At 67.9% G+C, this 56,184-nt stretch carries 50 protein-coding genes, 2 pseudogenes, 1 CRISPR repeat array and 4 riboswitches (1 of these 57 only partly in view); of the genes and pseudogenes, 33 read left to right on the top strand and 19 right to left on the bottom strand.

What is annotated here, in order from left to right:
* Positions 1-130: pseudogene (locus NHN26_RS07995) on the bottom strand (IS66 family transposase); the annotation flags it as partial.
* A gap of 35 nt (positions 131-165) precedes the next feature.
* Here NHN26_RS07995 and NHN26_RS08000 point away from each other — a divergent pair.
* Entirely contained in the window at positions 166-897 is a 732-nt protein-coding gene (locus NHN26_RS08000) for a hypothetical protein (protein WP_253089102.1), read from the top strand.
* Between the two features lie 55 nt (positions 898-952).
* Positions 953-1,537, top strand: coding sequence for a hypothetical protein (locus tag NHN26_RS08005; RefSeq protein WP_253088971.1), 585 nt, complete (start codon positions 953-955; stop codon positions 1,535-1,537).
* 60 nt (positions 1,538-1,597) lie between these two features.
* Here NHN26_RS08005 and NHN26_RS08010 read toward each other — a convergent pair whose 3' ends face one another.
* A complete protein-coding gene (locus NHN26_RS08010) occupies positions 1,598-2,230 on the bottom strand; it encodes a tyrosine-type recombinase/integrase (protein WP_253088972.1) in 633 nt (210 codons plus the stop codon).
* Between the two features lie 572 nt (positions 2,231-2,802).
* On the bottom strand, positions 2,803-3,489 hold the full coding sequence (gene bluB, locus NHN26_RS08015; protein ID WP_253088973.1) for a 5,6-dimethylbenzimidazole synthase: 687 nt from the start codon (positions 3,487-3,489) through the stop codon (positions 2,803-2,805).
* A gap of 43 nt (positions 3,490-3,532) precedes the next feature.
* A riboswitch (cobalamin riboswitch) is annotated at positions 3,533-3,715 on the bottom strand.
* A gap of 80 nt (positions 3,716-3,795) precedes the next feature.
* Positions 3,796-4,004: riboswitch (cobalamin riboswitch) on the top strand.
* A gap of 34 nt (positions 4,005-4,038) precedes the next feature.
* Between bluB and NHN26_RS08020 the strand changes: the two genes are divergently transcribed.
* From NHN26_RS08020 to cobJ, 8 genes are all read left to right on the top strand, one after another.
* A complete protein-coding gene (locus NHN26_RS08020; RefSeq protein WP_253088974.1) occupies positions 4,039-4,413 on the top strand; it encodes a hypothetical protein in 375 nt (124 codons plus the stop codon).
* 98 nt (positions 4,414-4,511) lie between these two features.
* Complete coding sequence (tcuA, locus tag NHN26_RS08025) at positions 4,512-7,028, top strand: FAD-dependent tricarballylate dehydrogenase TcuA (protein ID WP_253088975.1); 2,517 nt, start codon at positions 4,512-4,514, stop codon at positions 7,026-7,028.
* 30 nt (positions 7,029-7,058) lie between these two features.
* Positions 7,059-7,271, top strand: a riboswitch (cobalamin riboswitch).
* Between the two features lie 122 nt (positions 7,272-7,393).
* Positions 7,394-7,774, top strand: coding sequence for a DUF1636 family protein (locus NHN26_RS08030; protein ID WP_253088976.1), 381 nt, complete (start codon positions 7,394-7,396; stop codon positions 7,772-7,774).
* The gene (gene cobW / locus NHN26_RS08035) at positions 7,771-8,808 is read left to right on the top strand and encodes a cobalamin biosynthesis protein CobW (RefSeq protein WP_253088977.1); all 1,038 of its coding nucleotides are present in this window, start codon (positions 7,771-7,773) and stop codon (positions 8,806-8,808) included. Before NHN26_RS08030 ends, cobW begins: the two co-directional genes overlap by 4 nt.
* 6 nt (positions 8,809-8,814) lie before the next feature.
* Positions 8,815-12,126, top strand: coding sequence for a cobaltochelatase subunit CobN (gene cobN, locus NHN26_RS08040; protein WP_253088978.1), 3,312 nt, complete (start codon positions 8,815-8,817; stop codon positions 12,124-12,126).
* Positions 12,116-12,745, top strand: a complete 630-nt coding sequence (locus NHN26_RS08045) for a precorrin-8X methylmutase (protein ID WP_253088979.1) — start codon at positions 12,116-12,118, stop codon at positions 12,743-12,745. The genes cobN and NHN26_RS08045 overlap by 11 nt, the downstream gene beginning before the upstream one ends.
* Entirely contained in the window at positions 12,742-13,470 is a 729-nt protein-coding gene (cobI, locus tag NHN26_RS08050; RefSeq protein ID WP_253088980.1) for a precorrin-2 C(20)-methyltransferase, read from the top strand. The genes NHN26_RS08045 and cobI overlap by 4 nt, the downstream gene beginning before the upstream one ends.
* Positions 13,467-14,219, top strand: a complete 753-nt coding sequence (gene cobJ, locus NHN26_RS08055) for a precorrin-3B C(17)-methyltransferase (RefSeq protein ID WP_253088981.1) — start codon at positions 13,467-13,469, stop codon at positions 14,217-14,219. Before cobI ends, cobJ begins: the two co-directional genes overlap by 4 nt.
* Here cobJ and NHN26_RS08060 read toward each other — a convergent pair.
* Positions 14,192-14,947, bottom strand: coding sequence for a cobalt-precorrin-6A reductase (locus NHN26_RS08060; protein ID WP_253088982.1), 756 nt, complete (start codon positions 14,945-14,947; stop codon positions 14,192-14,194). The two genes, cobJ and NHN26_RS08060, sit on opposite strands and share 28 nt — an antisense overlap.
* Between NHN26_RS08060 and cbiE the strand changes: the two genes are divergently transcribed.
* The 6 genes from cbiE to cobF are packed head-to-tail and all read left to right on the top strand — an operon-like array spanning position 14,946 to position 20,053.
* Positions 14,946-16,145, top strand: coding sequence for a precorrin-6y C5,15-methyltransferase (decarboxylating) subunit CbiE (cbiE, locus tag NHN26_RS08065; protein ID WP_253088983.1), 1,200 nt, complete (start codon positions 14,946-14,948; stop codon positions 16,143-16,145). The genes NHN26_RS08060 and cbiE overlap by 2 nt on opposite strands.
* Positions 16,142-16,510 (top strand): cobalamin biosynthesis protein, encoded by a 369-nt coding sequence (locus NHN26_RS08070; protein WP_253088984.1) that lies wholly within the window; start codon positions 16,142-16,144, stop codon positions 16,508-16,510. The genes cbiE and NHN26_RS08070 overlap by 4 nt, the downstream gene beginning before the upstream one ends.
* The gene (gene cobM, locus NHN26_RS08075) at positions 16,507-17,286 is read left to right on the top strand and encodes a precorrin-4 C(11)-methyltransferase (RefSeq protein ID WP_253088985.1); all 780 of its coding nucleotides are present in this window, start codon (positions 16,507-16,509) and stop codon (positions 17,284-17,286) included. Before NHN26_RS08070 ends, cobM begins: the two co-directional genes overlap by 4 nt.
* On the top strand, positions 17,276-18,589 hold the full coding sequence (locus NHN26_RS08080; RefSeq protein ID WP_253088986.1) for a cobyrinic acid a,c-diamide synthase CobB: 1,314 nt from the start codon (positions 17,276-17,278) through the stop codon (positions 18,587-18,589). Before cobM ends, NHN26_RS08080 begins: the two co-directional genes overlap by 11 nt.
* Positions 18,586-19,317 carry a uroporphyrinogen-III C-methyltransferase gene (cobA, locus tag NHN26_RS08085; RefSeq protein WP_253088987.1) on the top strand — a complete coding sequence of 244 codons (732 nt, stop codon included), beginning with the start codon at positions 18,586-18,588 and terminating at the stop codon, positions 19,315-19,317. Before NHN26_RS08080 ends, cobA begins: the two co-directional genes overlap by 4 nt.
* The gene (gene cobF, locus NHN26_RS08090) at positions 19,310-20,053 is read left to right on the top strand and encodes a precorrin-6A synthase (deacetylating) (RefSeq protein ID WP_253088988.1); all 744 of its coding nucleotides are present in this window, start codon (positions 19,310-19,312) and stop codon (positions 20,051-20,053) included. The genes cobA and cobF overlap by 8 nt, the downstream gene beginning before the upstream one ends.
* Before the next feature lie 19 nt (positions 20,054-20,072).
* Here cobF and NHN26_RS08095 read toward each other — a convergent pair whose 3' ends face one another.
* The 5 genes from NHN26_RS08095 to NHN26_RS08115 are packed head-to-tail and all read right to left on the bottom strand — an operon-like array spanning position 20,073 to position 23,487.
* Positions 20,073-20,732: an energy-coupling factor ABC transporter ATP-binding protein gene (locus NHN26_RS08095; RefSeq protein WP_253088989.1), complete on the bottom strand. Its 660-nt coding sequence runs from the start codon at positions 20,730-20,732 to the stop codon at positions 20,073-20,075.
* Positions 20,719-21,510, bottom strand: coding sequence for a cobalt ECF transporter T component CbiQ (gene cbiQ / locus NHN26_RS08100; protein ID WP_253088990.1), 792 nt, complete (start codon positions 21,508-21,510; stop codon positions 20,719-20,721). Before cbiQ ends, NHN26_RS08095 begins: the two co-directional genes overlap by 14 nt.
* 4 nt (positions 21,511-21,514) lie before the next feature.
* Positions 21,515-22,087 carry a NikL family nickel/cobalt ECF transporter subunit gene (locus NHN26_RS08105; protein WP_253088991.1) on the bottom strand — a complete coding sequence of 191 codons (573 nt, stop codon included), beginning with the start codon at positions 22,085-22,087 and terminating at the stop codon, positions 21,515-21,517.
* Positions 22,084-22,701 (bottom strand): cobalt transporter CbiM, encoded by a 618-nt coding sequence (gene cbiM, locus NHN26_RS08110; RefSeq protein WP_253088992.1) that lies wholly within the window; start codon positions 22,699-22,701, stop codon positions 22,084-22,086. The genes NHN26_RS08105 and cbiM overlap by 4 nt, the downstream gene beginning before the upstream one ends.
* 12 nt (positions 22,702-22,713) lie before the next feature.
* Complete coding sequence (locus NHN26_RS08115; protein ID WP_253089095.1) at positions 22,714-23,487, bottom strand: DUF4198 domain-containing protein; 774 nt, start codon at positions 23,485-23,487, stop codon at positions 22,714-22,716.
* Positions 23,488-23,649: 162 nt separating this feature from the next.
* A riboswitch (cobalamin riboswitch) is annotated at positions 23,650-23,857 on the bottom strand.
* 103 nt (positions 23,858-23,960) lie between these two features.
* On the opposite strand from NHN26_RS08115, the gene cobO reads away from it, so the two are divergent.
* A complete protein-coding gene (cobO, locus tag NHN26_RS08120) occupies positions 23,961-24,587 on the top strand; it encodes a cob(I)yrinic acid a,c-diamide adenosyltransferase (RefSeq protein ID WP_253088993.1) in 627 nt (208 codons plus the stop codon).
* Positions 24,588-24,653: 66 nt separating this feature from the next.
* Positions 24,654-26,057, top strand: a complete 1,404-nt coding sequence (locus NHN26_RS08125) for a cobyric acid synthase (RefSeq protein ID WP_253088994.1) — start codon at positions 24,654-24,656, stop codon at positions 26,055-26,057.
* 84 nt (positions 26,058-26,141) lie between these two features.
* Here the strand turns inward: NHN26_RS08125 and NHN26_RS08130 are convergent, their stop codons facing one another.
* On the bottom strand, positions 26,142-26,486 hold the full coding sequence (locus NHN26_RS08130) for a hypothetical protein (RefSeq protein WP_253089103.1): 345 nt from the start codon (positions 26,484-26,486) through the stop codon (positions 26,142-26,144).
* Between the two features lie 44 nt (positions 26,487-26,530).
* Between NHN26_RS08130 and NHN26_RS08135 the strand changes: the two are divergent.
* The 10 genes and pseudogenes from NHN26_RS08135 to NHN26_RS08180 form a co-directional block, all read left to right on the top strand.
* Positions 26,531-27,455 (top strand): annotated as a pseudogene (locus NHN26_RS08135) (IS256 family transposase); the annotation flags it as partial.
* Between the two features lie 75 nt (positions 27,456-27,530).
* Positions 27,531-29,735, top strand: coding sequence for a CRISPR-associated endonuclease Cas3'' (locus NHN26_RS08140; protein WP_253088995.1), 2,205 nt, complete (start codon positions 27,531-27,533; stop codon positions 29,733-29,735).
* A 295-nt stretch (positions 29,736-30,030) separates the two neighbouring features.
* The gene (gene cas5c / locus NHN26_RS08145; RefSeq protein ID WP_290442881.1) at positions 30,031-30,699 is read left to right on the top strand and encodes a type I-C CRISPR-associated protein Cas5c; all 669 of its coding nucleotides are present in this window, start codon (positions 30,031-30,033) and stop codon (positions 30,697-30,699) included.
* Positions 30,696-32,498 (top strand): type I-C CRISPR-associated protein Cas8c/Csd1, encoded by a 1,803-nt coding sequence (cas8c, locus tag NHN26_RS08150; RefSeq protein ID WP_253088997.1) that lies wholly within the window; start codon positions 30,696-30,698, stop codon positions 32,496-32,498. Before cas5c ends, cas8c begins: the two co-directional genes overlap by 4 nt.
* The gene (cas7c, locus tag NHN26_RS08155) at positions 32,498-33,400 is read left to right on the top strand and encodes a type I-C CRISPR-associated protein Cas7/Csd2 (protein ID WP_253088998.1); all 903 of its coding nucleotides are present in this window, start codon (positions 32,498-32,500) and stop codon (positions 33,398-33,400) included. Before cas8c ends, cas7c begins: the two co-directional genes overlap by 1 nt.
* A complete protein-coding gene (gene cas4, locus NHN26_RS08160) occupies positions 33,387-34,019 on the top strand; it encodes a CRISPR-associated protein Cas4 (RefSeq protein ID WP_253088999.1) in 633 nt (210 codons plus the stop codon). The genes cas7c and cas4 overlap by 14 nt, the downstream gene beginning before the upstream one ends.
* Positions 34,016-35,044 carry a type I-C CRISPR-associated endonuclease Cas1c gene (gene cas1c / locus NHN26_RS08165; protein WP_253089000.1) on the top strand — a complete coding sequence of 343 codons (1,029 nt, stop codon included), beginning with the start codon at positions 34,016-34,018 and terminating at the stop codon, positions 35,042-35,044. Before cas4 ends, cas1c begins: the two co-directional genes overlap by 4 nt.
* A 7-nt stretch (positions 35,045-35,051) precedes the next feature.
* Positions 35,052-35,339 (top strand): CRISPR-associated endonuclease Cas2, encoded by a 288-nt coding sequence (gene cas2, locus NHN26_RS08170; protein WP_435594184.1) that lies wholly within the window; start codon positions 35,052-35,054, stop codon positions 35,337-35,339.
* A gap of 167 nt (positions 35,340-35,506) precedes the next feature.
* A CRISPR array of direct repeats spans positions 35,507-36,394; the repeat unit is 32 nt; unit sequence GTCGCCCCCCTCGCGGGGGCGTGGATCGAAAC.
* A 663-nt stretch (positions 36,395-37,057) separates the two neighbouring features.
* Positions 37,058-37,720 (top strand): hypothetical protein, encoded by a 663-nt coding sequence (locus NHN26_RS08175; protein WP_253089002.1) that lies wholly within the window; start codon positions 37,058-37,060, stop codon positions 37,718-37,720.
* The gene (locus NHN26_RS08180; protein WP_253089003.1) at positions 37,717-39,945 is read left to right on the top strand and encodes a TnsB C-terminal domain-containing protein; all 2,229 of its coding nucleotides are present in this window, start codon (positions 37,717-37,719) and stop codon (positions 39,943-39,945) included. Before NHN26_RS08175 ends, NHN26_RS08180 begins: the two co-directional genes overlap by 4 nt.
* A gap of 140 nt (positions 39,946-40,085) precedes the next feature.
* Here the strand turns inward: NHN26_RS08180 and NHN26_RS08185 are convergent, their stop codons facing one another.
* The 3 genes from NHN26_RS08185 to NHN26_RS08195 form a co-directional block, all read right to left on the bottom strand.
* Positions 40,086-40,475 (bottom strand): UPF0728 family protein, encoded by a 390-nt coding sequence (locus NHN26_RS08185; protein WP_253089004.1) that lies wholly within the window; start codon positions 40,473-40,475, stop codon positions 40,086-40,088.
* Positions 40,476-40,841: 366 nt separating this feature from the next.
* Positions 40,842-41,282: a hypothetical protein gene (locus NHN26_RS08190; RefSeq protein WP_253089005.1), complete on the bottom strand. Its 441-nt coding sequence runs from the start codon at positions 41,280-41,282 to the stop codon at positions 40,842-40,844.
* A gap of 310 nt (positions 41,283-41,592) precedes the next feature.
* On the bottom strand, positions 41,593-43,857 hold the full coding sequence (locus tag NHN26_RS08195; protein WP_253089006.1) for an adenosylcobalamin-dependent ribonucleoside-diphosphate reductase: 2,265 nt from the start codon (positions 43,855-43,857) through the stop codon (positions 41,593-41,595).
* A 107-nt stretch (positions 43,858-43,964) separates the two neighbouring features.
* On the opposite strand from NHN26_RS08195, the gene NHN26_RS08200 reads away from it, so the two are divergent.
* Positions 43,965-44,399 carry a DUF1489 family protein gene (locus NHN26_RS08200; protein ID WP_253089007.1) on the top strand — a complete coding sequence of 145 codons (435 nt, stop codon included), beginning with the start codon at positions 43,965-43,967 and terminating at the stop codon, positions 44,397-44,399.
* 11 nt (positions 44,400-44,410) lie between these two features.
* Here NHN26_RS08200 and hisG read toward each other — a convergent pair whose 3' ends face one another.
* The 3 genes from hisG to hisS are packed head-to-tail and all read right to left on the bottom strand — an operon-like array spanning position 44,411 to position 47,769.
* Entirely contained in the window at positions 44,411-45,109 is a 699-nt protein-coding gene (hisG, locus tag NHN26_RS08205; RefSeq protein WP_253089008.1) for an ATP phosphoribosyltransferase, read from the bottom strand.
* Positions 45,106-46,215, bottom strand: coding sequence for an ATP phosphoribosyltransferase regulatory subunit (locus NHN26_RS08210; RefSeq protein ID WP_253089009.1), 1,110 nt, complete (start codon positions 46,213-46,215; stop codon positions 45,106-45,108). Before NHN26_RS08210 ends, hisG begins: the two co-directional genes overlap by 4 nt.
* A gap of 3 nt (positions 46,216-46,218) precedes the next feature.
* Positions 46,219-47,769, bottom strand: a complete 1,551-nt coding sequence (hisS, locus tag NHN26_RS08215; RefSeq protein WP_253089010.1) for a histidine--tRNA ligase — start codon at positions 47,767-47,769, stop codon at positions 46,219-46,221.
* Between the two features lie 83 nt (positions 47,770-47,852).
* Here hisS and NHN26_RS08220 point away from each other — a divergent pair, with 83 nt between their 5' ends.
* Positions 47,853-48,056, top strand: a complete 204-nt coding sequence (locus tag NHN26_RS08220; RefSeq protein WP_132695537.1) for a SlyX family protein — start codon at positions 47,853-47,855, stop codon at positions 48,054-48,056.
* 5 nt (positions 48,057-48,061) lie between these two features.
* Here the strand turns inward: NHN26_RS08220 and NHN26_RS08225 are convergent, their stop codons facing one another.
* From NHN26_RS08225 to NHN26_RS08235, 3 genes are all read right to left on the bottom strand, one after another.
* Positions 48,062-48,907 carry a glycosyltransferase gene (locus NHN26_RS08225; RefSeq protein ID WP_253089011.1) on the bottom strand — a complete coding sequence of 282 codons (846 nt, stop codon included), beginning with the start codon at positions 48,905-48,907 and terminating at the stop codon, positions 48,062-48,064.
* A gap of 79 nt (positions 48,908-48,986) precedes the next feature.
* The gene (gene dnaE, locus NHN26_RS08230) at positions 48,987-52,523 is read right to left on the bottom strand and encodes a DNA polymerase III subunit alpha (protein WP_253089012.1); all 3,537 of its coding nucleotides are present in this window, start codon (positions 52,521-52,523) and stop codon (positions 48,987-48,989) included.
* 174 nt (positions 52,524-52,697) lie between these two features.
* Entirely contained in the window at positions 52,698-53,057 is a 360-nt protein-coding gene (locus NHN26_RS08235) for a VOC family protein (protein WP_253089013.1), read from the bottom strand.
* Positions 53,058-53,267: 210 nt separating this feature from the next.
* Here NHN26_RS08235 and NHN26_RS08240 point away from each other — a divergent pair, with 210 nt between their 5' ends.
* The 3 genes in view from NHN26_RS08240 to NHN26_RS08250 are tightly spaced (at most 9 nt apart) and all read left to right on the top strand, a layout consistent with a single transcriptional unit that may run on beyond the window.
* The gene (locus NHN26_RS08240; protein WP_253089014.1) at positions 53,268-54,788 is read left to right on the top strand and encodes an ABC transporter ATP-binding protein; all 1,521 of its coding nucleotides are present in this window, start codon (positions 53,268-53,270) and stop codon (positions 54,786-54,788) included.
* A gap of 9 nt (positions 54,789-54,797) precedes the next feature.
* A complete protein-coding gene (locus NHN26_RS08245) occupies positions 54,798-55,883 on the top strand; it encodes an ABC transporter permease (RefSeq protein ID WP_253089015.1) in 1,086 nt (361 codons plus the stop codon).
* Positions 55,883-56,184, top strand: the 5' end (the start) of a protein-coding gene (locus tag NHN26_RS08250) for an ABC transporter permease (protein ID WP_253089016.1). Its footprint extends 631 nt past the window's final position; only the first 302 of its 933 coding nucleotides appear in the window; it begins with the start codon at positions 55,883-55,885; its stop codon lies beyond the right edge, outside the window. Before NHN26_RS08245 ends, NHN26_RS08250 begins: the two co-directional genes overlap by 1 nt.

The raw sequence follows: 56,184 nt of genomic DNA on the forward strand, positions 1-56,184 counted from the left end.
TCTCGACGGCATAGAGTTCGGCGATCCGACGCAGGCCCTCGGCGGCGATCTCGGACCCGTCGCGGTCGAAGACCTCTTTCAGCTTGCGCCGCGCATGGGCCCAGCAATGCGCCACGGTGATCGGATCACCCCGAAAACACTGGTCTGCTGGAAAGGAGACTTCAAATGAGCCTGGATTTCGACCGCCGTTTCCCCCGCTTCCAGATCGGTCGCGAGGACCGCGTGACGATCGACGGTCAGGCGTTCCGTCTCGGTTACATGATGCAAGACGCCTATGCCCTGGTCCCTGCCGAGGGCGAGGGTGCGGCCCAGGTTTTCGAATTCGGGCATCTGAACCGGCTCAACGCCGCCGGCAAGGTCCGGCACGAGATCGAGCATTTCCTGCCGAAAGAGCTTCGCACCCGGCGCCAGCCCAGCGGTGGAACAGGGTCCTCGCTGGCCACGCTGACACCCGGGCAGCGCGCGCGGATCGACCAGCGGTACGCCTTGGTCGAAGCGTTCAACGAGGTCCGCGCCGAGGGCGTGATGCAGATGACCGACGCCTCCATCGAGGCGCATATGGACGAGATCTGCCGGCGTGCATCCGCGTATCTGCCTGGACACCGAGGACCTGTGCTATTCCCTGGTGCGCTGGATCGTCGACGTCTATCACAACACGCCGCACGAGGGGCTCGCCGTCCTCTGCGGCTGCGGACACAACATCCGCAAGATCCTTGCCCATCTGAGGAAGCTTCTTGCCGCCGTCATTACCCTCGTTCTGGCGGCGATCCGGCAGGAGAGATTTCAGCGGCACAGCCTCGCGGCCGTCTGATCGCGTTGTTCAGGCTGAACGAACTCATTCGCCGCGATTCCGGCATCAAGCAACCGTGCGGCGCATCGTCGCTTGATGCCGGCTGAAGCGTCGCTTCGTGCATGATCCGTTGCTTGTTATTCATCTCCCAGGAGGTGCAGCATGGCAGATGAAGAGGACAAGAAGCCCAAGGTAACAAAGCGGCGCCGGGGCAATACCTTGGAAAATTGGGAAATTGCTATCGTGAAAGCCATGATCAGACGTGGTGGTCTCTTCACGAACGACCAAGATATCCTCGCCTATTTCACGCGCCCTACGCGATCGGTGAACCATAGGTGTCCCATCCCGGACGGCCAACCCCTGATCGCGAAATGGGGCGAGAACCTTGCCGCAGCGCGGTTTCGCGATTTCGCGCTGATCGCGGGCGCGGCGCATGGTATTCGGATTGACGACGTCGCGCAGATTGCCGAGGTCGAAGCAGCCTTCGCGGCCTTGTCGCCAGACCCGGTCTCGCCATTCGAAACGCCGGAAGAACTCACGAAGTTCGAGGCCGATGGCTGCGCGACCTGCCACGTCACCCGCACCTACGAGGTCGACGGCGTGACCTACATGCCGCTCAGCGATTTCCTGCTGCACGATCTCGGCGACGGCGAAAAACGGACGGCACCGCTATGGGGCTGTCGGGATTGCATCTCCGGCAACCCGCACGCGGACGGCGCGTTGGTGGCCCCGGCCCGGAGCCGCTGATCGCTTCAACATTCACGAATGGCCGGTTTGAGGGCCGCCTGCGAAGGCGGCCCGTCGCCTTCATATCTCAACGCTCTCCGAGATCGCTAGAGCATCTTCCAGCTCGACGCCGAGGTATCGGACGGTGCTGTCCATCTTGGTGTGCCCGAGCAACAACTGCGCGGCTCTCAGGTTGCCCGTCTTCCGGTAGATCTGGGCGACCTTGGTGCGGCGCATCGAATGCGTGCCGTAGGAGGTCGGGTCCAGGCCGATGGATTGAACCCATTCCCGGACGAGGCGGGCGTATTGCCGGGTCGAGATGTGGAGGCGATCGTGGAACCGCCCCGGCCAGAGGTATTCCGAGCCGACCATCAGGGGCTCCTTCATCCAACGCTCCAGTGAGTTGCGCGTGCCCTCGGTGATCTCGAACCTGACCGGTCGCCGGGTCTTGTTCTGGATGATCGAGGCGCATTCCTTGACCCGGCCGGCCGAGTAGACATCCGCGACCTTGAGTTTCACGAGATCGCAGCCCCGGAGTTTGCTGTCTATGGCGAGGTTGAAGAGCGCGAGGTCGCGGTGGTTCCCGGCGATCTCGAGGCGGACGCGGATGGCCCAGACGTGTTTCGGCATCAGCGGACGTTTCTGACCGACGACGCGGCCCTTGTTCCAGGCGGGGCGGCAAGCGCGAATGGCAGGCAGGTTGGCAGTGGGCATGGCAATTCCTCCCATCCACCACGCCCTGCCACGGCACCAACCCGACGTTGGTGATTCATGATAGCGCGGGGGACCGGCGAAGCGGCGCGGCCAACCGCGGGGCCCATGTCGATGGACGCCGCGCCTCGTCCGAACGGGCGGAATGCGCAGGAAGCGACCGCTACAAATTCGTCAAACGTAAACCGGTGCAACCCCCGCTCTTCAGATTCGATGCGGCGATGCCGCGTGTGAACGGACATTCGTGAATGCGAAACTGGCCTGTGGTTTGTTGGAAAGAAGCGGCGCGGTGCTTCCAGCTTCGACCGATCGCGACCAACACGGCTACATATTGCGAGTTACCACCGCAGCAGAAGGCCCTTAACGCACACCAGCACTTAGCAACACGCCAGATTGCAGGCGACGACATACGCGAATGCTGCGATGTTTAAGTGGAAAAGAGTCCACGGGCTCGACCTATTACGAGAACGCCTCTCGCGCTCTGAGCCTGATGCAAATGGCAATGCCATGGGTGTCGCTTCGCTCGACCATGACGCGAGCGACGGCGGGGTGGAACGACCCGCCGCCGCGGCTTTTTACGCTCCGTTGTTCCAGGTCTCGTGCATGACCAGCGAGTCGAGTGGCAGGCGCTGGCGCCAGCCCTTGAGGGCAAGCTCGGGGGCGGCGTAGAACGCGTCGACGAAACCCACGCACAGGTAGGCCACGATCGCCACGTGGTCGGGCAACGCCAGGATCGCGCGCAGGTCGGGTTCGTTGTAGATGCTGACCCAGCCCACACCGACACCCTCGGCGCGCGCGGCAAGCCACAGGTTCTGCACCGCGCAGACCGAGGAATATAGGTCCATCTCGGGGTTGTGGGTGCGGCCCAGGACCACCGGCCCGCAGCGGTCGCGGTCGCAGGTCACCACGATATTCAGCGGCGCCTTCAGGATGCCTTCCAGCTTGAGCGCGCGATAGGTGCTGCGGGTGTCCTCGGGGAACATCGCCTCGGCCTCGGCATTGGCGATCTGGAAGGCGCGGTGCACCGCGCGGCGACGCTCGATATCGCGGACCAGGATGAAGTTCCAGGGCTGCATGAACCCAACCGAAGGCGCGTGATGGGCCGCGTCCAGAATGCGCCAGAGAACGTCGTCGGGGATCGGAGCGGAGCGGAACTCGTCGCGGACGTCTCGGCGGCTGCGGATCAAATCGTGGATCGTGTCCCGTTCCTCGGGGGTGAAACGGCGCGCGGGAACGGGCGCCGCAAGGGCGGTGTCGGGCATTCTGGCCCTCCTGGTTTGACAGCGCCGCCTCGGGTTCCACGCGGGGCGGCCATCTTGCCGGGCCGGTCTTCTGGCTTCGGGTCGTCTGCCGGCAGGCGCCTTCCCGGATCGCTCCAGTGGCGTCGTGCCTGCGGCATCCCCGTCACAGCGGCGGGCCCGCGCCGGTTTCTCACCGGCTTCCCGATTCTCCCCGGCATCGCGGGGCACCCGGCGGGCGCGGCATATACCGCGCCATGGGCGGCAGGCAAGCCCGCGCATGCCCCCCGCGGCGCGGTTTCATCCGCGTTGACCGCCGCCGGGCGCCCGGGCTATGCCGGTAGCGATGGTTCCCGTGATCGACGTGTCACGGGTGAAAAGGGAACGCGGTGCGCCGATCTTCGGCAAATCCGCGACTGCCCCCGCAACTGTAGGCGGCGAGCGTGTTCCGAAATGTCCACTGGGCCCCGTGGCCCGGGAAGGATCGGGGGGCGCAGCGACCCGCAAGTCAGGAGACCTGCCATCGTCACGACCTGTTCAACCCGGGCGGGGTGCCCCGGCAAGGAGACCGCGATGACAAACCGTTTTTCGAAACCCCGTGCGATTCCCGAGCCCTTGGCATCCTGTGGCGGCGCCGGGCGGGCGATGATGCTTGAGATGGTGCTGATCCAGATGCAGGCCCGCGGCGAAAGCGCCGAACGGGCGCGCGAGATCGGGCAGCTTGCCTTCATGCAATGGCTGGGCGCGCTGCCGGGCGGATGTGACTATGCCGCCGCGGCGCGGGCGGCGCTGACGCGTATCGCGACAAGCCCTGCCCCCGGACCCGCGCTGGCCACCTTCCGCGCCCTTCTGGCCGCGTCCCTGGATGCACCGGCCCGGCCGCTCGACCTTCGCCTGCCATCGCCCTGTCGGCGCGGCGGGACCCGCGCGCGCCGTTTGTCGCTTTGAGGATTGCACGCTTCGGTGGGAGGGGCGCGGGCGCGCCGCCGCGCCTCGACGGCGTCGCGCGCACCGGTCGTGTGTCCGGCCTGGCGCATGGTCCCCGCGTGAGGGCCGGTGTTCTGGTCGTCGGTAGCGGGTTCGCCGGGCTTTGCGCCGCGATCGAGGCGCGGCTGGCTTGGGCATCGGTCACCCTGATCGATGCCGCACCGTTCCACCTGCGCGGCGGCAATGCCCGCCATTCCCGAAATATCCGGCTTGCCCACGATGCCGAGACGCCCTGGCAGCGCGCGTGCTATCCGGTCGAGGACCTTCTGGGAGACCTGACGAGGATCGGCGCGCCCGATCCCGAGCTTGCGGCGGCCCTTGCAAACGGCTCGGCCGATCTCGGGGAATGGCTCGCCGCGCAGGGCGTCGCGTTCGAGCCCTGGGCGGACGGCAACCTGCCCTGGTCGCTACGCACCGCGTTTTTCCGGGGGGGCGGGCAGGCATTGGTGAACGCGCTTTGCCGCCGGGCCGAGAGGCTTGGGGTCGAGATGCGGTATGGCTGGCGGGTCGGGGCGCTTGATCCCGCGGCGCTTCGACCCGAGGCAGGCAAGCCCTTGCGCATCGACGTCGAGACGCCGGAGGGCGCCATGACGATCGAGGCCGCGGCGGTGGTCCTGGCCTGTGGCGGCTACGGGGCCGACCGCGAGCGGTTGGCCACGCATGTGGGGCCAGCCGCCCAGAGTTTCGCCAACCGGGGAACGCCCTTCCAGCGGGGCGAGACGCTGCTCTGGCTGATAGAGAACGGGGCCGCGCCCGCGGGCCGGCCGGGCGACGGGCACATGGTCGCGGTGGATGCCCGCGCGCCCCTTGACGATGCCGGGATCGTCAGTCGTGTGGACGGGATGCATCTGGGCATCGTCGTGGATGCCGCTGGGCGGCGGTTCACCGACGAGGGGGCCGAGGCGGGTTCCGCACGCTATTCCCATTGGGGCCATGTGCTCGCCTTGCGGGATGACCCCCGCGCCTGGCTGGTGCTGGGGGCGGACGGGGTGCGTGCCCTGCCGCCGATGCTCTATCCACCGATCACCGCAGAGGCCCCGGAGATGCTGGCCCGCCTCTGCGGCATCGACACGGCGGGGCTGCGCGAGTCCTTGACCGAACTCGAGTGTCATCTTGCGGGCGGTCCGCGGCCCGACGTGCCCCGCACGCGGTCGGACGCGGCCCCCCTTCTTCTGGCGCCGCCCTTTGCGGCGATCCCCCTGCATCCGGGCCTCGGTTTCACACGGCATGGCGTTTCGGTGGATGCCGCGGCACGAGTGCACCTTGCGGGAGGCGGCGTGTCTCCGCGCCTTTTTGCGGCCGGGGCAACGATGTTCGGCGCTGTCTTGGGCGAGGGTTATCTTTCCGGTCTCGCGCTGACCATCGGCGGCGTCTTCGGCCGCATCTCGGGACGCGAGGCGGCGCAAATCGCGGGCTCGGCCCATTCCGAGTTCCGCGTTACCGCGTGCTCTTGCCAGATCCCGCCATCTGCGCCCGCCTCAGTTCCCGCTACCGACCCGGTCGCCGAAGCGCGCCGGGCGCTCAACATCTGCAATACCTGCGGTTTCTGCACCGGGCTCTGCGACGTCTTTCCCGCGGCGCAACTGCGCGCGGCCCTGACGGCCGGGGACCTTCGCCACCTTGCGCATCTCTGCCACGACTGCCGGTCTTGCCATGACGATTGTCAGTATGCACCGCCGCATGATTTCGCGGTGAACCTGCCCGTGGCGCTGGCCGAGATGCGGGCCGAGGAATACCGGGCCGGGTTGCTGCCGCGCGGTTCTGTCACGGCCTGGCTTGCGGTGGTCTATGCACTCTGCCTCGTCGGCCTGCCGCTTGCGGCGCTCCTGCTGGTCCCGCCGCAGGCGCTTTTCTCGGCCCGTGGGGGGGAGGGCAGTTTCTATGCCGTGATCCCGCATGGTGTGATGGCGGCCGGTGCTGGGCTTGCCTTCGGCGCGGTAGGCCTGATCCTGACCCTCCGCATCTGGCTTTTCTGGCGGGCGGGGCGTGGACCGGACACGCACCATTCGCCGCGCACCGTGGCAAGGGCGCTGTCGGACGTCCTGACCCTGGGCAACCTCGGTGGCGGCAAGGGGCCGGGTTGCGAGACGCGCGAGGGCCCCGTGGGTCCGACCCGCCGTTGGGCGCATCACCTCGTGGCCTACGGACTCGGCCTCACCTTTCTGGCGACCATTGCCGGGGCGGCGAAACACCATTTCTTCGATCAGATCGCCCCCTATCCGGTGCTCAGCCTGCCGGTGGTGCTTGGGTCCGTTGGCGGCATGGCCATGCTGGCGGGTCTTGCCGGTCTCGAGGCGCGACGGCTGCGGGCCGACCGGCGCCCCGCGGCGCGGCGCGTGGAAACCGCCGACCGGTTCACGCGTGCCAGCCTTGCAATCGTCGCGGCCAACGGGCTGGCGCTGCTTGCGCTGCGGGACACGGCGGCGATGGGCCTTTTGCTGGCGCTGCATCTGGGCAGCGTGCTGGGCCTCGTCCTGACCCTGCCCTTCGGCAAGCTGTCGCACGGCGCCTATCGCGCGGCCGCCCTGCTGCGCCATGCCGGGGAACGCGCCGCACGGGCCGCCACGCGAGAGTGATCCTCTCGCTTGACAACCCGACTGTCTCGGGGGCATGACACCCGTGCTGGTGCCTGCCTTCGGGTGGGTGAAAAGGGAATGCGATAAGGGCCGCAAGGTTCGAAGCGCAGCCGCCCCCGCGACCGTGACCGGAGAGGCTGCCCCACCGCCACTGGCCGACAAGGCCGGGAAGGCAGGGCAACCGCCAGACCGAAAGGTCTGACATCCGCAAGCCGGGAGACCTGCCAGCGCAAGACGACGTAACCGGACGGGGTGTTCCGGTGTCGGGTCCGGCTTCGGCTCTACCCGCCATCTGCCCTTGTCCCCTGAGCTATGGGGTCAAACATGTTGCTTCTTTCCAATCACCTCCGCGGTCCGGCACCCGGATGAGCGGCGCGCCCGAGGGCGCGGTTGAAATTCTGGTTTGCGTGAAATGCCGTCAGGGTCAGCCTGTCGGCGATGGTGACGTGCTGCCCGGTGCGCGGCTGCACGACGCGCTGGCCGACCAGAACCTGCCCGCCGACATCCGCCTGACGCCGGTCGAGTGCCTGTCGAATTGCACGGCGGGCTGCACCGTCGCGCTGCGCGGTCCCGGCCGCTGGACCTATGTCTACGGCAATCTCGACGCCGGCCTTGCGCCCGTCCTGGCCGAGGGCGCCGTGAAATACCGCGATGCGCCGGACGGGCTGGTGCCCTGGCGCACGCGCGCCGAGCATTTCCGCAAGAACTGCATTGCCCGCATCCCCCCCTTGGAGTCTTCCGAATGACCGATTTCGCCAAGCTGCCCGTCACCGTGATCACCGGCTTTCTCGGCTCGGGCAAGACGACCCTGATCCGCCATCTGATGCAGAACGTGGGCGGCACGCGCCTTGCCGTCGTCGTCAACGAGTTCGGCGATGTCGGCGTCGATGGCGAGATCCTGAAATCCTGTGCCATCCCCGATTGCCCGGCCGAGAACGTCGTCGAACTGGCCAATGGCTGCATCTGCTGCACCGTGGCCGACGATTTCATCCCGACGATCGAGGCGCTTATGGCGCTGGACCCGCGCCCCGATCACATCCTGATCGAGACCTCGGGCCTGGCGCTGCCCAAGCCCCTGCTCAAGGCGTTCGACTGGCCCGACATCCGCTCGCGGATCACGGTGGACGGGGTGATCGCGGTCGCCGATGCCGAGGCCGTGGCCGCCGGCCGGTTCGCGCCGAACCTGGCCGCCATCGACGCCCAGCGGGCCGCCGATGACAGCATCGACCACGAAACGCCGCTGTCCGAGGTGTTCGAGGACCAGATTTCGTGCGCCGATATCGTGCTGCTGACCAAGCCCGATCTGGCGGGCCCCGAGGGCGTGGCCACCGCGCGTGCCGTGATCGAGGCCGAGGCGCCGCGCCGCCTGCCGATCGTCGAGGTGGCCGAAGGCGTCGTGGACCCGCGCGTGATCCTGGGGCTGGGGGCCGGGGCCGAGGACGACCTGGACGCGCGCCCCAGCCATCACGACAGCGCGGCCGACCATGACCACGACGATTTCGAAAGCATCGTGGTCGACCTGCCGGAACAGGCCGACCCGGCGATCCTGGCCGGCCGTATCGAGGCGCTTGCGCGGAAACAGAACATCCTGCGCGTGAAGGGCCACGCGGCCGTTCAGGGCAAGCCGATGCGCCTGCTGGTGCAGGCCGTGGGCGCGCGGGTGCGCCACCAGTACGACCGGCCCTGGGGCGTGGGCGAGGCGCGCAGTACGCGCCTGGTGGTGATCGCCGAGCATGACGATATCGACGAAGGCGCGATCCGCGCCGCGCTGGCGGGCTGAACCGCCATGCACGTCGTGTTCCGCGAAAGCCACGGTCTGGAAGAGACCGAGACACCGACGGATCTGGGGCAGGACCCGGCAGATCTGGTGGTGCTCTCGTTCTCGGACAGCGATCTGGGGGCCTTCGCGGCGGGCTGGCACCGGGGCGGCGGGGCCGAGGGACGGATGCCGACGCTGCGGCTGGCGAACCTCGCGGCGCTCAAGCATCCGCTGTCGGTGGATACCTATGTCGAACGCACGTTGGAGGGCGCCAAGGGCATCCTGATCCGGCTGATCGGCGGGCGCGCCTATTGGGACTACGGCTTGCAACAGGTGCAGGCGCTGGCGCAGGCCAGGGGTATCGCGCTGGCCGTGCTGCCTGCGGACGGACGGCCCGATCCGCGTCTCGACGAGGTCTCGACCCTGCCGGTGTCCACGCTGCGGCGGCTTTCGCAGCTGTGCGATGCAGGCGGCGCGGTGGCCGCGCAGGCGGCGCTGGCGCAGATGGCGCTGGCCGCGGGGCTGTATGCCGCGCCGGTGATGGGGGCCAAGGCGGTGCCGCAAGTCGGCGCCTGGACCCCCGAGCAGGGCGTGTGCTGCCCGCTGGTGGACCTTGGGCCGGACAGTGACCGCCCGCGCGTCGTGCTGACCTTCTACCGCGCCTATGTGACGGCGGCCGATCTGGACCCAATCGCGGCGCTATACGACGCCTTCCGGTCGCGCGGTTGCGATGTCACGGCGCTCTTCGTGCCCTCTCTCAAGGCGCCCGAGGCCGCGCGTTGGCTGGCCCGCCAGATCGGCCACCTGCGCCCCTCGGCGATCGTCAACGCCACGGCCTTTTCGGGCAAGGGCGAGGACGGCGCCTCGCCGCTGGATGCGGGCGGCGTTCCGGTGTTCCAGGTCGCGCTGGCGACCTCGACCGAACGGGCGTGGAATGAGGCCGAGCGCGGGCTTTCGCCCGCCGATCTGGCCATGCATGTCGTGCTGCCCGAGGTAGACGGCCGCATCTTCGCCGGTGTCGCGTCCTTCAAGGAACCGGCCCCGCGCGACCCGCATCTGCAATTCTCCCGCCACGCCCATAGCGCGCATCCCGACCGGATCGCCGCGATCGCCGACCGGGTGCTGGCGTGGGTGGGACTTGCCCGGCGTCCCGCCGCCGAAAAGCGCCCCGCCATCGTGCTGTCCACCTACCCGGGCAAAACTTGGCAAATGGCCCATGCGGTCGGGCTCGATGCGCTGGCCTCGGCCGAGGCGGTGCTGGACGACCTTGGCACCGAGGGCGTTCCCATCGCACCCGGTCCGCCCCTGTGCGATGCGCTGGCGCAGGAGACGCAGGCCTGGCCGCTCGACGCCTATCGCGCGGCACTCGCCCGCCTGCCCGAAACCCTGCGGACGGCGCTGGACGCGGCCTGGGGCCCGCCCGAGGCCGACCCTGCCGTACGGGACGGCGCCTTTCAGTTCGCCGCCACCCGGCGCGGTACGGCGCTGGTGGCTTTGCAACCCGAGCGCGGTGATCCGGCGACACGCGACGAAGACTACCACGATGTCCACCGCGCCCCGCGCCACGCCTACGTCGCCTTCTATCTCTGGCTGCGCGAGGCCATACGCTGCGACGCGGTGATCCACATGGGGGCGCATGGCACGCTGGAATGGCTGCCGGGCAAGGCGGTGGCGCTGTCGGCGGCTTGCTGGCCCGAGGCGCTGATCGCGACGCTGCCGGTGATCTATCCCTTCATCGTCAACGACCCCGGCGAGGCCGCACAGGCCAAGCGCCGGATCGCCGCCGTCACCATCGGGCATATCCCGCCGACCTTGCGGAAAAGCGGCACGCCAGACCGCTTTGCCCGCCTCGAAGCGCTGCTCGACGAGTTCTCGAACGCCGATGGGCTGGACCCCAAGCGTCGGGCGCGCCTGCAAAAGGAAATCCGGACCGAGGCGCAGGCGTTGGGCGTCGAAGAGGATCTGGGCCTGGAGGCCGCCGCCTGCCCGGCCGAGGCGATCACCCGGATCGACCGGTTCGTCTGCGACGTGAAGGATAGCCAGTTCGGCGACGGGCTGCATGTCTTCGGCCGCGCCCCGGCTACGCCCGGCGGCTTTGACACCGGCCCTTCCATCGCCGCGGAACGAATGGCGCTGCTGACGGCCTTCGCGGGCGGACAGATCGCGCCGGGCCCGTCCGGGTCGCCTTATCGCGGGCGGCGCGATGTCCTACCCACCGGCCGCAACCTTTTCACCACCGATCCACGCGCGGTGCCGACGCGGTCGGCCCATGCGCAGGGCGTGAAACTCGCCGAGGACCTCGTGCGACGCCACCTGCAGGACCACGGCGATTGGCCGCGCGGGCTGGTCATCGACCTGTGGGGCTCGGCCACGATGCGCACCGCGGGCGAGGATTTCGCCATGGCGCTGCACCTGCTGGGCGTGACACCCGTCTGGGACGAAGGCTCCGAAAGAGTGTCCGGCGTCGAGGTGCTTCCCATCGCCATGCTCGACCGGCCGCGGCTTGACGTGACGCTGCGGGTTTCGGGCCTGTTCCGCGATGTCTTTCCCACGCTCTCGGCGTTGTTCCAACAGGCGATACGGGTGCTCGGCGCGCGCGACGAGGCGCCCGACTGGAACCCCTATGCCGGCCGTGATGTCGGCGCGCGCGTCTATGGGCCCGCGCCGGGCAGTTACGGGCTGGGCATGGGGCTTGCGGTCGAGGAGTATACCGACGAGGCCCGACGCGCCGCGGGCGAGGCCTGGCTCGCGGCCAGCGCCTGGGCGCTGGATGGCGCGGAGAGCCGCCGCGACGAGGCAGGTCTGAAAGCTCGCGTCGAGCGGGCGGATGGGTTCGTGCACGCCCAAGACCTGCCCGAAACCGATATCCTGCTGGCCGCCGATTATGCCGCGCACGAGGCGGGCTTTGCCGCGGCGCAGGCTGTCACGGGCGGTAAGGCCGCGCTGTACCACTTGGACAATACCGACCCTGATCGTCCCCGCACCCGGACCCTGTCCGAAGAGGTCGCCCGCGTGGTGCGCGCCCGCGCCGCCAACCCGGCGTGGCTGGCGGGGATGCGCCGCCACGGCTTTCGCGGCGCCGCCGAGATCGCGGCCACGCTCGACCACCTCGCGGCCTTTGCCCTCCTCGCGGGCGTCGTGCCGCCGCATCTTTTCGACCTCTACTACCAGGCGACGCTTGGCGACGACGACCTGACCGCCTTCATGGCAGAGGCCAACCCCCAGGCGCTTGCGGCGATGCGTGAGCGGTTCGCGGCGCTCGATCGCGCGGGGCTTTGGCACACGCGCCGCAATTCCATCGCCGCCGCCCTGCATCCGGAGACCAACGATGCCTTATGATTATGAAACCGACGGGGCCGCGATCTACGGCCAGTCCTTCGCGATAATCCGCGCCGAAACCAACCTGGCGCGCTTCGACGCCGAGGAAGAACCCGTCGCGGTGCGGATGATCCATGCCGCGGGCATGGTGGGCCTCGCCCCGCATATCCGGTTTTCGCCGGGGTTCGTGGCGGCGGCCCGGGCCGCGCTGGAGGGCGGCGCGCCAATCCTGTGCGACGCGCGCATGGTGTCCGAGGGCGTGACCCGCGCGCGCCTGCCCTCCGATAACGAAGTGATTTGCACCTTGCAGGCGGAAGGCATCGCCGAGCGCGCCGCGGCGATGGGCAACACGCGCTCGGCCGCTGCGCTGGAGCTCTGGCGGCCGCACCTTGCGGGCGCGCTGGTCGCCATCGGCAACGCGCCGACCGCGCTCTTTCATCTTCTGAATATGCTGGAGGATCCTTCCTGCCCGCGTCCCGCCGCGATCATCGGCTGCCCGGTCGGCTTCGTCGGCGCGGCGGAGTCGAAAGAGGCGCTTTGGCAGGCACAGCCCGTGCCCTGCGCCATTGTCGAGGGCCGGCTGGGCGGCAGCGCGATCACGGTCGCCGCCATCAACGCCATCGCGAGCCGCGCGGAATGAGGGTGGGCACCGTTTATGGCCTGGGCCTCGGCCCGGGTGCTGCCGACCTTATGAGTGTTCGCGCCGACCGCCTGCTGCGTGGCGCGACCCATGTCGCCTATTTCCGCAAGGCCGGCTGCGAGGGGCAGGCGCGCGCCATCGTCGAGGGGCTGATCCCCGCGGGCGCGACCGAGCATCCGATGGAATACCCGGTCACGACCGAGATTCCCTTCAGCGATCCCCGCTATAACGAGGTGCTTGCCGCCTTCTATGCCGAGAGTTGTGCCCGTCTGCGCACGCTGGCCGAGGCAGGCGAAGATGTCGTCGTGCTCTGCGAGGGCGATCCGTTCTTCTACGGCTCGTTCATGCATCTCTACACGCGGCTGACGGGCGTCGTGCCGGTTGAGGTCGTGCCGGGCATCACCGGCATGTCGGCCGCCTGGACGGCGACGGGCGCGCCGATCACCTGGGGGGACGACATCCTGACCGTGTTGCCCGGAACCCTGCCGGAGGATGCACTGGTGAGGGGAATCGCGGGTGCGGATGCCGTGGTGGTGATGAAGATGGGCCGCCACCTGCCCAAGCTGCGCCGCGCGCTGGCGCGGGCGGGCCGCGCCGGGGAGGCCTGGCTGGTCGAATGCGCCGCGATGCCTGGGCAGAAGGTGACGCGGCTAGATGACTACCCGGGCGAGACCGCACCCTACTTCTCCATCGCGCTGGTCCACGGCCATGGACGGCGGCCATGAGCGGGTGGCTGGTGATTGCCGGGTTGGGGCCAGGATCAGAGACGCTGGTGACACCCGAGGTCACGGCGGCGCTGGCAGAGGCGACCGACGTTGTGGGCTACATCCCCTATGTCGCACGGGTGGCCCCGCGCGAGGGCCTCACGCTGCACGCCTCGGACAACCGGGTGGAACTGGATCGCGCGCGCCACGCGCTGCAGATGGCGGCGGCGGGGCGGCGCGTGGTGGTGGTGTCCTCGGGCGATCCGGGAGTCTTTGCCATGGCCGCGGCGGTGTTCGAGGCGGTCGAGAGTGGACCCGCGGACTGGCGCGAACTCGACATCCGCGTGCTGCCCGGTATCACCGCGATGCTGGCCGCCGCGGCGCGGGCGGGGGCTCCCTTGGGGCACGATTTCTGTGCGATCAACCTGTCCGACAACCTCAAGCCCTGGGCGCTGATCGAGAAACGCCTGCGCTTGGCGGCCGAGGCCGATTTCGCCATGGCCTTCTATAACCCTCGCTCGAAGGCCCGGCCCGAGGGCTTTGCCCGCGCGCTTGGCATGCTGCGCGACGTCTGCGGCGATGATCGGCCCGTGATCTTCGCCCGAGCAGTCTCGACGCCCGAGCAGGCGATCCGCGTCGTGCCGCTGACCGAAGCCACCCCCGATATGGCCGACATGCGCACGGTCGTTCTGGTCGGCTCGTCCCTGACCCGGATCATCGCGCGCAACGGTGTGCCCATCGTCTATACACCGAGGTCCGCGCCGGAATGAGTCAGCCAGTCAAGAACCTGATCGGGGGTCGAAACCTCATGTCGTTCGAGCAGCGTCGGCCGGTCGATCATCAGGACCGGCAGGCCCAGCGCGCGCGCCGCGTCGATCTTGGCCCGCGCCCCGGTGCCACCCGCGTTCTTCGACACCGCGAGGTCGATCCGGTGCTGCCACATCAGCGCGCGGTCGCCGGCCTCGGTAAAGGGGCCGCGCGACACGAGGGTGTGGTGGTCCGGCAAGGGGATCGCCCTGGCCGGCGGATCGACCAGGCGCAGCAGGTAGAAATGCTGCGGCTGGGCGGCGAAGGCATCAAGATGCATCCGCCCAACGGCCAGCATCACGCGCCGGGGCGGCCCCGCCAGCGCGGCGACCGCGCCCGCTATGTCGGGCACGCGGCGCCAGTCGTCGCCGGGCTGGGGCGTCCAGGGTGGCCGGGTCAGCGCGACCAGCGGCACGCCGGTGGTCGCGCAGGCGGCGACGGCATTTCGGCTCATCTGCGCAGCGAAGGGATGGGTTGCGTCGACCAGATGGGTGATGCGCTGCGCCGTCAGGAAGTCCGCCAGTCCGTCGATACCGCCAAAGCCGCCGATCCGCACCGGAATCGGCTGCGGCTTGGGGCGCTCCACCCGGCCGGCGAAGGACAGGGTCGCGTCGATGCTCCGGGCCGCAATCTTGGCCGCCAGCGCGGTCGCCTCGGTCGTCCCGCCGAGGATCAGGAGGTTGGGGCGCATGGCTGAGGCTCCGTGGCTGACGATCGTGGGGTTGGGCGAAGATGGCCCGGACGGGCTGCCGCCTGCAAGCCGTGCCGCGCTGGAAGCCGCCGAAATCGTCATGGGGCCAACGCGGCATCTGGGCCTGCTGCCAGATCTGGCGGCCGAACGCGTCGAATGGCCGGTGCCCTTCGCCGACGGTCTCGAAAAGTTGCGCGCCCTGCGCGGTCGCCCCGTCGTGGTACTGGCCTCGGGCGATCCGTTCTGGTTCGGCGCGGGCAGCGTGATCGCGCGGGACTTCGCGCCCGGCGAATGGCGCGCCTTCCCGGCCCCCTCGGTTTTCTCGCTTGCCGCGGCGCACCTTGGCTGGCGGCTGGAAAGGACGCCCTGCCTTGGCCTTCATGCCACGCCCTTCGGGCAGTTGCGTCCCCATCTGGCGCCTGGCGCGCGGGCGCTGGTGCTGCTGCGTGACGGGTCCGCGGTGCGCGATCTTGTGGCCTGGCTGACCGGGCTGGACTTTGGCGAAACCGGGATCTGGGTGATGGAGGCGCTGGGCGGGCCGCGCGAACGGGTTCGAAACGCCAAGGCCGCGGAGTACGACCTGACCGATGTGGCGCACCCGGTTTGCGTCGGGCTGAAGGTCGCCGGGACGGGCGCCCCGATCCCCGCCTGCGGCGGTTGGCCCGACGACCTGTTCGACCATGACGGGCAGATCACCAAGCGGCCGGTCCGCGCGCTGACGCTCTCCGCGCTTGCGCCCCGGCCGGGTGAACACCTGTGGGATATCGGCGCGGGGTCGGGCTCGATCTCGATCGAATGGCTGGCCTGCCACCCGTCGATGCACGCGACTGCCGTCGAAGCGGATCCCGCCCGCGCCGACCGCATCCGCACGAATGCCGCAGCGCTGGGGGTGGACCGGCTGCGCGTGGTCGAGGGCCGTGCGCCCGAGGTGCTGGACGGTCTTGACCCGCCGCAGGCCGTGTTCATCGGCGGTGGGCTGTCCGAGGTGCTGTTGTCGGACCTATGGGCGCGGCTCGGGTCCGGTACACGTGTCGTGGCAAACGCGGTGACGCTCGAGTCCGAGGCGCTGCTGGCCGCGTGGCAGGCCGCGCAGGGCGGCAGCCTGCTGCGCGTGGAACTGGCCGAGGCACAGCCGCTGGGCACAAGGCGCGGCTGGCGTACTGCCTATCCGGTGGTGCAGTGGAGCGCCGTGCGATGAGGGTGGCGGGGTTCGGCTTCCGCAAGGGCGCGTCCCTTGAAAGCCTGTCCGAAGCGCTGGCGCGGGCCGGCGGTAGCGGTGGTTTGACCGCCCTCGCCGCCCCAAGGGACAAGGCCGGTGCGCCCTGCCTCGCCGATTTGGCGGCGCGGCTGGGCCTACCGGTCCGGGCGGTCTCGTCCAGCGACCTCGCCGCCCCGGCCACCCTGACCGAGGCGCCCCGGGTGCGCGTCCTGCACGGCACAGGCTCGGTCGCCGAGGCCGCCGCGCTTGCCGCCGCCGGACCCTCCGCGCACCTCACAGGCCCGCGCGCCGTTTCAACCGACCGAATGGCCACCTGCGCCATCGCAACCGGAGACACGACATGACCGTCCATTTCATCGGCGCGGGCCCCGGCGCCCCCGACCTGCTGACCCTGCGCGGACGCGACCTGATCGCGGCCTGTCCGGTCTGCCTCTATGCCGGGTCGCTGGTGCCACAGGCGATCCTGGCCCACTGCCCGCCCGGTGCGCGGATCGTGAACACCGCACCGCTGGATCTTGACGCGATCACCGCCGAATGCCGGGCGGCCAATGCCGCGGGAAAGGACGTCGCGCGGCTCCATTCCGGGGATCTGTCGGTCTGGTCGGCGATGGGCGAGCAGATCCGGCGGCTGAAGGCCGAGGGGATTCCGGTCAGTGTGACCCCCGGCGTTCCCTCTTTCGCTGCGGCGGCGGCGGCGCTGGGGGCCGAGCTGACCCTGCCGGGCCTTGCGCAATCGGTGGTCCTGACCCGCACGCCGGGCCGGGCCTCGACGATGCCCGAGGGCGAGAGCCTGGCCAATTTCGCCGCCACCGGCGCGACGCTTGCCATTCACCTGTCGATCCACAACCTCTCCCGCGTGGTGGCCGATCTGACGCCCCATTACGGCGGCGAGTGCCCCGTTGCGGTGGTGTTCCGCGCCAGCTGGCCGGACCAGAGCATTACCCGCGCGACGCTTGACACAGTCGAGGCCGCGCTGCCCGAGGGGATCGAACGCACGGCGCTGATCCTTGTCGGCCCGGCGTTGGGGGCCGAGGGCTTCGCCGAAAGCTGCCTATATGCGCCCGACTACGACCGCCGCTTTCGGCCGCAACGGGCCGAAGGGGGGCACCATGGCGGCTAATCCTCCGGGCCTCGTCATCGCCGCCCCGGCCTCGGGATCGGGCAAGACGACCGTGACGCTGGGCATCTTGCGCGCGCTTCGTGAAGAGGGGCTGACGGTGCAGCCCTTCAAGAACGGACCGGACTATATCGATCCGGCGTTCCACCGCATCGCGGCGGGGTGCGAGTCCTACAATCTGGACATGTGGGCGATGGGCGAGGACTTGCTCGGGGCCATCGCATCCCGGGCGCAGGGGGCGGACCTGATCCTGTCGGAAGGGTCGATGGGACTTTTTGACGGGACCTCGGCGCAGGGCGTCTCGGGGCGCGGGTCGAGCGCCGAGATCGCGCGCGCCTTCGGCTGGCCGGTGGTGCTGGTGCTGGATGTCGGCGGGCAGGCGCAATCGGCGGCGGCCACGGCACTGGGATTCGCACACCACCCCGACGCGCCGCCCTTGGCGGGCGTGATCCTGAACCGGGTGGCAGGCGCGCGGCACGAGGTGATGATCCGCGAAGAGATGGCGCGGCTGGGCATACCCGTGTTCGGCGCGCTGCCCCGGCGCAGCGACCTCGAATTGCCCGAGCGGCATCTGGGCCTCGTGCAGGCCGAGGAGTACGGCGACATCGACGCGGTGATCGGCCGTCTGGGGGCGTTCCTGCGGGACCATGCCGACCTTGCCGCGCTGCGTGACGCGGCGCGTGCCGGTTCGAACCGGCCGCCCGGCCGCTGGCCGAACCCGCCCGCCCAACGAATCGCGCTGGCCCGGGATGCGGCGTTCTCCTTCACTTATCCGCATCTGCTGGAGGGTTGGCGGCGGGCCGGGACGGAGGTTCTGCCGTTCTCGCCGCTGGCCGATGAGGCGCCCCCGGAGGCCGATCTGGTCTGGCTGCCGGGCGGTTATCCCGAACTGCATGCCGGCCGGCTCGCCGCCGCGGGCACCTTCCTCGACGGGTTGCGGCGCCATGCCGAAAGCCGGCCCGTGCATGGCGAATGCGGCGGCTACATGGTGCTGGGCGCGGGTTTGGTCGATGCGGACGGAGAGCGGCACGCAATGGCGGGGCTCTTGGGCCTCGTGACCAGCTATGCGCGGCGGCGCCTGCATCTGGGCTATCGCCGCGCAGTGCTGGAAACCGCCATGCCGGGCCACGGGGCAGGCGCGATGCTCTACGGGCACGAGTTCCACTATTCGACGATCTTGGAGCAGCCCGATGCGCCGCTCGCCCGCGTTACCGATGCGGGCGGCAATCCCGTGCCCGAAACCGGGTCGGTGCGGGGGCATGTCACCGGCAGTTTCTTTCACCTCATCACGGAGGGTGCGGCGTGAGCGGCTTCGTCAGTTTCGTCAGTTCCGGCCCGGGCGATCCCGAACTCCTGACCCTGAAGGCGGTCGACCGGCTGAAGCACGCCGACGCGGTGCTGTTCGACGATCTGTCCTCGGGGCCGATCCTGTCACATACACGGGCCGGCGCCGATCTGGTGGGTGTGGGCAAGCGCGCCGGGCGCGCCTCGCCGAAACAGGATCATGTCAGCCGGTTGCTGGTGGATTACGCGGCCACCGGCGCCCGGGTGGTGCGGCTGAAATCGGGCGATGCCGGGTTGTTCGGGCGGCTGGAGGAAGAGATCACGGCGCTGCGCGCGGCGGGCATCGGGTATGAAATCGTGCCCGGCGTGACCTCCGCCTGCGCCGCCGCAGCGGCGGCGGGTATTCCCCTGACGCGGCGGCTGACCGCACGGCGGGTGCAGTTCGTCACCGGCCATGACGTGACCGGTCACCTGCCCGACGATATCGACCTGGATGCGCTGGCCGATCCCCATGCCACCACCGTCGTCTACATGGGGCGGCGGACCTTCCCGGCGCTTGCCGGGGCGCTGGTCGCGCGGGGGTTGCCGAGGGAGACGCCCGCGCTGCTGGCCGAGGGTGTCACGACCGAGGCGCAGTGCCTGACGCTCGGCACCGTCGGGGGGCTGGCGGAAGCGCTGGCCGAGGCGACCTCGCCCGCGCCCGCGCTGATCCTCTACGGCCCGCTTGCCGAAGAGGCCGCCGATGCGTGAACTGGTCCTGATCGGCATCGGCACCGGCAATCCCGACCACCTGACCCTGCAAGGGGCGGAGGCGATCCGGTCGGCCGACCTGATCCTCGTGCCGCGCAAGGGCGCGGACAAGGCCGACCTCGCGGACCTCCGGCGCGATATCTGCGCCCGGGTGCTGGGCGGCGACGACGCCCGGATCGTGGAATTCGACCTGCCGAAACGCGACGCCGGGGGCGATTACCTGGAGGGCGTGGAGGCCTGGCACGACGCCATCGCATGTGCCTGGGTCGCGGCGGCGGGGCGGGAGGCGCAGCGGGTGGCCCTGCTGGTCTGGGGTGACCCCGCGCTTTACGACAGCTCGCTTCGGATCGCCGCCCGGCTAAGCCCGCCGCCGCGGATCACGGTCGTGCCCGGCATCACGGCTTTGCAGGCGCTTTGCGCCGCCCATGCCATTCCGCTGAACGAAATCGGCGCGCCGTTCCTTGTCACCACGGGGCGGCGGCTGCGGGAAGAGGGTTGGCCTGATTGCGCCGACACGCTGGTGGTGATGCTGGATGGCGGCTGCGCGTTCCAGGCGCTCGACCCTGCGGGCGTCACGATCTGGTGGGGCGCCTATCTGGGGATGGCTGAGGAAGCCACGGTGTCGGGGCCGCTGTCCGAGGCCGGCCCCCGCATCGTCGAGACGCGCGCCGCGGCACGGGCGCGGCATGGCTGGATCATGGATATCTATCTGCTGCGCCGGGCATCGGGGGGCTGACCGCCCGGCCCGGTGGCTCTCATGGCGCCGGGTCGGGGGCCAGCACGCCATCGGCGAGCCGCAGGCTTTCCGACGCGATCTTCGCGCGGAACCGGGCGTCGTGGCTGACCAGAACCATGGGCTGCGGCAGGGATTGCAGGATCTCGACAAGCCGCGCCTCGTTCGCCTCGTCCAGCGCGTTGGTCGGCTCGTCCAGCAGCAGCACCTTGGGTTCCATCGCAAGCACGGTCGCCAGCGTGACCAACCGCTTTTCCCCGCCCGACAGCTTGTAGGTGATCCGGTCGCGCAGATGCATCAGGTCGAGCCTGTCCAGCGTCCGGTCGACGATCGCGACGGCCTCGGCGCGGGTCTTGCCAAGGTTCAGCGGGCCGAAGGCGATATCCTCGGCGACGGTCGGGCAGAACAGCTGATCGTCGGGGTCCTGGAACACCAGCCCGGCGCGGCGGCGGACTTCGTGAAACTCCGCCTCTGTGCGGCGCGGCTTGCCGAACGCCACGACCCGCCCCGCATCCGGCCGCAAGAGCCCGACCATGATCCGCAGAAGGGTCGACTTGCCCGCGCCGTTGGACCCGGTGATCGCCAGCCGCTGCCCCTCGTGCAGGGCAAGGCTGGCGCCCCTCAGCACGGGCGGATGGCCGGGATAGCCGAACCGGATGTCGGCCAGCTCAAACAGCGGCATGGGCGATTTCGGCTGCGGAAAGCGCCAGCAGCGCTGCGCCCAACCCCGCCGCGAAGAGGACATCAGAGCGCCCGTAGGCGAGCGTTTCCAGCAGCGGGATGCGCCCCGCGAAGCCTCGGCATTTCATCGCGCCCAGCACGCGCTCGGACCGTTCGATCGCGCGGACCAGCATCATGCCCACCAGATAGCCAAAGCTGCGATAGCTGTGCCAGTTGGTGGCCGGGCGGAAGCCGCGCATCTTCATCGCCTGGCGCAGGCGCAGGTATTCGGCGCGCAGCACGTCGATATAGCGGATCGTGAACATCAACAGATGCACCAGCGTGTCGGGCACACGCAGGCGCGAGAGCGCATGGCCCAGCGTCACCGGCTCCATCGTTCCGACCAGCGACAAGAGCGCCAGGACCACGGCATTCGCGGTCAGCAGGATCTCGACGGCAAGGGCCAGGCCCTGCCAGCTGGCGGCGAAGCCCCACAGGGTGAAGATCGCGTCGCCGGGCACGGAAAACGGCAGGAGCGCCAGCAGGAAGATAATGAAACTGTCCATCGCCGCCATCCGGCGGAGCGTCGGTGCGACCGGCACGCGCGAGAGCCACATCAGACCGGCGGCCAGCAACAGGGCCGCGACGAGGACCGGCATCCAGCTGCAGGCGACGGTGACCATGGCAAAGGCGCAGGCGCCGAGGATGCGGGCACGTGGGTCTAGCCGTGCCAGAGCGCCGCCGTGTCCGGCCCCCGTGTCGTTCAGGGTCTGCCGCTCTGCGGTCAGGATGTGGCCCATGCGGTCAGCCCGCCAGCCTGCGGCGCGCGGCGAAGTAGAAGCCGAGGCCGAACAGACCCGCGATATAGCCGATGCCGCCGAGGACGGTCTGGATGTCGTGATGTTCCCTGTAGGCGGCCACCTCGCGGCGCAGCGGGCGCATCTCGTCGCGCATGATCGCGGCGATTGCGGCCCTGTCCGCGTCGGACAGCCCGGCGAGCGGCGCCGTGGCGGCGGGCTCTGTAGGGGCAGGCGCGGCGCCCGTCGCGGGATTCCCGAGGATCGCGGCGACCTCTTCGGCGGCCATCTCGAACTCCGCGACATGGCCGGCGCCCAGGTCGGCGCGGAAGATGTGACGCACGGGCTGCGTGGGGACATAGGTGAAGAACCCGTCCGCATCGGTCATGGCTTCGCCCAGCTTGGTGCCCGCACCGTCGAACACCTCGACCAGAAGGTTTGCCGCCATGTCACCGCTCGAAAAGCCGACCTCGCCCTCGATCGCGTCGCCGCTGGGAAAGGCCGAGGCGATCACCTTGTGGGCGGCGGCGGGCAGTGGCGCAAGTGTAAGACAAAGGATGATGGACAACGCGCGGATCATGACGGGGCTCCTTTCATCGCGTCGAAAAGGTCGGGCTTGACCTGGGCGGCGAGGTAGATGGCGGCGGCGGACAGGAGGCCTTCGATCACCATCACCGGGATATGGGCGAAGAAGACCAGCTTGGCCGCCGGAATGAACGCATCGCCCGACAGCATCAGCGACAGCCCCACGAGGGCGGTGGTCAGGGCGATGGCCAAGGCCCCGCCGAAGCCCGCCCAGATCGCCGCGACAAGTGGCGTTCCGCGCGTCACGCCGCGGCGGCAGACGTAGTAGACGATGACCGCCGGCAGCGCGATGTTCACGGTATTCACCCCCAGCACCGTCAGCCCGCCGAAGCCGAAGAACACCGCCTGAAGCAAGAGCCCGACGAACAGCGCCGGGAAGGCGGCCCAGCCGAGGATCAGCCCGGCCAGACCGTTCATGATGAGATGCACCGAGGACGGGCCGATCGGCACATGGATCAGCGAGGCCACGAAGAAGCTCGCCGAAAGCACGCCCGCGGCCGGGATCTTTTCCAGCGGCAGGCGGCGCAGCCCCAGCGCGATGCCGCCCGCGGCCAGCGCCGCCCCGCCGATCACGACCTCGTTCGCGAGCGCCCCGTCCACGATGTGCATGGAACCCGCCTCCTACTCGACGTCGTAGGCGCGGATCCAGATCACCGCGTCCTGGGACAGCTCCTTGCCGTCGTGTTCGGTGTCGGGACCGACGCCGAGCGCGGCGAAGCCCCAATAGCCGGCCTTGGGCACGCCGAAGGTGAAATAGCCGTTCGCGTCCGAGATCGCGACGACCGCGCCGCCCGGCATCGGGCGGGCGGTGGCCTCTTTCGGGCTGCCCGTCGCCATGTCGGGTTCGGCCGCCATGTATTCGATCTCGATCTCGGCGCCCGCGACGGGTTCGCCGTTCGACATCACCCGGCCGGTGAAGGTCGAGCCCGCGAGCACGTTGTAGGGCTTCACCATCGGCACGATCTCGGTCTTCAGACCCTGCGGCTCGGTCCAGTCGGTGGGCAGCGTGTTGCGGTTGAGATAGGCCTTGGTGATCTGCTGGATGTAGATGTCCTCGGACTGCTCGTAATAGGGCGCCGGGACCGTGACGAGGACGTAGTCGCCCGAGCGCTTCACCGGCACGCTGCCGTCCCAGGCGACGGCCTCGTTGCCCCTGCCCGTGAAGCTGGTCTGGGTCAGCGTGTCCTTCAGGTCGATCTTCTCGCCGCGATGGATCGCATAGAATTCCAGCGGTTCGCCCATGTCCATGACATGACCGTTCTCGAACGGGTGCCAGAAGATCAGCTTGACCGGCACGTCGCCGGGCCGGTCGATCATCGTTTCCTCGGTATAGGACAGCTGGAAATGGGCCGAGGCCAGGCCGGGCACCAGCGTCAGGGCCAGCGCCGCGGTCATCAGGTTGCCGTGGAAAATCAAGGGTCGTCTCCTTTCAGCGGTGGCGGCACGATTGCCGCGGTCGGAAAGGACGAACGGGGACAGAAGGCTCGAACAGGCCAGGACGCGGCCGATCCGGGCCAGACGCGCACCCCGGCGTCCGGTGGAAACCGCCCCGGCGAACCGGGTGGCGGGTGAGCGGCAGGTCTCCTGGCTCGCGGGTCTTCGCTTGGCTGGCCTTCCCGGGGGATCCCAGTGGCGTCAGTCAGCCTCGCTCTCCGCTTACAGTTGCGGGGGCAGCCGCGGAATTGTGCCTCTCGGCACGCACCGCGTTCCCTTTTCATCCCCGGCCGCCTTGGCGCCCGGGAAAACCGTTCACGCCCCTGTCATGTCAAACGGACAGCTGCGGTGTCAATCGGGAAATGCGCGACAGGTTTGACCTGGGGGCCGCGCTGCCTAAGCTGGCCGGGAGCCGCTGAAGAAAGGGACAGGCCATGGCCGAGACCGATGCCCCCACCGACGAGAACGCCCGCCACGCCGCCAAGATGGCCAGACGGAAGGAGGCGAAGGACCGGGCGCTGGCCGAGAAGACCGCCGAAAAAGGACTGATCATCGTCCATACCGGCGCGGGCAAGGGCAAATCCTCGGCCGGGTTCGGCATGATCCTGCGCTGCATCGCCCATCACATGCCCTGCGCCGTGGTGCAGTTCGTCAAGGGCGCCTGGGACACCGGCGAACGGCGGCTTCTGACCGAACGGTTCGCGGATCTGTGCCAGTTCCACGCCATGGGCGAGGGCTTCACCTGGGAAACCCAGGATCGCACCCGCGACATCGCCGCCGCCGAAAACGGGTGGCGCAAGGCCCGGGACCTGATCCGCGACCCCGGGATCCGCATGGTCCTCTTGGACGAGATCAACATCGCGCTGCGCTATGGCTATCTGGATGCGGACGAGGTGGTCGCGTTCCTTCAGGCCGAAAAGCCGCCGATGACCCATGTGGTTCTGACCGGCCGCAATGCCCCCGGGGCGCTGATCGAGGCCGCCGACCTGGTGACCGAGATGACGCTGGTCAAGCACCCGTTCCGCGCCGGCATAAAGGGCCAGCCCGGCGTGGAATTCTGATCCGCGGCTTGACAACCCGTGCGGGGCGGGCGCATCACCCGGCGCCGAAAAGACGTGCGAGCTCCCATGACCTTCGACCTGCCCCCCGACGACGCCCCGCCGCCGATGCCCGTGATCGACGTGCCGATGCTGGACCCCGCGCCGCCGCGCCGGGGTCGATCGCTGATGATCCAGGGCACCAGTTCGGACGTGGGCAAGAGCCTGTTGGTGGCGGGGCTGGCCCGCGCCTATGCGCGTCGTGGCCTGAAGGTCGCGCCGTTCAAGGCGCAGAACATGTCGAACAACGCCGCCGTGACGGTGGACAGCGACCTGCCCCCCGGCCCGGGTGGCGACACCCCGCGGGGCGAGATCGGCCGCGCGCAGGCGCTGCAGGCGCGAGCGGCGGGCCTGCGGCCATCGATCCACATGAACCCGGTCCTTCTGAAGCCGCAGGCGATGGTGGGCTCGCAGGTCGTGCTGCGCGGGCGGGCCTTGGGCAACTGGCCCGCGCGGCATTATCACAACCTCAAGCCGCTGCTGTTACCCGCGGTGATCGATAGCTACCGTCGGGTCGCGGCCGAGGCCGACCTGGTGCTGGTCGAGGGGGCGGGTGCGGGCACCGAGACCTGGCTGCGGCACTGCGACATCACCAACATGCGCCTGGCCGAAGAGGCCGACCTGCCGGTGGTCCTGCTGACCGACAATGACCGGGGCGGCGCGATGGCGGCCGTGGTCGGGTCGTGGCTCTTGCACACGGAGGATGAGCGCGCACGGATCAAGGGCTTTCTGGTCAACAAGTTCCGCGGCTACTTCTTCCTCTACGAACCCGCCTGCCGGACGATCACCGAAACCACCGGCTGGCCGCTCCTGGGCGTGGCGCGATGGTTCGACCTGGCCGCTCACCTGCCCGCCGAGGACGCGCTGGCGCTGGAGCGGCCGCAGGCCCCCGGCGGGGCGGGCTTGGTGATCGCCGTGCCGCAGATCGCGCGCGCCGCGAACTTCGACGATCTTGATCCGCTGTCCTCGGAATCCGGCGTCGACCTGCGCTGGATCAGGCCCGGCCAGCCGATCCCGGCCGAGGCGGATGTCGTGCTGTTGACCGGCTCCCAGACAACGATCCCGGCGCTCGACTCGCTGCGCGCGCAAGGGTGGGATGTCGACGTCCTGGCCCATGTCCGCCGGGGTGGCCGGGTGGTCGGCATCTGCGCGGGGTTCCAGATGCTGGGCCGCGTGGTGCGCGACCCGGACGGCATCGAGGGACCGCCGGGCGAGACGCCGGGCCTCGGCCTTCTGGACATCGAGACGACGATGACGCGCGACAAGCGGCTGGTCGAGATCGACGCCGACGATGCCCTCAGCGGGGCCCGCGTCACCGGCTATGAGATGCATATGGGCCGGACCGAGGGCGCGGGGCTCGACCGGCCCTGGCTGCGGCTGAACGGGGTGGCCGAGGGTGCGGTGTCCGCCGATGGCCGGGTGATGGGCGCCTAGCCCAACCGCCGCAGGCCAGACCGCGCTCGGGTTATGTGACGACCCCGCGCGCTCTGGCCTGCTCATCACCCGGGTGGGCCACTTTTACTTCGGCCAAGTGGGCCAGTTTTGGACCGGCGTTGACATGCCCGATGCGGCCAGACAATTTTTGGCGGAAAAGGGCAGGCAAGCAACGGAGGCTCTATCGGCGGCTTGGCGAGCGCTAACAACTTCAACCGCCTGAAAATGCTGCGCCATGAACGAATGGCCGGTCTGGTGAGGCTGCACCGCAGCAAAGGCATCTGGGATGAACGTCCGCTTTGGGCCGCATGCGGACGGAAGGGTCGTCACCAGATGCGCCCATGGCGCAGCCCTTGCCGTGGCCTCCTCGGCAAGGGCGGTATTGGCGATCACCAGAATGTTCGGGTATTTCTCGAAATGCTCGGTCACTCCACGCCTCAGTCCGCGCGATAAGATTCCTGCGGCGGCTCGGCGCCTGTGTTCGCGGCGTCTCGACGCGCTCGGTCGATGATCTGGTCAAGGCCATGGGCGCGGGCGGCATGTCCAAGAGCCGGGTCAGCCGGCTGTGTGCCGAGATCGATGAGCGGGTGAATGCCTTCCTGATCCGACCGCTGGAGGGTGCGTGGCCCTATCTCTGGCTCGATGCCACCGACCTCAAGGTCCGTGAGAGCGGTCGGATCGTCAGCCGTGCCGTGATAGTGGCCGTGGCAGTGAACGAGGACGGCAAGCGCGAAGTTCTGGGCGTCGCCACCGGCCCCTCCGAGGCCGAGACGTTCTGGACCGAGTTCCTGCGCAGCCTCGCCGACCGTGGTCTGCGCGGCGTGAAGCTGGTGATCGCTGACGATCACAAGGGCCTCCGCGCTGCGGCGCGCCGGGTCTTCAATGCGACCCACCAGAGGTGCCGCGTTCACTGGATGCGAAACGCGCTGGCCCATGCGCCGGCCAAGCAACGCTCCGCGGTGGCGGCGATGCTGAAGACGATCTTTGCTCAGGAGACCAAGGCCGACGCCGAGGCCCAATGGGAGACCGTCGCCAATGCACTGCGCGAGAAGGTCGAAAAGCTCGGCATCTTCATGGACGCCTCCCGCGACGACGTCCTCGCCTACATGGACTTCCCGCGAACACTGGGCCCAGATCGCGTCCACGACCCCACTCGACAGGGTGAACCGCGAGATCAAGCGGCGGGCCGACGTAATCGGCATCGTTCCGAATGACGAGGCCATTATCGTTCAACGGGCTTACGCCGCGCCACTGGCGCGACGGTCCCGTCTCACCGTCGGCGCGCTGATGCTCGAGACCAACGACGAATGCGCGGTCACAAGGCGCTACATGAGCCTTGAAACGCTCGTCCGCGTCACCGACAATCCCACCGTCAGGTTGCCCGCCGTGGCAACCTGATCAAGCCCTGACCTCTCCGAGGGCCGGCGCTCCTACACCATCCAGCGCGACACTGCCGACATGGAAAACACGGATATGCCAATTTATGCCCACAGCGTACCGGGCCGGCCTGTCTCGGAATGGGAGAACCTGAGAGACCATTCAGAGGCAGTGGCCTGGCGTGCAGCTTTATTCGCTGAACCTTTTGGTGGGAGAGAGGCGGCGTCGGCGCTGGGTTGGGCGCATGACCTGGGCAAGATGAAGCCCCGCTTCCAGGCCAAGCTTCTGGGCGAGTGGAACACCGAGCCTCATAGCGCCGAAGGGGCCAGACTGCTGTTGTCCCGGCACGGAAAGCTTGGCCCGTTGCTGGCGGCCTGTGTGGCGGGGCATCATTCGGGGCTTCCTGATCTCGATGACCTGACCCGGCGACTGGCCACATTGCCCGATCCGGCGCTGCCTGATTGGATGCCCGCACCAACGGCATTGGCGCCCTTTGGGCCGCTTTCCAGTGGCGCCATCACGCATTTCTCGATCCAGTTCGCCGTGCGCATGCTGTTCTCTTGCCTGGTCGATGCCGACGAACTGGAAACTGCCGCCTTTTACGACGGTATTAAGGGTCGCCCGGTGTCACGCGCCCCCGAGACCCTGACCCAGGCTCACCGAAGGGCGTATGATGCCCATATCGCGCGATTTGGTGCGACCCAAGGCCGGGTCAACGCCTTGCGCGCCGAGATCCTGAGACATGCGCGGGCGCAAGCCGCGAACGAGCCCGGCCTTTTTACCCTCACTGTGCCCACGGGCGGAGGCAAGACGCTGACCTCGCTAGGCTTTGCGCTGGACCACGCGCTGGCGCATGGGCTTGAACGGGTGATCCATGTCATCCCCTATACCTCGATCGTCGAACAGACGGCGGATGTCTTCGGCACTGCCCTGGGGCCTGATCAGGTCGTCGAGCATCATTCCAGCTTTGACTGGGATGCGGTGGATGATGACGAGGATATCAGGCGCCTACGTCGCGTGACGCGTAATTGGGATGCCCCGGTCATCGTCACCACGGCAGTACAGTTCCTTGAAAGCCTGTTCGCCGCGCGCAAGCGGCGCTGCGCCAAGCTGCACAACCTTGCTCGGGCCGTGATCGTCATTGACGAAGCCCAGACCATGCCGCGCAGGCTGCTGCGCCCCTGTTTGGCCGCGCTTACCGAACTGACGCGGCATTATGGCGCGACGGTGGTGCTTTCGACCGCCACGCAGCCGGTGCTGACCCGGAAGGCGGGGCTGGACGTGCCCGAGGCGCTGGAAGACCCGCGCGAACTGGCGCCCGATCCCCCGCGCCTTTATGCGGAACTGCGCCGGGCCAGGGTCATCGATATCGGCCCACAGGACGACACGGCGCTGTCCGACCGCATTGCCCGCGCGCCGCAGGTTTTGGCCATCGTCAACAACCGCCGCCATGCGCGCAGGCTGTTCGACATGGTGGCTGGTTTACCCGGCGCCCGCCATCTGAGCACGACTATGACGTCTCAGCACCGCAGGCAGGTTCTGGCCGAGATCCGCGACCGACTGGTCGCGGGGCTGCCCGTGCGGCTGATCTCGACCTCGCTGGTCGAGGCCGGGGTGGATGTGGATTTCCCGCTGGTCCTGCGCGCTGCTGCCGGGATTGATTCCATCGCCCAGGCAGCCGGCCGCTGCAACCGTGAGGGGCGGCTGGACGGCATGGGCGAGGTTATCGTCTTTACCCCGTCGTCCGAGGGTTCCGCCCCGCCTGAAGAGGTCAAGCAGATGGCCGAGATCGGTGTGAAGATCCTTGCAGCGCACAAGGACGACCCGCTGTCGGAACAGGCCGTCGCGGATTATTTCCGCGCACTTCTGTGGTCACAGGGGATCGAGGCGCTGGATGCCGCACGGGTCGGCCCTGAGTGCAAGTCGGGCATCCTTCGGGAGATTGCCGAGTCAGGCAGCGCGCTTGCCTTTCGCTTCGAACAGATCGCCCAGGCGTTCCGCATGATCGACGACACGCAGTCCCCGGTCATCGTGCGCGGCGGGCGCTGGGGGATTTCCGACGATCTGCTGCGTGACCTCACCCATGCCACGGGCACCGGCGGCATCGCCCGCGCCTTGCAGCCCTTTGTTGTCAACCTGCCCCACCACATCCGCCGCGAGTTGGAAACCAGCCGTGCCGCGAGCCTGTGGCGCGAGGATCTGTTCGGGCGCGAGTTCCTGCTGCTGGATCATGCGGGGCTTTATGATGACCGGGCCGGGATGCGGATGGATCGGTTCGATGAGGGCGACTTCTTCGCCTGACCCCGGCAGCTTGGCGGACCGAGTACCATGAGTGCTTTTACCGTGAAGTGTCCAACGATGGAGACGAGCATGAGATGGGACCCGAGGGAAGTGCGTGAATGGCTTCGAATGGTACCCGTTCTCATTGATGTCTTGGTCAGGCTGTCCAGATGGTTCTAGTCGCCGGGATCGGCGTGGATTGAAGCACGGTGAAAGTTCAGAGAGCAATTGGATGGCGGGAAGTTTGTATTGACTTCCCCGCCATGCCCCCCTCATTATTTTTAGCGCCGTCTTTGTCGGTGGATTTGAGTACGATATGACCTACGGCATTAAGCTTCATGTCTGGGGCGATTACGCCTGCTTTACCCGTCCCGAAATGAAGGTCGAGCGCGTTTCCTATGACGTAATGACACCTTCGGCTGCGCGGGGTATTCTGGAAGCGATCCACTGGAAGCCGGCTGTGCGCTGGGTCATCGACCGCATCCATGTCCTGAAACCGATCCGTTTCGACAGCATCCGCCGTAATGAGGTGGGCGCCAAGGTCTCGGACCGCAATGCCCGGATTGCTCAGAAGTCCGGCGATCTCTCGGGGCTTGGGCTCGATGTCACTGCCGAGCGGCAGCAGCGCGCCATGCTGGCCCTGCGCGATGTGTCCTATGGGATCGAGGCGCATTTCGAGATGACGCCCAAGGCTGGGCCCGAGGATAATCCGGGCAAGCATCGCGAGATGTTTCTGCGCCGCGCCGCCAAGGGCCAGTGCTTTCACCGCCCCTGTCTGGGCGTGCGCGAGTTTGCTGCCGACTTCGAACCCGTCGAGATCTTCCCCGAAACCACGCTGCCCCCCGAGGCCCGCAATCGCGACCTGGGCTGGATGCTTTATGACATTGATTACGCCAATGGCCGAAGCTCCGCGTTTTTTCATGCGATCATGGAAGACGGAATCATCGACGTCGCCAATGCGGCCCGCAAGGGACTTATGTCATGACCATCCTGGCGGAACTCGCCGCGCTTTACGCCCGCATGCCCGACCTGCCTCGCCCCGGCTTTTCGCGTGAGGCGATCGGTGGCGAGGTGGTTCTGGCGCCGGACGGCTCGGTGGTGGAGATGAACCTGCTGGCAGCGCCGGATGAAAAGGGCAAGCTGCGGCCACGGGCCATGGCGGTTCCCGCTGCGGTCAAGCGGACGGCAGGGATAAAGCCGAACCTGTTTTGGGATAAGTCGGCCTATGTGCTGGGCGTGGTCGCCGTGATGGATGCTGACGGCAAGCCGCAGCCCGGGCAAGCAAGCCGCACCACCCAGGAGCACGCGGCTTTCATCTCTGCGCATCTGGATCTGCTTGCGGGCGCCTCCGCGCCGGGACTGGTCGCGCTGCGCGCCTTTCTCGAACGCTGGCAATGCGAAGACTTTGCCGCCGGCGGTTTCCCCCCTGATCTGCTGGATGCCAATCTGGTGTTCCGTCTTTCAAACGAGCGCCGCTTCATTCACCAACTGCCCGAGGTTTCCGCGCTGCTTGGCGCCGCGGCAGAGGGCGGCGAGATCTGCCTTGTCACCGGCCAGACCGCCCCCGTCGCCCGCCTGCACCCGTCGATCAAGGGCGTGATGGGCGCGCAAAGCTCGGGCGCCTCGCTGGTTTCGTTCAACGAACTTGCCTATGAGTCGCATGGCAAGAAACAGGGCGACAACGCCCCGGTGTCCGAGGCCGCGAGTTTCGCCTATGGCACCGCGCTTAACGCCTTGCTGGAGCGTGGTTCTGGCCAGAACCTGCGCATCGGCGATGCGACCGTGGTGTTCTGGGTCGAAGCGAAAACGCCCGAAGAGACCATCTCGGCCACCGGCCTGTTCGGCTCCGTGCTGGCGCCCGACCCGGAAGACTCCGACACCGCCCGCAACAAGCTGGCCGCGGAACTCACCGCCATTGCCCGGGGCCGCTGGCAGGAAGCCCCTGACTACGACCCCGAAACCAAGGTCTTCGTGCTGGGCCTTGCCCCCAACGCCGCCCGGCTGTCGGTGCGGTTCTGGCATCCGGGCCGGTTGCAGGATCTGGCCGGGCGCATCGCCACCTTCTGGGACGAGCTGCGCATCCAGCCGTCGCCCTGGCGCGGTCGGGACGGCACGGAACACCCGCCCGCCGCCTGGCGCCTGCTGTACGAGGTCGCAGCGATGGGCGAAGCCCGGAATATCCCGCCCCTGCTGGGCGGCGCCTTGATGCGCGCAATACTGACCGGGTCCGATTATCCGCGAACCCTGCTGACCGGCGTGATCGGCCGACTGCGGGTCGAAGGCACACCGCCTGATCGCTTTTCCGACGGCCGGCGCGCCGCCATCATCCGCGCCGTTCTGGTGCGCAATACCAAGTGCGAGGTTCCAATGGCCCTGGACGAGACAAACGATGACCCGGCCTATGTGCTGGGCCGCCTGTTCGGCGCTTTCACCTATGCCGAGCGCAGCTATGCTGACCGCGGCGCCACGATCCGCGACAAATACATGGGCGGTGCCTCGGCCACGCCTGCGCGCATCTTTCCGGTGTTGATGAAGGGATACGAACATAACCGCGCGGGTCTGGTCAAGGCCGGCGGCCAGAAGGCCGGCGCCGGCGTCAAGGCCGAAAAGGCCGTCGCGGCGATCTTGGCCAAGCTGCCCGGGGGTGGCGAGTTGCCCGCCTCGTTGCCGCTTGAGGATCAGGGGCGCTTTTTCGTCGGGTTCTATCACCAGTTGTCGGCCTTCTACGCCAAGGCCGAGGATGCCGTGATTGACGACGCCGCAGACATCGAAGGGACCGAGTAATGACCGCCGTCACCAACCGCTATGATTTCATCCTGTTCTTCGATGTCGAGAACGGCAATCCCAATGGTGACCCCGACGCCGGCAACCTGCCGCGCATGGACCCGGAAACCTCGCAAGGGCTGGTCACCGATGTCTCGCTCAAGCGCAAGCTGCGTAATTATGTTGCCGAGGCGAAGGGCAGCGAGCCGGGATACGCCATCTACATGCAGGACGGCGCGGTGCTGAACCGGCAGCACGCCCTGGCCTATGAGGCCGAGGGGCTGAAATCCGAGGCCAAGAAGAAGCCCAAGAAGGTCGAGGATGCAGAGCGCATCACCGCCTGGATGTGCGCCAATTTCTGGGACATCCGCACATTCGGCGCGGTGATGACCACCGAAGTTAACGCCGGTCAGGTACGCGGCCCGGTGCAGCTGACCTTCGCGCGCTCGGTCGAGCCGATCATGCCCTTGGAGGTGTCGATCACCCGCTCCTCGGTCACCAATGAAAAGGACGTGGACAAGGAACGAACCATGGGCCGCAAGCATATGGTGCCCTATGGGCTTTATCGTGCGCATGGCTTCGTCAACGCCAATCTGGCGAACCGCACCGGGTTTTCCGAGGGCGATCTTGCGCTGCTGTGGGCTGGGTTCCGCGACATGTTCGAACATGACCGCTCGGCCTCGCGCGGGATGATGGCTACCCGCCGCCTGATCGCATTTCGCCATGACAGCGCGCTGGGTAACGCGCAGGCACACAAGCTGTTCGACCGGGTGAGCGTGCACCGCGCGCATAGCGGCGAGACCCTGCCCATCGGCGACGAACGCAGCCACAATTGGCCGGTCGCCCGGGCCTTCAGCGATTATGCGATCCGGCTGGACGACACGAACCTGCCCGAAGGGATCAGCATAGTTGAGCCTTTCTGACGCGGACGAGTCCCTGCCCCTGTCGGCGCTTCAGCATTGGTTGTTTTGCCCGCGCCAATGTGCCCTGATCCATGTGGAAAGGACTTGGTCCGAGAACCTCTTCACCGCCGAAGGCCGGATCCTGCATGAACGCGCCGATGAGGGCAGTCCCGAAAGCCGCGACCGCATCCGCGTTTTGCGCGCAGTGCAGATCGCCTCGGCCCGGCACAGATTGCACGGCGTGGCCGATGTGGTCGAACTGCGCGACGGCGTGCCCTATCCGGTAGAATACAAGCGCGGCCGCCCCAAGGCCCATCGTGCCGACGAGGTCCAGCTTTGCGCCCAAGGCCTGTGCCTGGAAGAGATGACCGGTCACCCCGTACCCGAGGGCGCGCTGTTTTACGGCGCTTCCCGGCGCCGCAAGATAGTGCCCCTTGATGCCACGTTGCGCGCTCTCACACTGAGGGTCGCAGATGAGGTCCGCACCGCCATAGCGACCGGCACGCTGCCCCCGCCAGTGTTTGAAGCCCGGCGCTGCGGCTCCTGCTCGATGCGCGATCTCTGCCGCCCAGCCACCCGCCGCGAGCTGGGTCGGAACTGGATGATCAACCGGATCGTCCGCGCGGGAGTGCCGGAATGAAGAAACTGCTGAACACACTTTATGTAACCAGCGAAGGCGCCTATCTGCGCAAGGATGGCGAGACCGTCGCGGTCGAGATCGACGGCGCCACCCGCGCCCGCGCCCCTGCGCATCTGCTGGGGCAGATCGTCTGCTTTGGCCAGGTCGCCGTCTCGCCTGCCCTGATGGGCTTTGCCGCCGAGGCCGGGATCACCATTTCCTTTCTGGGTTATTCGGGCAAGTTGCTTGCCCGGGTCGAAGGGCCGCAGACTGGCAACGTCCTGCTTCGCCGCGCCCAGCACGAGGCGACTAAGGCCGAGGCTGCCTTACCCGTGGCACAGGCCGTCGTAGCGGCCAAGATCGCCAACCAGCGGGCCGTCCTGCGTCGGCATTTGCGCGACTACCCCGATTCCGCTGGCAGTGTGCAGGTCGAGACCAGCCAGCGCCGCCTTGCGGATGCCGCCCGCCACGCCCTGAGCGCGCCCGATCTTGACACCCTCCGTGGGCAAGAGGGTGAGGCGGGGCAAGCCTATTGGGCGGCCTTTGCCCATCTCATCCGCAATCCCGATCCCGCCTTCGCCTTCGTCGGCCGCAATCGCCGCCCGCCCCGTGATGCCGTCAACGCCATCTTGTCGTTTCTCTATGTGCTGGCTGCGCTAGATGCCCGCGCCGCATGCGAAAGCCATGGGCTGGACCCCCAGATGGGTTTTCTGCATCGCGACCGGCCGGGCCGCATGTCGCTGGCGCTGGATCTTATGGAGGAACTGCGCGCGCCGCTGGCCGACCGAGTTTGCCTCAGCCTGATCAACCGCAGGCAGCTTGGCCCGTCTGATTTCCGAGCCGAGGAAACCGGCGCCGTGCTGCTGAACGATACGGGCCGCGAAAAGATCCTGAAAGCCTATCAGGAGCGCAAGCGCACCGAGCTGTCTCACGCCTGGCTGGGCGAGCGCATCATGCTTGGTCTGGTGCCGCAGATTCAGGCGCAACTGCTCGCCCGGCATCTGCGAGGCGACATCGACATTTATCCCGCATGGATCTGGAGCTGACTGCATGATGGTTCTGGTGACGTATGATGTGCGCACCGACAGCAGCGCGGGTCGCCGCCGCTTGCGCCGCGTGGCCCGCGCATGCGAGGATTGGGGGCAGCGCGTCCAGTTTTCGGTTTTCGAATGCGACCTCGACCCCGCGCAATGGACCGCCCTGCGCGCCCGGCTGATCGACATCATCGACCCCGAGACAGATTCGCTGAGGTTCTACATGCTGGGCAAGGAATGGCGCCGCCGGGTCGAGCATGTCGGCGCAAAGCCTGCAACGGACATGGACGGCCTGCTAATCATTTGATCCGCGAACCCCAAGCTCCCGCCCGCCCCCGCATGGGTTCGCAGCCCTGTTTTTCCTAGAACTTCGATACAAAAGGCACGATCTTCCAAGCTCGCGTCCGGCACCGAAAAAAGGTTCGCAACCTATCATATTTTTCAAATGCTCTTTCAAACTGTTAATCAAACTGGGTCGCCCCCCTCGCGGGGGCGTGGATCGAAACAAGACCGCCGGGCACTGGATCAAACGGACGCGCCGTCGCCCCCCTCGCGGGGGCGTGGATCGAAACACCTCCGCCTCGGCGGTGACGATTGCGGCGGCCCGTCGCCCCCCTCGCGGGGGCGTGGATCGAAACCGGTTCAAGGTGCGCGATGACGACGTGCCGGGCCGTCGCCCCCCTCGCGGGGGCGTGGATCGAAACCCGTCGATGATCACGTTCTTGTCGAGGGCAATCGTCGCCCCCCTCGCGGGGGCGTGGATCGAAACTGGAGGCCGCATCCATCACGGTGGACGGCGCGGGTCGCCCCCCTCGCGGGGGCGTGGATCGAAACCGGCCGATCCGGCGCGCGCGGCCGGACGAGGCGTGTCGCCCCCCTCGCGGGGGCGTGGATCGAAACACGGCCAGCGGCACATGGTCGAGGCCCGCCGGGTGTCGCCCCCCTCGCGGGGGCGTGGATCGAAACTTCTGCCTCCAGATCAAATTCTGCCGGGTCGATTGTCGCCCCCCTCGCGGGGGCGTGGATCGAAACCTTGGCCTTGTAGGCCGCCAGGAATGGCCGCCAGGTCGCCCCCCTCGCGGGGGCGTGGATCGAAACCCCGCGAGAGTGACGAGGTGATCCTGCGCCGCCTGTCGCCCCCCTCGCGGGGGCGTGGATCGAAACAACGTTCCCGAGTTCGATCCCGAAACCCTGACCAGTCGCCCCCCTCGCGGGGGCGTGGATCGAAACAGAACCTTGGCCTCACGGCCAGCGCGGCAGAGCTGTCGCCCCCCTCGCGGGGGCGTGGATCGAAACCGGCTGGCTCCGCGTGCGTCTCTGTGGCTCGGTCGTCGCCCCCCTCGCGGGGGCGTGGATCGAAACCTCCGCGACATCTGGCGCGGCCGGTCAACCTCGGGTCAGGCGCCGCTCATGACCAGTACTGTGGCGAGGCTTGGCCTGGGCAGAAGAACGCCGAAGAAAGTTTCAATTCCGATCAGTGGCTTGCCGGATAATTACGATTAACGCCCGGAGAATCTTTCTGGTGCAAGGGAGCAGAAACAACATCCTGCCTGGCCGCGTGATGGCGCGGTTCGCGACAAAAAGTACAGCAAAGACCGGCCCGGCCACGAAGATACGATGCCAGGTCCCGGTCAAGAAGGACGGAGACCAAGTTCCATGGGTAAGAAGACCGCCCCCCTCGGTCGCATGCCGCATGCCATCGGCGCGCCGCGTCATGGCCACCGCCGGTTCTCGCGCGAGACCGAGAATTTCTTTCGGGCGAAAGAGAACGGCCAATATCCTCTGCACAACAGGCTGTCGCGCGCCGCGAGCCGAGCGGACAGGCGGCGGTACCGCCGCGCGACGCCGAGGGCGCTGTAAGAACGGCTGAACCAGACAGGACCCCCACACCACTCTTCCCGCGAGGCGGGACCTTCGATCCGGCCCCGCCTCGGCCCAGACCCTGAACCGGACGCCCCCAGTCCGATGGACCGCCGCATCCTGCCGGTGCGGTGAATGGCGTCCCTGTACCTGAAGAAAAGTCCCATGCTTGATTTCCATAGCAGTCTGACGCTGCCTGCCCCGTCCCGGGCCGACCGCGATGTCGCCAATGCCTCGAAGGGGCACTGCACGGCTTTCGCGGTGCTCGGAGAAGGCGCCGGGATCCGCGTCAAGGCCGAGTCCCACCTCGAGCTCTGTCACCTGTTGCTTCTGAATGCCCGCGAGGAGGTCGTCGATCTCCGCGAGCAGGTCCGCTTCCGGTACCGCAGCATCGAGCATATTTTCGACATCGTCGCGACCCTGGCGACGGGCAAGACCATCGCCTTCACGGTCAAACCCGAGATCCGCCTGGTGTCCGGGCGGTTTCTCGAAAAGATGGGGCTGGTCACCTGGCATGCGCGCAAGCAGGATTTCGTCGACGAGGTCAGGCTCCTGACCGAGGCCGATATCGACCCGGTCGACCTTCACAACGCGAAGATCCTGGCCGCGGTCAGGCGGCCCGATCCGGATGCGGAACACGTCGCCCGCGCCGTCGCATCCGGCCTTGTCGGGGGCCGCTCCTTGCAAGATCTCACCGTGGCCACCGGCCTGCACGCCCGCGGCTACCGCGCGCTTCTGCGCCTGGTGCGCGCCGGCGTGCTTCGCACCGTCCGGCATGAACCCATCACCCCGAAAACACTGGTCTGCTGGAAAGGAGACTCCAAATGAGCCTGGATTTCGACCGCCGTTTCCCCCGCTTCCAGATCGGTCGCGAGGACCGCGTGACGATCGACGGTCAGGCGTTCCGTCTCGGTTACATGATGCAAGATGCCTATGCCCTGGTCCCTGCCGAGGGCGAGGGTGCGGCCCAGGTTTTCGAATTCGGGCATCTGAACCGGCTCAATGCCGCCGGCAAGGTCCGGCACGAGATCGAGTATTTCCTGCCGAAAGAGCTGCGCACCCGGCGCCAGCCCAGCGGTGGAACAGGGTCCTCGCTGGCCACGCTGACACCCAAGCAACGCGCGCGGATCGACCAGCGGCACGCCTTGGTCGAAGCGTTCAACGAGGTCCGGGCCGAGGGCGTGATGCAGATGACCGACGCCTCCATCGAGGCGCATATGGACGATATCTGCCGGCGTGCGTCCGCGTATCTGGCCGACCAGGTCGACCCGGAGCTTGAATGGCGCAAGCAGCAAGCCGCAGCGGGCAAGGGGCGGAAGCCCAAAGGTGGTGGAACCCTTCAGACGGTTGCTCCCGTACATCCGACCACGCTGCGGCGCTGGGTGGCCCGCGTCGCAAAATCCGGCAAGGCGGGGCTGATCGATCGGTTTTCGAATCGTGGCAACCGGACGAGCTATTTCACTGCCGAAGAAAACGCCCTGCTCGGGAAGACCGTTCGGGAAAGCTACTTGACACTCAACCGACCGCCGATGTCGAAGACCGTGACCGACGTCGAGCGCGCGTTTAGGAAGGAGAATGCCGACCGCTTGGCCGATGGGCGGCCGAAGCTCCGCGTGCCCAGCCGCGAGGCCGTGCGCCAGTGCATCAAGTCGTTCAGCCGCTTCGAGGTGCTCGTGTGTCGCTACGGCGAACAGGAGGCGATGAAAAGACTTCGGCCGGTCGGGCGTGGGCTCGAGGTCTCCCGCCCGTTCGAACGGGTCGAGATCGACGAGTGGAAGATCGATCTCGTGACGATCATGGCCAAGGCGGGAATAGACCAGTATTTCACCGAGGAAGATCTCAAGGATCTCGGCCTCGATGACGGGAAAGGCCGCTGGTGGCTGGTGGCCGCGATCGATTGCCGGACCAAGCTCATCGTGGGCATGACGCTGACGCGGAATCCCAAGACCAGCGCCGCCGCCCAGTGCCTGCGCATGGTGGTCAGCGACAAGGGCCGGTTTGCGAACGCCGCGGGTGCAAAGGTCGCGTGGAACCAGTTCGCGACGCCGGAACTGCTGGTGTCCGACAACGGCGCGGCGTTCAAATCGACCGCATTCACCGACGCCTGCGCGACGCTCGATATCACGCTGGAACGGACGATCGCGGGTCTTCCCGGCATGCGTGGACATATCGAAAGGGTGTTCCAGACGGCGGCCACGCGGCTCCTGCCGATGCTGAACGGTCGTACCTTCGGCGATGTCGCCACGCGGGGGGATCACCCGGCCGAAGCGCACGCCTGCCTGGACACCGAGGACCTGTGCTATGCTCTGGTGCGCTGGATCGTCGACGTCTATCACAACACGCCGCACGAGGGGCTCGGCCTCCGCACGCCGCTCCAGCAGTGGGAAAGCGATCTGAGGGATGGCAACTTCCCGCTCCGGGCTGCGCCGGAGATGCGCACGAAGCGCTGTGCCTTCGGTCTCCGTCTGAACCGGCGCCTCACCCGCGAAGGGGTTCGGGTGCTCGGGGTCCGTTACCATCACGAGGCGCTCGCCGCCACGGTCATCGAGGGTGGCCACAAGACCGTCGAGCTTCGCTGGGATCCGGAGGATCTCGGCGCCGTCGAGGTCGTGATCGATGGGCAGGCGCACGAGGCCCGCGCCGTTCATGCCGGGTTCGACGGGGTGGATGCCCATACGTGGGTCGCGGCGCGGCGGGCGCTGCGGACGAAATCGGCCTCCCGCAAGGCCTGGGAAGAAGAGGTCGTGTTCCGCGCGCTCGATGACATCGAGGCGTTGAACACGCGCAAGCAACTGCAGTATGGCCTGGTCGACAAGCCGATCACCGCCGAGCGCCTCAAGCATCTCGAGGAAAGCCTCTTCGCAGGGTTCCATATCACCGGCAACACCCCCAAGACCCGCACGCCGGTCGATGGCGTTGGCCGGGTGATCGAACCCCGCGCCCCGGAAGAGGAGCCGCAGGCGGCGATCTCGCAGACACCGGCCGCACCGCGTCCCGCACGGCCGCGGAGCTCCAATTCCTGGACGATCCGCAAGCCCGGAAGCGCCGACTAGGGCCAGGGGGCGGGATACTCCCGCCCAGGATGTCCGGAGACGTTCCGGCAGGCATATGAACCCCGTTCGATCCGGCCCCATCAAGGGGCCGGATTTTTTTTGATCAGAAGCGTCGCCAGCGACGGGTTTCGCTGTGTTGATCAGGTCCCCTTACCGCGAAAGACACGACCCGCCTGGGCAAGGCGCGTTCGGATTCCTAGCAGCATCGTCATCCGCTCATGCGCACCCTCCGGAGCCCACGGATCAAGACAATAGACATCACGACCAGGCTGAAGCTCCACGCGATGTCCCAATCGTTCCAGCAAGCCTTTGGCTTCTGCCCGGATTGCCCTTCGTCTCAGCGTATCATGATCAACACCATAGACCACCAGAAAGGCGAAATTCGGCGGCCCGTAGTGGCACTGAGCGCAAAACCCCAGGTCGAGATCCGGATGCCGCGCTTGCATCTCCACTTGCACAAGGGACAGGTCCTCGACGCGCGTGTCCTGCGCGGTGGCATTTCGATCGTTTGGGGAAGTATGGTCGTTCATCGTCACACCTTGGCGATTTCTATGGAAGCAAACGGCGGCCAATCAGGCTGAGCCGCCGTACTGACGGCGGTTCTCGGCTGGCGGGCGGTAAAGAGGTCCGGCATGGGATCACCGCTCCGGCGGTGGCGTCTTCGGGCCTTGCCCGAAAGAGCCCGCATCCGTTCCGGATCTCGATGAACGACACCGCACCACGAGAACGAGGGGCCGCCGGCCTGCCGCACGGGCTGGAAACAGGGCCCGATGAAGCTCGGAGAATTCTAACCCCAGCCGGCCTGCCGCAAGTGTCACGGGCCTGGAGGGTATGCTCACCGACCTTCGCCTTGAACGAAAGGGAGGGCGGCCGCGGTCATGCCGCGGCCGCCGGTGTCAGGTGGGTTGCAGGCGGTCGAACACCTGCTGGGCGTCGATCAGAGCATGTGCATGCAGGATCTTTTCGGCCGGGCCAGACAAGCGATCCAGAACCTTCGCCAGCGCAAGGCCCCGGTCTGTCCGCGAGCGTACAAGCCGGTCGTCGAAGAGCGGTTCGTCGCCGATGGCGCCAACCTCGACCGTGGCGATACGCCACTCCGTCTCGCGCTCGAGGTTCGAGGCCAGATCATCGAGGAGGCTCTCGAGATCCTGGCGGAGCCGTTTGGTGAAGACGTCGCCCTCCAGGAACGCCGCCCTGCAATCGTGCACCATGCGATGCCGGTGGCGGGGCAGCAGGTCCAGCAGGTCGTCGAAGACCCTCCAGGATTGCCGCGCCTCTCGGATCGCGGTGGCGATATGGATTTCCGGGCCCGGGACCGGGGTATTCGGGTGGAACATGATGTGGTCCTCTTCTTGTGCTGCAGCGATCCGTGCTGCGTCAAATCGGACCCGGAAGGTGTGGTGGGATGTCGGTCTCTCTGGGGGCGCGGTCTCCTTTTCCCGGGGGCTTCGGAAGGAAAGCCCCGGGAAAAGGAGGCCAGAACGCCCACGAGGGACCCGAAAGCGGACCCCTCAGCCAGGCTTCGCGCAACCCTTTTTTATTTCCGGCACTTAGCAGCCCATGGGCGCGAAAGCCCCTGAAAATGGGCGCCGAAATCGCCAAAATGGGCTTTAATTGCCCCACCAGACAGTAGTCCTGACTCTAGCGTCAGCTGCATTTCGAGTGGCCGCAATTCATGCAGGTCATGCAGCCTTCGACCATGCGCATCTCGTAGGCGCCGCAGGCCGGGCAGGCCGGGCCGCGCGGGGCCTCGCCCACCGCCAGGGCCTGGGCCCGGGGATCGGTCTTCAGCCCCGCCCCCTCGGCCTCGATGAACCCGATAGAGATGAGGTGCCGCTCGATCACCCCGCCGATGGCGGCGAGAATCGAGGGGATGTACTTGCCCTGCATCCAGGCCCCGCCGCGCGGGTCGAACACCGCCTTCAGTTCCTCCACCACGAAACTCACGTCGCCGCCGCGCCGGAAAACCGCCGAGATCATCCGCGTCAGCGCCACCGTCCAGGCGAAATGCTCCATGTTCTTGGAATTGATGAACACCTCGAAGGGCCGCCGGCGGCCGCCCATCACGATGTCGTTGATGGTGATGTAGATCGCGTGCTCGCTGTCGGGCCATTTCAGCTTGTAGGTGTTGCCCTCCAGCGCGTGCGGCCGGTCAAGCGGGTCGGACAGGTAGACGACATCCGCCCCGCTTTCGGCTTCGGGCGTCTTGTCCGAGGATTCCGACACCGCCAGCACGCTGCCCGTCACCTCGTTCGGCCGGTAGGTGGTGCAGCCCTTGCAGCCGGTCTCGTAGGCCTGCAGGTAGACGTCCTTGAACGCGTCGAACGAGATGTCCACGGAGCAGTTGATCGTCTTGGAGATCGACGAATCCACCCATTTCTGGGCCGCGGCCTGCATCTTGACATGCTCGGCCGGGGTCAGCGTCTGGGCGTTCACGAAATAGTCGGGCAAAGCGGCCTCGCCGAACTTCTCGCGCCACATCTGCACGGCGTAGTCGACCACCTCCTCCTCGGTGCGCGAACCATCGCGCTGCAGGACCTTCCGGGTATAGCTGTAGGCGAAGACCGGCTCGATGCCCGAGGACACGTTGCCGGCGTAAAGGCTGATCGTGCCGGTCGGTGCGATCGAGGTCAGCAGCGCGTTGCGGATGCCATGTTCGGCGATGGCGGCGCGCACGTCCTCGTCCATGTGGGTCAGGGACCCGCTTTCCAGGTATTTCTCGGCGTCGAACAGGGGGAACGGCCCCTTTTCCTTCGCGAGCTCGACCGACGCCAGGTAGGCGGCGCGGGCGATCCGGTGGAGCCAGCGTTCGGTCTGCCGCGCGGCCTCGTCCGAGCCGTAGCGCAGCCCTACCATCAGGAGCGCGTCGGCCAGCCCGGTGACCCCGAGGCCAATCCGGCGCTTGGCGCACGCCTCCTGCGCCTGCTGGTCGAGGGCAAAGCGCGAGACGTCGACCACGTTGTCCATCATCCGGACCGCGGTCGCCACCAGGTCGTCGAGCGCCGCCTCGTCCAGTTCCGCGATGCTCTCGAACGGGTCGCGCACCAGCCGGGCGAGGTTGATCGAGCCCAGCAGGCAGGCGCCATAGGGCGGCAGGGGCTGCTCGCCGCAGGGATTGGTGGCGGCGATCGTCTCGCAATAGGCGAGGTTGTTCATCGCGTTGATGCGGTCGATGAAGATCACGCCCGGCTCGGCATAATCGTAGGTCGCGCGCATGATCCGGTTCCACAGGTCACGCGTCTCGACCGTGTGATAGACCTTGCCGCCGAAATGCAGTTCCCACGGCTTGTCGTCCTTGACCGCCGCCATGAAGGCATCCGTCACCAGCACGCTGAGATTGAAGTTGCGCAGCCTAGCGGGATCCTGCTTGGCGGTGATGAAGGCCTCGATATCGGGGTGATCGCAGCGCATCGTCGCCATCATCGCGCCGCGGCGCGAACCCGCGGACATGATCGTGCGGCACATCGCGTCCCAGACATCCATGAAGGACAACGGCCCCGAGGCATCCGCCGCCACCCCCAGCACATCGGCGCCGCGCGGCCGGATGGTCGAGAAATCGTAACCGATGCCGCCGCCCTGCTGCATCGTCAGCGCGGCCTCCTTGAGCATGTCGAAGATGCCCGCCATGGAATCGGGGATCGTGCCCATCACGAAGCAGTTGAACAGCGTCACCGACCGCCCGGTGCCCGCGCCCGCCGTGATACGGCCTGCGGGCAGGAAGCGGAAATCCTCGAGCGCGGCATAGAACCGGTCCTCCCAGAGGGTGGGATCCGCCTCGGGCTCGGCCAGCGCGCGGGCGATGCGCCGCCAGGTATCCTCGACCGTCAGATCGACGGGCGCGCCGTCGGCCGCCTTGAGGCGGTATTTCATGTCCCAGATCTGTTCGGCGATGGGGGCGGAGAAGCGGGTCATCTGGGGAATCCTCGGAAAGTCGGCGGGCCTTCCACAATACGGGTCCGCCTTGAACTCCGCAACAATTAGCCTAGGCTTGGCGTTCATCAACAGAATCTGGGGGCAAGATGGCGGCGGCCCATGTCAATCTGGTGAAGCTCTGCGTGGGCGCCGAGCGGGTCGAGGATCTGCTGGAATGGCAGCGAAATCCGCGTGCCCTCGGGCCTGACGGGTTGCCGTGCCATGTCACGCGGATGTGGCCGAAGCGCGCCGACGAGGTGCTGGCGGGCGGCTCGCTTTACTGGGTGTTCAAGGGGGTGATCCTGGCGCGGCAGCGGGTGCTACGGCTGGACCCGGTGACCGGAGCGGACGGGATCGCGCGGTGTGCCATCGTGCTGGACTCACAGGTGATCCGGACCGAGGCCGCGCCACGCCGGCCGTTCCAGGGCTGGCGCTATCTCGACCCGCGCGAGTCGCCGCGCGACCTGTCCGGCGCCCGCGCGCATGAGGACAGCCTGCCGCCCGGGCTGATGGCGGCACTGGCCGAGATCGGGGTGCGCTGAGGGCGCGCGCCTCAGGCGTCAAGCCCCAGACGTGCGGCCAGCGCGCGGAAGCTGTCATGCGCCGCCCCGTCCCAATTCGCCGCGCGCGCCTTGAACAGCGTCGCCTGGCTGCGGTGGATCAGACCGTCGGACAGGATCTTCAGGTGGTTCGCGCGCAGCGTCTCGCCGGTCGAGGTGATGTCGGCGATCGCCTCGGCGGTCAGGTTCTTGACCGTTCCTTCGGTCGCGCCCTGGCTGTCGACCAACTGGTAATCGGCCACGCCCGCCTCGCGCAGGAACTCGCGCACCAGTCGGTGATACTTGGTCGCGATGCGCAGCCGGTGCCCATGCGCCGCCCGGAACGCCGCTGCGGCCGCGTCCAGATCGTCCAGCGTGTCGACATCCGCCCAGCAGCGCGGCACCGCGATCACCAGATCGGCATAACCGAAGCCCATCGGCTCCAGCGCCACGACGCGCGTTTCCCAGTCGGCGATCCGCTCCTGCACCAGATCCGACCCCGTCACGCCCAGATGGATCCGACCCGCGGCCAGTTCGCGCGGGATCTCGCCCGCCGAAAGCAGCACCAGTTCCACCCCCGCGATGCCCTCGACCGCGCCGGAATATTCGCGTTCGGACCCGGTGCGGCGGATGTTCACCCCATGGCCCGCGAACCAGTCGAAGGTCTTGTCCATCAGCCGCCCCTTGGACGGCACGCCCAGCTTCAGCGTCATTGCCCGCCCTCCCGTGTCAGGGCCAGCACCAGTTCGGGCCGGATCACGCCGCCCACCGCAGGCACCGCGCGGCCCTGGCCCAGGATGCGGGTCAGCGCGTCATAGCGACCGCCCGAGGCCACGGGCGGCAGGTCGGGCCGGGTTTCGGCGTAGAAGCCGAAGACGAAGCCGTCGTAATATTCCATCGTGGTGCGGCCATAGCTGGCCTCGAAATCCAGCAGATCGACGTCGATCCCCTGCCCCTCCAGCGCCTCGAGCCGCGCTTCCAGCAGGTCGAGCGCGGGCGCGATGGCGGGCAGGTCCACGGCGATGTCGCGCATATGGGCCAGCGCGTTCGGACAGGTTTCGCGGATCGACAGCATGTCGTCCAGCAACTCGACCTCGGCCGCCGAAATCGGCGGCTCGGCGGCATCCTGCACCAGCGTTTCAAGGCGCGCGGCCACATCCGCGCGCGAGCGCAGGCCGATCTCGGGTCCGGCCGCATCCAGGATCGCCGCGCCCCCCTTCGCCTCGATCTCGGCCAGAAGCCGTTTGCGCGCCTCGGGCACGGGTGCGCGGCCGCCGAACCGGTCCAGCAGCGCGCGGAACCGGCGCGGGCGCCAGACATGGCGACGCAGCGCCGCCTTGCGCTTGGGCGTGGTCGACAGCCCCCCGATGGCGGCCAGCAGAAGCCCGATATCGCCGGTCGCGGCGCGCAGGCCTAGCGGCGACAGCACCTCGGAGAACAGCGCGAACACTTCGGCATCGGCCTCGGCCGGGTTCTCGCCGCCGAACAGCTCGTAGCCCACCTGGATATATTCGTTGGGCCGGTTCGGGTCGCGTTCCTGGCGGCGGAACACCTCGCCGCAATAGGTGTAGCGCGCCGGATCGCCGCCCGCCTGCATGTGCATCTGCACCACCGGCACGGTGAAATCGGGGCGCAGCATCTGTTCGCCCCGCGCCGCATCGGCGGTGACATAGGCGCGCGCGCGGATATCCTCGCCGTAAAGGTCCAGAAGCGTGTCCGCCGGTTGCAGGATCGCGGCCTGCACGGGGTCCGCGCCCGCATTGCGGAAAAAGGCGTGCAGCCGCTCGGCCTGCGCCAGGATCTCGGCCTTGGACGCCATCGCTCAGTCCCCGTTCCGGGCCAGCAGCCGTTTCACCTGTGCCACCAGTTCGGCGCGCGGGGCCTCGAACTGGGCGGGCTGCGACTTCCATTCCTCGAGGCTGGCGCTTTCAGCGATCTTCGCGCCCAGCACCAGATCCTTGATCTGGACGACATCGCGCGCGGCCTCGTCGCCGCCCTGGATGACGGCCACGGGCGAGCCGCGCCTGTCGGCATATTTCAACTGGTTGCCGAAATTCTTCGGGTTGCCCAGATAGACCTCGGCGCGGATGTCGGCAGCGCGCAACTCGCCGACCATCGCCTGGTAATCGGCCATCCGGTCGCGATCCATCACGGTGACGATCACGGGACCCTGCATGGTCTGCCCCGCCCGCCCCTTGGCCCGCAGCGCAGCCAGCAGCCGGTCGACGCCGATGGACACGCCCGTCGCGGGCACCTTCTGCCCGGTAAAGCGTTCCACGAGGCCATCGTAGCGCCCGCCCCCCGCGACCGAACCGAACTGCCGCGGACGGCCCTTTTCGTCGAGGATCTCGAAGGTCAGTTCGGCCTCGAAGACGGGGCCGGTGTAGTAGCCGAGGCCGCGGACCACGGAGGGGTCGATCACGATGCGGTCGGGGCCGTAGCCTTGGGCTTGCAGCAAGCCTACCATCTGCTCCAATTCATCAGCGCCTTCGATGCCGACTTGCGATCCAACGACGGCTTTTCGCAGGTTTGCGATGGTGTCCTTGTTGGTGCTCCCTTTAGCAGTCAAGAAACTCAAGACCACACGTGCGTCGTGCGGATCGAGGCCAACGCCCTCAATGAACGCACCAGACTGATCCTTGCGTCCGGACGTCAGAAGCTCGAACACCCCATCAATGCCGACCTTGTCGAACTTGTCGATAGTCCGCAGCACGTCTTCAGAGGCTAACTTCTCCACATCTTTTCGGATGACCTCAGAGTACGCCGCCTCGACGGTTCCTCGCAGATCGTCGCCTTCCGGGTAGGCCTTGTTAAGCCCGATTACATCCAGAACCCCGTTCAGCACCTTCCGGTTGTTCACCCGCACGATGTAGTCGCCGCGCTCGATCCCCACGGCCTCCAGCGCGTCGGCCAGCATGGCGCAGATCTCGGCATCGGCGGCCACCGTCGCGGCGCCCACCGTATCGGCATCGCATTGATAGAACTGGCGGAACCGGCCCGGCCCCGGCTTCTCGTTGCGCCAGACCGGCCCCATGGCGTAGCGGCGATAGGGGGTGGGCAGGTCGTTGCGGTATTGCGCGGCGACACGGGCCAAGGGTGCTGTCAGGTCATAGCGCAGCGCCAGCCAGTCGCCATCCTCCTCCTGCCAGCCGAAGACACCGGCATTGGGGCGGTCGACATCGGGCAGGTACTTGCCCAGCGCGTCCAGCGTCTCGACCGCCGAGGTTTCCAGCGGATCGAAGCCGTAGCGGTGATAGACCGCGGCGATCCTGTCCAGCATCGCCTTGCGCTCGGTCACGTCCGCGCCGAAATAGTCGCGAAAGCCCTTGGGCGTTTCGGCCCTTGGGCGCCGGGTTTTGGTATCCTTGGCCATGGCTGTCTCGCCCGTCCCTTGCGCTGTCGCGCGGGGTCTAGCGGATGGGGGGCGGCGGGGCAAGGTGGCGCAGGAGGACAGGCATGGCCGAGGGATGGGCACTGGAAGAACGGATCGCGCAACTGATCCGCGAGGTCGAGGACCTGTCCGACGAACTGGCCCGGCGCGGGCGCGAGATCGACCTCTTGCGCCGGCAGGTGGACATGCTGCTGGACCGCGAGGCCGGGCGCGAGTTCGAGGCGGGCGGCACGGTGCCGCTGGCCGACCAGAAACCGCCGCATTGGTGATCGCGTCAGGCGTCGGCCCGTCCGCCTTCGCCATCCTTCACGATGCCATTGGGGGTGCGTGCCTCGCCGCTCTTGCGGGCGGCGCGGATCATCGCCTTGTGCTGGCGCATCCTGTCCGGGTCAGCATAGCCGCGGGGATGGTCGAGATGAACCAGCGGCGCGGTAAACCGCAGATGCCGCCCGCGCACGCCTGCATTGTTCAGCCGCACGCCAAGATGCTTGTCACCGCCGCCATATTTGATCGTCTCGTCATAGCCGTTGATCGCCAGAAGATCGCTGCGCCAGACCGAGGCATTCGCCCCGCACAGCGCCCGGCGGACGGGCGATACCAGGTCGAGGGCCGCCATGACCGGCACCGGGAAGGGGCGCGTCTTGAGCCAGGTCGACAGCTTGCGGATCGCCCGGTTGCGGCGCAGCCAGCCCCGGTCGAAGACCTGCCCGCTTTGCACCATCTCGGGCGTCACGCTTGCCGTGGCTTCGGCGTCCAGCCGGATCAGGCTGCCGGTCGAGAATCGTCCGGGCCGGGTCAGGCGCAGATGTCGGGCCACGAAATCGGGATGGATCATCACGTCGCCGTCGATGAAGACCAACAGCTCGGCGGAGGAACTGGCAATCGCCTTGTTCAGGATCGCGTTCTTCTCGAAGCCCCGATCCTCGTGCCAGAGGTGACGCAGCGCAAGATCCGGATGGCGCGCGGCGAAGGCGTCGATCACCGCCCGGGTTTCGGGGCCGGATCCGTCATCGGCGATGCAGATGCCGTCGGGCATGACCCGCTGCATGGCCACCGATTCCAGGCACAGGGCCAGGGAGCGGGGATTGTTGTAGGTCGAGACGATCAGTTCGGAATGCATGGGCGCGCGGGCTCGGTCGGTTAACGGGGTTCTAGCGCAGGCCCCTGGCCTCGGCCAGCCCGCAGACCGGGTGCGGCCATCAGAATTCCTCGACCAGCGCCACGCCCGGCAGAGATTTCAGCGCACCCTTGACCGCGGGCGTCACCGGATAGGTGCCGCGCAGCCGCAGGCAGCAATCGCGCAGCTGCGTCTCGCCCTCGACCGTCAATTGCAGGTTCAGCACCCGCAGCCGGATCGGCCCGCCCGCCCTGCCCCGTGGCGCTGCGCCCAACTGGTCCAGCAGGCCGCGCACGCATTGCGCCGCCTCGGCGGTCTCGATGGTGATTTCCAGCCCCGCCGCGCCCGCATCGGCAATCGCGGAATCCATAGGCTGAACGCCGCGGATCGTCGGATCGAACTGGCCCTCGCTGAACCGGCCTTCCAGCGTCGCCACCACCTTGTCGGTGGTCTCGAACACCTTGCGCGCGGCGGCAAGATCGGCCTCTTCGCGCGGGAACATGGCGACGCCCGCAAGCTGGCCGGTGGGGTCGGACAGGTCCATGCGGAAATAGCGCGTGCCCTTGGCGCTTTTCATCTCGCGCAGGCCCGAGACCAGCACGCCCACCTTGACGACCGCCCCCCCGCTGCGCTCGGCCGTCTCGCGCGCGGCGGCAAGGCTGAGCACGGACTTGCGCTTCAGCGCCGCCATGTAATCGTCCAGCGGATGGCCCGACAGGTAGAAGCCGACCGCCTTGTGTTCCTCGGCCAGCCGCTCGGCGGGCAGCCAGTCGGCAACCGGGGCCAGCCGCGGCTCGGGCAGGTCGTCGCCCGCCTCGCCGAAAAGCGACACCTGCGCCGAGCCGCGCTGGTCATGGATCGCGGCGGACCAGGCCGACAGCGCATCCAGGCTGTCGAAGACCCGCCGCCGGTTCGGGTCAAGCTGGTCGAAGGCGCCCGCGCGGGCCAGCATCTCCAGCGGCCGCTTGCCGATGCGTTTCAGATCCACCCGCCGGGCAAGATCGAAGATCGTGGCAAAGGGCCGGTCGCCGCGCGCCTCGACGATCAGGCGCATCGCCTCGACACCGACATTCTTGAGCGCACCCAGCGCATAGACCAACCGCCCCCCGCTGACCGAAAAACCCGCCTGCGAGCGGTTCACGCAGGGCGGCACGATGCCGATGCCCAGCCCGCGGCGGACTTCTTCGGCATAGATGCCCAGCTTGTCGGTCAGGTGGATATCGCAATTCATCACCCCGGCCATGAACTCGACCGGGTGATTGGCCTTGAGCCAGGCGGTCTGGTAGCTGACCACCGCATAGGCCGCCGCATGCGACTTGTTGAAGCCGTAATTGGCGAATTTCTCCAGCAGGTCGAAGACCTCGCCCGCCTTCTGCTTGGGCACGCCGTTCGCCACCGCGCCCTCGACGAATTTCGGCCGCTCCTTGGCCATTTCCTCGGCGATCTTCTTGCCCATCGCGCGGCGCAACAGGTCGGCGCCGCCAAGCGAATAGCCCGCCATCACCTGCGCGATCTGCATCACCTGTTCCTGGTAGACGATGATGCCCTGGGTTTCCGCCAGGATGTGGTCGATCGAGGGATGGATCGATTCCAGCGGCCTGAGCCCGTGCTTGACCTCGCAATAGGCGGGGATGTTCTCCATCGGGCCGGGACGATACAGCGCCACCAGCGCGACGATATCCTCGATGCAGGTGGGCTTCATCCGGCGCAGCGCGTCCATCATGCCCGAGCTTTCCACTTGGAACACCGCGACCGTGCGGGCGCTGGCGTAAAGCTCGTAGGTCTTCGGATCGTCCAGCGGGATATGCCCGATATCGTTCTCGGCGCCGGGTTTGGGCTGGTAAAGCGGCGTGCCGTCCGCGCCCTCGTGCAGGGCCCGCCCGCCCGCGCGGATCAGGTCGATTGCGTTCTGGATGACGGTCAGCGTCTTCAGCCCGAGGAAGTCGAACTTGACCAGCCCCGCCGCCTCGACCCATTTCATGTTGAACTGGGTCGCGGGCATGTCGGATCGCGGGTCCTGATAGAGCGGCACCAGCTCGTCCAGCGGCCGGTCGCCGATCACCACCCCCGCGGCATGCGTCGAGGCATTGCGGAGCAACCCCTCGACCTGCTGGCCATAGGTCAGAAGCCGGTCCACCACCTCCTCGACGCGGGCGGCCTCGCGCAGGCGGGGCTCGTCGGCCAGCGCCTTCTCGATGCTCACGGGCTTGACCCCCTCGACCGGGATCAGCTTCGACAGCTTGTCGACCTGGCCATAGGGCATCTGCAAAACGCGGCCCACGTCGCGCACGGCGGCCTTGGACAGAAGCGCGCCGAAGGTGATGATCTGCGCCACCTTCTCGCGGCCATAGCGCTGCTGGACATAGGCGATCACCTCTTCGCGCCGGTCCATGCAGAAGTCGATGTCGAAATCGGGCATCGACACCCGCTCGGGGTTCAGGAAGCGTTCGAACAGCAGGCTGTAGCGCAACGGATCCAGATCGGTGATCGTCAGCGCATAGGCCACAAGGCTGCCCGCGCCCGACCCCCGCCCCGGCCCTACCGGGATGCCGTGATCCTTGGCCCATTTGATGAAATCGGCCACGATCAGGAAATACCCGGGAAAGCCCATCCCCTCGATGATGCCCAGCTCGAACTCCAGCCGCTTCTCGTACTCCTCCAACGGCGCGGCATGAGGGATCACCGCCAGCCGCGCTGCAAGACCCTCCCTGGCCTGGCGGCGCAGTTCCTCGACCTCGTCCTCGGCAAAGCGGGGCAGGATCGGCGCGCGCTTGGCCGCCTTGAAGGCACAGCGGCGCGCGATCTCGACCGTGTTCGCGATCGCCTCGGGCAGGTCGGCGAACAGCGCCGCCATTTCCTCGGGCGACTTGAAATGATGCTGCGGCGTCAGCCGACGGCGCGGCTCGGCCTGATCGACATAGGCCCCATCCGCGATGCACAGGAGCGCGTCATGGGCCTCGAACATCTCGGACTTCGGGAAATGCACGTCATTGGTCGCGACCAGCGGCAGGTCCATCGCATAGGCGATCTCGACATGGCCGCGCTCGGTCGCCGCCTCGGCCTCGGTCAGCCGTCCGCCCGCGCCCGGATGGCGCTGCAACTCGACATAAAGCCGCCCAGGAAAGGCGCGCGCCAGCCGTGCCGCCAGCGCCTCGGCCTTGCCCCGCTGACCGGCCCGCAGGAACCGCCCCAACGGCCCGTCCGGCCCGCCGGTCAGACAGATCAGCCCGGCCGCATGCGCCTCCAGTTCCTCTTGCGTGACCTGCGGCAGCTGCCCCGCCTTGCCCAGGTACAGGCAGGAATTCAGCTTCATCAGGTTGCCATAGCCCGCCTCGTTCTGCGCCAGCAGCACGACCGGCGCAGGCGGGCGCGGCCGTTCGCCGGGGGCAACCGGATCATGGGCAAGGTCGATCTGGCAGCCCAGGATCGGCTGGATGCCCGCGCCCGTCGCCAGAACCGAGAATTCCAGCGCGGCGAACATGTTGTTGGTATCGGTCACGGCCACGGCGGGCATGCCTGCCGCCTTGCACAGGTCGGGCAGCGTCTTCAGCCGCACCGCCCCCTCGAGCAGCGAGTATTCGGTATGCAGTCGAAGATGGATGAATCGCGGCGCAGCCATTGCGCGACCCTAGCCCCCGCACCGCCCGCCGAAAAGCCCGCACCGCATCTTCTTCTGGCCTTAAATATCCCCGCGCGGAGCGCGCGCCCGGCATCGCCGGGCGCCACGCCCAACCCCGGGCAAGCGGGGCGCAAGCCCCGCGCGGTCCCCGGGGCGGGAGCGCCCCCCGCCCGCTCAGACCGCGCCTTCCACCAGCTCGATCCGGTTGCCGAACGGATCGTCGATACAGACCCGGCGCGGCCCCGGCAGGCGGTCATCCCGGCGCAGGTCGAGCCCGGCCCGCTCCAGCCGCTCGGCCAGCGCATCGAGCTTGCGCACCATCAGCGCCGGATGCGCCTTGCGCGCCGGGCGAAAGCCGGGCTCGACGCCCAGCCGGATCCGCAACTCTCCGCGGCGGAACCACAGCTCGTCCGGGGGCGCGCCGGGGCCCTCCTCCTCGTCGAGGCCAAGCAAGTCGCCATAGAACGCGCGCGCCTCGGCCGCGCCGCCCTGGGGCATCGCAAGCTGGACATGGTGCAGGGCGTGGGGGAACATCCGCCTCCTCCTGTGGCCGCCCTGTCAGGCTAGGCCGCGGCGCCGCCGCGGTCAAAGGCCCGTGCGTCGCGCCACCGCAAATGGGCATTTTTCAGGCATTTGCCTGCAAACCGTGCCCGCCCCCGCCTTGCGCGGCCCGAGACCGTTGCAGCCGCGCAGGCGGGCGGTCTAGAAGCGATGGACGGAGAACGGCCGCGGAGAGACCGCCGGGTGAAAGCGCTTCTGACAGTCGAGGGCCTGACCAAGGCCTATCCCGGGGTGGTCGCCAATGATCGCGTCGATTTCGACATCGCCGAGGGCGAGATTCACGCGCTTCTGGGCGAGAACGGCGCGGGCAAGTCCACGCTGGTCAAGATGATCTATGGCCTCGCCCAGCCCGATGCCGGCCGCATGACCCTGCGCGGTCAGCCTTATGCCCCTGCCGGTCCCGGCGCCGCGCGCGCCTCGGGCGTGGCGCTGGTGTTCCAGCATTTCAGCCTGTTCGACGCGCTGAGCGTCGCCGAGAACATCGCGCTGGGGATGGAGACCCCGCCGCCGATGCGTCGGCTCGCCGCCCGCATCCGCGAGGTCAGCGAAACCTACGGCCTGCCGCTGACACCCGACCGGCTGGTGGGCGGCCTGTCCGCGGGCGAACGCCAGCGGGTCGAGATCATCCGCTGCCTGTTGCAGGATCCGCGCCTGCTGATCATGGACGAACCGACCAGCGTGCTGACCCCGCAGGAGGTTGCGATCCTGTTCGCCACGCTGCGGAAACTGGCCGCCGAAGGCACCGCGATCCTCTATATCTCGCACAAGCTCGAGGAAATCCGCTCGCTTTGCGACCGGGCGACGATCCTGCGCCGCGGCCGCGTCGTCGAAAGCTGCAACCCGCGCGAGAAGACCGCCGCGGACCTCGCCGAGATGATGGTGGGGGCGAAACTGACCGCCCCGTCGCGGGCGGGCGGCAATCCGGGCGGCGTCGTGCTGGAGGTGTCGGGGCTGTCCCTGCCATCGGCAAACCCCTTCGGCACGTCCTTGCGCGACGTCTCGTTTTCCGTCCGGGCGGGCGAGATCCTCGGCATCGGCGGGGTGGCGGGCAACGGCCAGGACGAATTGCTGGACGCGCTGTCGGGCGAGGCCGCCGTCGCCGCCGGTGCGGTCCGGCTCCGGGGCCAGCCGATCGGCGCGCTCGGCCCCGGCCCCCGGCGCCGCGTCGCCGTGCTGGCCGCGCCCGAGGAACGGCTGGGCCATGCCGCAGCCCCCGACATGAGCCTGACCGAGAACGCCATGCTGACGGCGGCGATCCGCGAGGGGCTGGCGGCGCGGGGTTTTCTGAAATGGCCCGCCGCGAAGGCCTTTGCCGAGAGGGTCATCGCGGCCTTCGACGTGCGCACCCCCGGCCCCGGCAATGCCGCGCGCTCGCTGTCGGGCGGCAACCTGCAGAAATTCGTGATTGGGCGCGAGGTCTTGCAGCGTCCCGAGGTGCTGGTCGTGAACCAGCCGACCTGGGGCGTGGATGCGTCCGCCGCCGCGGCGATCCGGCAGGCGCTGCTGGATCTGGCCGCATCGGGGACAGCGGTGATCGTCATCAGCCAGGATCTGGACGAGCTGATGGAGATCTCGGACCGCTTCGCCGCGCTGAACGAGGGCCGCCTGTCGCCGCCCCGCCCGGCGCAGGGGCTGACGCTGGAGGAAATCGGGCTGATGCTGGGTGGCGCCCATGACATGGAGGTGGCGCATGTGGCCGAGTGAGGAGCAGCCATGATCCGCCTTGAGAAACGCCCCCAGCCCTCGCGGGCCTGGACCGTGGCAACGCCGCTGCTGGCCGTGGCGCTGACCATGGTGGCGGGCGGGCTGATGTTCGCCCTTCTGGGCAAGGATCCGGTCGTGGCGATCCGCACGATCTTCTGGGATCCGTTGTTTCACGAGCAGTTCGCCAGCTATTCGCGCCCGCAATTGCTGGTCAAGGCGGGGCCGCTGATCCTGATCGCCACGGGTCTGTCGCTGGGCTTTCGCGCGGGCATCTGGAATATCGGGGCCGAGGGGCAATACATCATGGGCGCGCTTGCGGGCGCTGGCGTGGCGCTGGCACTTTACCCGCTGGATGCGTGGTTCCTGTTCCCGCTGATGGTGCTGGCCGGGGCGCTGGGCGGCTGGGCCTGGGCGATGATCCCGGCGATCCTCAAGACGCGGTTCCGGACCAACGAGATCCTCGTCTCGCTGCTGCTGGTCTATGTCGCCGAGCAGGTGCTGGCCTCGATGGCGCTGGGGCTGATGAAGAATCCCGAGGGTGGCGGTTTTCCGGGCAGCCGCAACCTTCAGCACTACCCCGCCGCGGCCAATACCGAACTGATCGCGGGCACCGGGATGCATTGGGGCGTGGCCGCCGCCTTCATCGCGGTGATCGCGGCCTATGTGCTGCTGACCCGGCATATCCTGGGCTTCCAGATCCGGCTGGCGGGCCAGAGCCCGCGCGCCGCGCGCTTTGCGGGCGTCAACCCGAACGCGCTGGTGGTGATCTGCCTTGGCCTGTCGGGGGCGCTTGCGGGGCTTGCGGGGATGTTCGAGGTGGCGGGACCGGCCGGGCGGGTCAATATCGGCTTCAACCAGGGCTATGGCTTCACCGCGATCATCGTGGCCTTCCTGGGGCGCCTGCACCCGGTCGGGATCCTGCTGGCGGGGCTTCTGATGGCGCTGACCTATATCGGCGGCGAGCTTGCACAATTCATGCTCGGCATCCCGTCCGCCGCGATCCAGGCCTTTCAGGGCATGTTGCTGTTCTTCCTTCTGGGGGTCGATGTCTTGTCCAATTACCGCATTCGCCTTGGCCGGCGGAGGATCGCCTGATGGATCTGGGCGCGATCAATCCGGCGGTGCTGGCGGCCTCGCTGATGGTGGCGGCGACGCCGATCCTGCTGGCCGCGATCGGCGAGTTGGTGGTCGAGAAATCCGGCGTGCTGAACCTGGGCGTCGAGGGCATGATGATCACCGGGGCAATTGTCGGCTTTGCCATCGCGGTCGAGACCGGCAACCCGGCGCTGGGTTTTCTGGCGGCGATGGCCGGAGGGGCGGCGCTGTCGCTGGTCTTCGGGATCCTCACGCAGGTGCTGATGTCGAACCAGGTGGCGACGGGGCTTGCGCTGACGCT

Origin of the sequence: Rhodovulum tesquicola (genome assembly GCF_024128855.1) — a bacterium.
GTDB classification, from domain to species: Bacteria; Pseudomonadota; Alphaproteobacteria; order Rhodobacterales; family Rhodobacteraceae; genus Rhodovulum; species Rhodovulum tesquicola.

Excerpts from the sequence above, each read along its gene's own strand:
- cobI (WP_253088980.1), top strand. The coding sequence starts at position 12,742 with ATGAGGGTGGGCACCGTTTATGGCCTGGGCCTCGGCCCGGGTGCTGCC.
- cbiM (WP_253088992.1), bottom strand. The coding sequence starts at position 22,701 with ATGCACATCGTGGACGGGGCGCTCGCGAACGAGGTCGTGATCGGCGGG.
- NHN26_RS08225 (WP_253089011.1), bottom strand. The coding sequence starts at position 48,907 with ATGCATTCCGAACTGATCGTCTCGACCTACAACAATCCCCGCTCCCTG.
- NHN26_RS08105 (WP_253088991.1), bottom strand. The coding sequence starts at position 22,087 with ATGATCCGCGCGTTGTCCATCATCCTTTGTCTTACACTTGCGCCACTG.
- NHN26_RS08200 (WP_253089007.1), top strand. The coding sequence starts at position 43,965 with ATGGCGGCGGCCCATGTCAATCTGGTGAAGCTCTGCGTGGGCGCCGAG.
- NHN26_RS08210 (WP_253089009.1), bottom strand. The coding sequence starts at position 46,215 with ATGGCGTCCAAGGCCGAGATCCTGGCGCAGGCCGAGCGGCTGCACGCC.
- bluB (WP_253088973.1), bottom strand. The coding sequence starts at position 3,489 with ATGCCCGACACCGCCCTTGCGGCGCCCGTTCCCGCGCGCCGTTTCACC.
- cas5c (WP_290442881.1), top strand. The coding sequence starts at position 30,031 with ATGACCTACGGCATTAAGCTTCATGTCTGGGGCGATTACGCCTGCTTT.
- NHN26_RS08180 (WP_253089003.1), top strand. The coding sequence starts at position 37,717 with ATGAGCCTGGATTTCGACCGCCGTTTCCCCCGCTTCCAGATCGGTCGC.
- NHN26_RS08030 (WP_253088976.1), top strand. The coding sequence starts at position 7,394 with ATGAGCGGCGCGCCCGAGGGCGCGGTTGAAATTCTGGTTTGCGTGAAA.
- cobM (WP_253088985.1), top strand. The coding sequence starts at position 16,507 with ATGACCGTCCATTTCATCGGCGCGGGCCCCGGCGCCCCCGACCTGCTG.
- cbiE (WP_253088983.1), top strand. The coding sequence starts at position 14,946 with ATGGCTGAGGCTCCGTGGCTGACGATCGTGGGGTTGGGCGAAGATGGC.
- NHN26_RS08115 (WP_253089095.1), bottom strand. The coding sequence starts at position 23,487 with ATGACCGCGGCGCTGGCCCTGACGCTGGTGCCCGGCCTGGCCTCGGCC.
- NHN26_RS08235 (WP_253089013.1), bottom strand. The coding sequence starts at position 53,057 with ATGTTCCCCCACGCCCTGCACCATGTCCAGCTTGCGATGCCCCAGGGC.
- cas1c (WP_253089000.1), top strand. The coding sequence starts at position 34,016 with ATGAAGAAACTGCTGAACACACTTTATGTAACCAGCGAAGGCGCCTAT.
- NHN26_RS08000 (WP_253089102.1), top strand. The coding sequence starts at position 166 with ATGAGCCTGGATTTCGACCGCCGTTTCCCCCGCTTCCAGATCGGTCGC.
- NHN26_RS08045 (WP_253088979.1), top strand. The coding sequence starts at position 12,116 with ATGCCTTATGATTATGAAACCGACGGGGCCGCGATCTACGGCCAGTCC.
- dnaE (WP_253089012.1), bottom strand. The coding sequence starts at position 52,523 with ATGGCTGCGCCGCGATTCATCCATCTTCGACTGCATACCGAATACTCG.
- hisG (WP_253089008.1), bottom strand. The coding sequence starts at position 45,109 with ATGACGCTGAAGCTGGGCGTGCCGTCCAAGGGGCGGCTGATGGACAAG.
- NHN26_RS08190 (WP_253089005.1), bottom strand. The coding sequence starts at position 41,282 with ATGTTCCACCCGAATACCCCGGTCCCGGGCCCGGAAATCCATATCGCC.
- NHN26_RS08010 (WP_253088972.1), bottom strand. The coding sequence starts at position 2,230 with ATGCCCACTGCCAACCTGCCTGCCATTCGCGCTTGCCGCCCCGCCTGG.
- NHN26_RS08185 (WP_253089004.1), bottom strand. The coding sequence starts at position 40,475 with ATGAACGACCATACTTCCCCAAACGATCGAAATGCCACCGCGCAGGAC.
- NHN26_RS08095 (WP_253088989.1), bottom strand. The coding sequence starts at position 20,732 with ATGCCGCTGTTTGAGCTGGCCGACATCCGGTTCGGCTATCCCGGCCAT.
- NHN26_RS08140 (WP_253088995.1), top strand. The coding sequence starts at position 27,531 with ATGCCAATTTATGCCCACAGCGTACCGGGCCGGCCTGTCTCGGAATGG.
- cas8c (WP_253088997.1), top strand. The coding sequence starts at position 30,696 with ATGACCATCCTGGCGGAACTCGCCGCGCTTTACGCCCGCATGCCCGAC.
- cobN (WP_253088978.1), top strand. The coding sequence starts at position 8,815 with ATGCACGTCGTGTTCCGCGAAAGCCACGGTCTGGAAGAGACCGAGACA.
- NHN26_RS08195 (WP_253089006.1), bottom strand. The coding sequence starts at position 43,857 with ATGACCCGCTTCTCCGCCCCCATCGCCGAACAGATCTGGGACATGAAA.
- NHN26_RS08125 (WP_253088994.1), top strand. The coding sequence starts at position 24,654 with ATGACCTTCGACCTGCCCCCCGACGACGCCCCGCCGCCGATGCCCGTG.
- cobW (WP_253088977.1), top strand. The coding sequence starts at position 7,771 with ATGACCGATTTCGCCAAGCTGCCCGTCACCGTGATCACCGGCTTTCTC.
- cobO (WP_253088993.1), top strand. The coding sequence starts at position 23,961 with ATGGCCGAGACCGATGCCCCCACCGACGAGAACGCCCGCCACGCCGCC.
- cas7c (WP_253088998.1), top strand. The coding sequence starts at position 32,498 with ATGACCGCCGTCACCAACCGCTATGATTTCATCCTGTTCTTCGATGTC.
- NHN26_RS08060 (WP_253088982.1), bottom strand. The coding sequence starts at position 14,947 with ATGCGCCCCAACCTCCTGATCCTCGGCGGGACGACCGAGGCGACCGCG.
- NHN26_RS08245 (WP_253089015.1), top strand. The coding sequence starts at position 54,798 with ATGATCCGCCTTGAGAAACGCCCCCAGCCCTCGCGGGCCTGGACCGTG.
- hisS (WP_253089010.1), bottom strand. The coding sequence starts at position 47,769 with ATGGCCAAGGATACCAAAACCCGGCGCCCAAGGGCCGAAACGCCCAAG.
- cobJ (WP_253088981.1), top strand. The coding sequence starts at position 13,467 with ATGAGCGGGTGGCTGGTGATTGCCGGGTTGGGGCCAGGATCAGAGACG.
- cbiQ (WP_253088990.1), bottom strand. The coding sequence starts at position 21,510 with ATGGGCCACATCCTGACCGCAGAGCGGCAGACCCTGAACGACACGGGG.
- NHN26_RS08080 (WP_253088986.1), top strand. The coding sequence starts at position 17,276 with ATGGCGGCTAATCCTCCGGGCCTCGTCATCGCCGCCCCGGCCTCGGGA.
- NHN26_RS08070 (WP_253088984.1), top strand. The coding sequence starts at position 16,142 with ATGAGGGTGGCGGGGTTCGGCTTCCGCAAGGGCGCGTCCCTTGAAAGC.
- NHN26_RS08175 (WP_253089002.1), top strand. The coding sequence starts at position 37,058 with ATGCTTGATTTCCATAGCAGTCTGACGCTGCCTGCCCCGTCCCGGGCC.
- NHN26_RS08020 (WP_253088974.1), top strand. The coding sequence starts at position 4,039 with ATGACAAACCGTTTTTCGAAACCCCGTGCGATTCCCGAGCCCTTGGCA.
- NHN26_RS08005 (WP_253088971.1), top strand. The coding sequence starts at position 953 with ATGGCAGATGAAGAGGACAAGAAGCCCAAGGTAACAAAGCGGCGCCGG.
- cobF (WP_253088988.1), top strand. The coding sequence starts at position 19,310 with ATGCGTGAACTGGTCCTGATCGGCATCGGCACCGGCAATCCCGACCAC.
- cas2 (WP_435594184.1), top strand. The coding sequence starts at position 35,052 with ATGGTTCTGGTGACGTATGATGTGCGCACCGACAGCAGCGCGGGTCGC.
- NHN26_RS08220 (WP_132695537.1), top strand. The coding sequence starts at position 47,853 with ATGGCCGAGGGATGGGCACTGGAAGAACGGATCGCGCAACTGATCCGC.